Here is a 57671-nt window from a genome sequence, read left to right as displayed (position 1 = left end):
ACGTCATGAACGTGTCCGGCCACAGGCTCTCGACCGCGGAGATCGAGTCAGCGCTCGTCTCGCACCCCGTCGTCGCCGAGTCGGCCGTCGTGGGCGCGGCGGACGAGACCACCGGCCAGGCCGTCGTGGCCTTCGTCGTCCTGCGCAACAAGAAGAAGAAGAGCCTCACCCCCGAGGAGGCGGCGGTCGCCCTGAAGGCGCACGTCGCGCAGCAGATCGGCGCGATCGCGCGGCCCCGCTCGATCGTGCTCGTGGACGAGCTGCCCAAGACGCGCTCCGGCAAGATCATGCGGCGCCTCCTGCGCGACGTCGCCGAGGGACGTGAGGTCGGCGACACGACGACCCTGGCCGACTCGGCCGTCATGACGGTGATCTCCGCCGAGATGCGCTGACGCACGAGGCCCCCGCGACGACTCGCCTGGTCGGCGAGGGTCCGGGGGCCTCGTGTCCACCGACGATCAGGCGGCGGGTGCGACCTCGAGCAGGAGCTCCACCTCGACCGGGGAGTCCAGGGGCAGGACGGCGACGCCGACGGCGCTCCGTGCGTGGACCCCGACGTCGCCGAAGATCTCGCCCAGCAGCTCGGAAGCACCGTTGAGCACGCCCGGCTGGCCGGAGAACGCCGGGTCGGACGAGACGAACCCGGTGACCTTCACGACCCGCACCACGTCGTCGAGCGAGCCGAGCACGGAGGAGGCGGCGGCGAGGGCGTTGAGGACGCAGGTCGCCGCGAGCTCGCGGGCGAGGGCGGGGGCGACGAGCCCGGGACCGTCGCCCACCTTCCCGACCGCGGGCAGCGCGCCGTCGACGAAGGGAAGCTGCCCCGCCGTGTAGACGGCCGTGCCGACCCGGACGGCCGGGACGTAGACGCCCGCGGGCGCCGCCACCGTCGGGAGGACGAGGTCCAGCTCGGCGAGGCGGTCGTCGACGCGGCCCACTACGCCTCCTGCTTCTGGCGCTTCAGCCAGGCGACGGGGCCGCCCTCGGGGCCCTGCGTCACCTGGACCAGCTCCCAGCCGTCGCTCCCCCAGTTGTTGAGGATCGCGGTGCTGTTGTGCACCATGAGCGGCGTGGTCATGTACTCCCAAAGGACCATTTGTGGTTCCTGTCAGCTCGGATGTCAGCGGTGTCACTTACCCTGATCCTATGTCTGCCCAAAAATCGAAGCCCACGTCCGTCATCGGGGCGCTCTTCGGGTTCGTCGGCTTCAGCGTCCTGGCCGGCCTCCTCGTCACCATCGGCGTGACCCCGGCCATCGCCGTGGCCGGCATGACGGCCTCGAGCACGATCGGGGTCTTCGAGTCGATCCCCGAGTACATCGAGATCGGCAAGCTGCAGCAACGCAACACGCTGTACGCGAAGCAGGGCGGGCAGGACGTCCCCTTCGCCACGCTCTACAGCGAGAACCGCGTCGAGCTCAAGTGGGACCAGGTCTCGCAGTCGCTCAAGGACGCGGTCGTGGCCGGCGAGGACCGTCGGTTCTACGAGCACGGCGGCGTCGACGTCACGTCGCTCGTCCGCGCCGGGGTCGGCTCGCTGGGCGGAGGCGAGCTCGGGGCGAGCGGCGGTGGCTCGACGCTCACCATGCAGCTCGTGCGCAACATCCGCATCGCGCAGTCGCAGCTGATCGCCGACCCCGACGAGCGTGACGCTGCCTACAAGGACGCGATCAAGACCACGATCGATCGCAAGCTCGAGGAGATGAAGTTCGCGATCGGGCTCGAGAAGAAGTACACGAAGGACGAGATCCTCCTCGCCTACCTGAACATCGCCTACTTCGGCGACCAGACCTACGGCGTGCAGGCCGCCGCGCAGCACTACTACAACAAGAACGCGATCGACCTGACGACGCAGGAGGCGGCGAGCCTCATCGCGATCGTCCAGTACCCGGACACCCGCAACCTCTCGACGCCCGAGAAGTACGAGGGCAACAAGGCACGCCGCGACGTCATCCTCAAGTCCATGTACGCCGAGGGCTTCATCGACAAGCCCACGGAGGAGGCGTCGCTCGCGACCGACGTCGCCAGCTACGTCGTGCTCACGGCCCCCACACAGGGCTGCGCCGCGGTCACCGCGCCCGGCGCCCAGTACTTCTGCGACTACGTCAAGAAGAACATCAAGAACCTCGCCGTCCTCGGATCCACCGAGGAGGAGCGGCTCTCGAACTGGAACACGGGCGGGCTGAACGTCTACACGACCCTCGACCTCGACCTGACGGCCAACGCCAAGGGCCAGCTCGACCAGTGGGCGCCTGCGAGCGAGACCAGGGTCCGTCTCGGCAGCGTCGTCAACTCCGTCGAGGCAGGCACCGGTCGCATCGTCGTCATGACGCAGAACACGACCTTCTCCGAGCTCGACACGGGTGACCGCACGCAGACCTCGGTCAACTTCAGCACCGACCGGGACTACGGCGGGTCCACCGGCTTCCAGCCCGGCTCGACCTTCAAGCCCTTCACCCTGATCGACTGGATCGAGCAGGGCCACGGCATCACCGAGTCCGTCGACGCCACGCCGCGCACCTTCTACCTGAAGGCGGGCGGCGAGCGACAGGGCGGCTGGGCCCCCAAGAACGACGACGGGTCGAAGCCCGGACAGATGGCGGTCACGACGGCGACGGCACAGTCCGTCAACACCGCCTACGCGGCCATGGCGTCCAAGCTCGACCTCAACGACATCCGCGACGTGGCACAGCGACTCGGCGTCCACCGTGCCGACGGCGGCGAGATCAGCAACTTCTCGTCCTCCATCCTCGGCACCGCCGACGAGATCGCTCCGTTGACGATGGCGACGGCCTACGCGGCGATCGCCGCCGGCGGCAAGTACTGCGCGCCCATCGTCGTCGACAACATCGTGAACGACGACGGCGTGGCCCTGGGCGGACAGCCCCAGGACTGCTCCCAGGCCGTCGAGCCCGAGGTGGCCGCGGCCGCCGCCAAGGCCATGTCCGGCCTGTGGTCGAACGGTACCGGTCGCGGTGCGCTCCCCGGAGACGGCTTCGAGGAGATCGGCAAGACGGGGACGACCGACAAGAAGGAGTCGATCTGGATCATCGGCGCGACGACGAAGCTCGCGACCGCGATCTGGCAGGGCAACTGGACCGGTCCCAAGGTCAACCTGCGGTCCATCGGCTCGCCGATCAAGGGCGGCAACTACGCCGCCACCCGCGCACAGCTCTTCAAGGCCGTCCAGACGGTGAACAACACGAAGTACCCCGGCACCGACTTCCCCGAGGCGAACTCCCGGCTCGTGCGCGGCTCGGGCGTCTCCGTTCCCGAGCTGTCGGGCAGCAGCGTGAGCGCAGCCCAGACGATGCTCAAGGGCCTGAACCTGGTCTACGCCGACGGCGGCACCCAGGCATCGGCGCTGCCGGCGGGACAGGTCGTCGCCAGCGACCCCGTCGCAGGCACGGTCCTCGCCAAGGGGGCGACGGTCAAGGTCTTCACGAGCGACGGCTCCGGCGCAGCGGCAGTCCCCGACGTGACCGGCCAGAGCATCGCGAACGCGAAGACCGCGATTGCCGCGGCCGGGTTCTCGGCCGACAAGGTCGCGGTGACCGGCTTCGCCCCGGGTGACGGCAAGAACCAGTGCCGAGTCGCAGGGACCGATCCTGCCCCCGGGACGTCGACGGCCAAGGACGCTGCGGTCGGGCTGACGCTCTTCGGCAACGCCCAGGGCGCCGACCCGGGCAGCTGCAAGTGACGCCCCTCCCCCTCGGCAGGGCGACGGCCGCGACCGCACTGGCGGGCGCGGCCGTCGGCCTGGGTGCTCTCGCCTGGGGCAGCCTCGTCGAGCGCAACCGCTTCACCGTCCGACACGAGGTGCTCAACGTCCTCGAGGCCGGTTCTCGCCCGCTGACGATCCTGCACCTGAGCGATCTGCACCTCGCCCCGTGGCAGACCGAGAAGCAGGAGTGGGTGCGTGGACTGGCCGTCTTCGAGCCTGACCTGGTCGTCAACACGGGCGACAACATCGGACACGTCGACGCCCACGCCGCCCTGGAGCACACCCTCGAGCCGTTCCGAGGGGTGGCCGGCGTCTTCGTCAACGGCTCGAACGACTACTACGGGCCGGTCCCCAAGAACCCGTTCACCTACTTCGGCGGCCCCAGCGGCGTCACCCGCACCCCCACGCCCCTCGACATCGGCCGGATGGAGTCGTTCTTCGCCGACCTCGGGTGGCTCGACCTCAACAACGCCGCCCGGGCGATCGAGATCAAGGGATCTCGCCTCGAGCTGTTCGGCGTAAATGACGCGCACCGTGGCTGGGATCGTCTCGACCGGCTCCCCGGGGCGCTCGACGACCTGCGCGAGAACGTACGCTGGCACGACGACCGACGAGGACCTGACCCCATCAGCATCGGGGTCACCCACGCGCCCTACCAGCGCGTCCTGAACTCGTTCGTCAACAACGGGGCCGACGTCATCTTCGGCGGTCACACGCACGGGGGGCAGGTCCGGGTGCCCGGCTACGGCGCGCTCGTCACGAACTGTGACGTGCCTCGTGGCAAGGTCAGCGGCCTCAGCACCTGGAGCCACGCACGCAAGACCGCCCACCTCGAGATCTCGGCCGGCCTCGGGACGTCGATCTACGCACCGGTCCGCTTCGACTGCCGACCTGAGGCGGTCGTCCTGACGCTCACGGCCTGACGAAGGCTCACGGGGTCGGGTGGTGCGAGCGGGTCCAAAGATCCGCTATCCTTGTCAGGTTGCTCCACTCGGCCCGTGGGCCGAGCGACACCTCGGGGTGTGGCGCAGCTTGGTAGCGCGCCTCGTTCGGGACGAGGAGGTCGTGGGTTCGAATCCCGCTACCCCGACGAGATGAGAAAAGGCCAGACCCTTCGGGTCTGGCCTTTTCTCCTGTGCTTGTCAGTGAGGCGGTCCCCGCCCGCCCCACGACGGCCAGACCCTTCGGGTCCGGCCATTTTTCTTGTGCTTGTCAGTAAGGCGGTCCCCGCCCGCCTCACGTTGGAGGAGAAAAGGCCAGACCCTTCGGGTCTGGCCTTTTCTCCTGTGCTTGTCAGTGAGGCGGTCCCCGCCCGCCCCACGACGGCCAGACCCTTCGGGTCCGGCCATTTTTCTTGTGCTTGTCAGTGGGGCGGTCCCCGCCCGCCTCACGTTGGATGAGAAAAGGCCAGACCCTTCGGGTCTGGCCTTTTCTCCTGTGCTTGTCAGTGGGGCGATCCCCGCCCGCCCCACGACGGGACCTCGCCCCCAGGGTCAGGCGAGGCGGCCGTCGCTCTCGGCGAGGTAGCAAGCGCCGCAGAGCGATTCGTAGGTGACCTCCCGGCCGTCGATGGCGACCTGGTCACCGTCGAAGACGAAGCGGTCGCCCACCTTGCGCGCGTTGAAGACCGCCTTGCGGCCGCACCGACAGATGGTCTTGAGCTCCTCGAGCGAGTGCGCCACCTCCAGGAGTCGGCGACTGCCCGGGAAGGCGATCGTCCGGAAGTCCGTCCTGATCCCGTAGGCGAGGACGGGGACGCCCTCGAGCACCGCGATGCGCAGCAGGTCGTCCACCTGGACCGGGGTGAGGAACTGTACTTCGTCGACGAGCAGGCACGACAGGTCGGTCCCCGTCTCGGCCCGGACGCGTTCCCGCGAACGGGAGAACACCTCCCGCACGTCGTCGTCGGGAGCGAACGTGACGTCCACGGGCCGGGTGACGCCCAGCCGGGAGACGATCGCGTCGTCGCCCTTGGTGTCGACCCGCGGCTTGGCCAGCAGGACGCGCTGACCGCGCTCCTCGTAGTTGTACGCGGCCTGGAGCAACGCCGTGCTCTTGCCGCTGTTCATCGCGCCGTAGCGGAAGTACAGCTTCGCCACTACTGCAGGTAGCCGTCCTCCGCCGCACGACGGATCAGCTCGGACTTCTTGCTCGCGGGCCTGTTGGCCTTCGCGTACTTCTCCCGGACACGACGGAGGTAGGTCTTCGCCGTCTCGTACTGCACGTTCATCTGGGCTGCCACCTCGTTGGTGCTGAAGCCGGACACGTAGAGGCGGAACGCCTCCGACTCGCCTGCGCTGAGCTTCGGGCGACTCTGGTTCGCGGCCCCCACCGGCAGCGGGCGCCAGTCGCGCTGAGGCGACGCGTCACGAGCCACGCCCATGACCTGGCGGGCCGCGTCCATGACCTCGCGCATCGGCAGCGCCTTCGAGAGGAACGCCGATGCACCGGCGTCGAGCGCGCGCTCACGCGACTCGCGCGTGTCGAGGCTGGACAGCACGATCACCTTGGCGCCCGCGGCGCGGCAGGTGCGGACCCGGGCCTCGATGGAGACCGGCTCCTTCAGCTGGAAGTCGAGGAAGACGAGGTCGGTCGGGAAGTTGTCGCTGTGCACGAGCTGCAGCCAGGTGTGCGCCGTGAGGACCAGGTCGAAGTCGTAGGCGTTGACGTTGATCCAGCTCGACAGGCTGTCGAGCAGGACCTCGTGGTCGTCGAGGATGGCGAGGCGGACGCGACGGGTCGCCGGCCCCTCGGAACCAGGCCCGACCGTGCTCCACGACGGGGCAGCGGCTGGCCGGCCGAAGCCGGGACGGAGGGACGAGCGGCCGCTCGGCTCAGTGCTGGTCATAAGAAAACCTTAGTGTCAGGAGGGGCGGGGCGGGATCGACCTGCAGGTCGTCGAAGACGATCCGCACGACGGCGAGGTAGGGCGCGAAGCGGTGGCGGACGGCGGACTCGGACGAGGCGGTGGCGACGCTGATGCGGGCCTCGACCCGCTCCTCCTCGGCGTCCAGCCCCTGCTCGAGCTCGATGCGGACGGTGTCGGGCAGCACGGCGTCGCTCTCGCCGAAGGCGACGAGCAGGGCCCGCAGCGACGTGCGGTGCGCGGCCGTCATCCGGCCAGCTGCCCGGCCGACGTCCACGACGACCCCGGACACGCGGGTGGAAGGGTCGGCCAGCACCTGCTCGAGCCAGCTGCGGTCCGCCTCGGCGACCATGGTGCTGCGGAGGTCGGCACTGATGCGGCGGGCCCGCTCGACGTCCGCCTCCGTGACGGTGCCGGCGGCGACGACCTCGCCGAAGAACGGCACGACGTCGCGGTTCAGGATGGTCACCCTGTCCTGCTGCACGCTGCGGGCGACGCTCGAGCGGAACTCCTCGGCGCTGGCCTGACGAGCCGAGGAGGCGCCCGCGATCCAGCGCTCCACCAGCGTCGTGAACGCGGCCGAGAACGAGGCGCCGGCGAGCGAGAGCGCCAGCACCGGGGTCACGGCGACCACGACGAACACCAGGACCGGGACGTCGGTGAGGAACGCCTCTCTCTCGACGAGCACGACGGCAGTGAGGACCACGGCGGACGCCAGCCCCGCGACCACGAGGTCGAGCGCGGGCCGGTACGGCGCGAGGCCCACGAGGAGCAGCCCGACGGCGAGGGAGGCCCAGTCGTCTCGGACCATGGAGTTGTGGCCGGCGGAGGCGACGGCGGCGAGGACGGAAGCGAGGGCACCGAGCGCGACCACGCCCGCGACCGACCACCGGGTGAGCGGTGCCCGGAGCGGACTCGACGCGAGCACCAGGACGACCCCCGCCGCCCCGAGCGCCGCGAGGGCCCCGACGGCAGCGGCGGGCACCACGATCTCGTCGCGAGTGACGACGGTCGACACCGTCGCGTAGGCGACGGCCGCGACCGCGGCGAGCGCCGTGACGGGGCGGGAGCTGAGGGCGCCGAGCGGATCGACCTGCTGGGGGCTGCGGCGGCTCACGGTGCTCCCCCGCCGGCGGTGGGGGACGCCAGGTCGACGGGGCCGGGACCGTCCGTGACCGGGCTGGCCGCCGCCGCCGCACCAGGCGTGACGACCGACTCGGCCGGTGCGACCGGGACGCGGAGCATGACCGACGTGCCGCTGCCGGGCGAGGACCAGATCTGCGCCGAGCCCCCCACCCGCCTCGTCCTGGCCTCGACCGAGTTCTTGAGGCCGAGCCTGTCGGGCGCCGTGGCCGCGGCGTCGAAGCCGACCCCGTCGTCGATGATCATCACCGTCAGGTCGACGCCGTCGCCGTACACGACGACCTCGGCACGATCGGTGCCGCTGTGCACGGCGACGTTGGTGAGGCACTGGGCCACGGCGAGGCCCAGGGCCCGGCAGACGGCGGGCGCGAGCCGCGTCACGGCGCCGAGGTCTCCCGTGACGCCGACCTCGAGCCCGCCCTCTCGCGCCCGTGCGACGGCGTGGCCCAGCTCGGACGTCGTCCAGTCGCCCGGCCCGGTCGTCGGGGAGGCCGGGGCCGGGGCCCTCGTCTCGTCGACGAGCCACTCCTGGCCGACGAGCACCTCGAGGTCGGTCGCCATCGACGCCGCGGTCGCCGGGTCGAGCGGGCCGGGCCCGCCGGCCGTGATGGAGGCGAGGTGGTTCAGCACCGTGTCGTGCAGCAGCGCGGACGCCTGCTGTTCCACGTCGTGGCGGATGGCCTGCTTCTGTTGGTCGAAGGCCGCCCGGTGCAGGCTCGGCTGGGCACGGCCGACCCGTCCCCGCGCGAGCAGGGACGACGTCGCCGTCACGGACACGAGGAGCCACGCGAAGAGGACCGCGACGTCGAGACGAGGCGTCGCGCCGGTCTGCCACGTCGCCAGCTGGGTGACGATCTCTCCCAGGGCGAAGCCCGCGGTGGCCCAGAGCAGGCTGCCCCGGGAACGCAGCCCGCTGCCGCCGACCATGACGAGGGCGATCTTCGGCAGGGAGAGCGAGAAGGCGTCCGACGCCTGGACCGCCGGGATCTGAGCGAACAGGGTCACGGCGTACCAGTAGAGGCACGCCGAGCCGATGGCGAGGTACGCGAGCACGGCGGTCGTGCTGCGGAACCGCTCGACGACGAAGAGCATGCCGAGCATCGGCAACAACGCCAGGAGGGCAGGCCAGAGCAGGTAGGACGGCTCGGCGACCTGGTTCACGATCAGCAACAGGCCTGCACTCGCGAGGACGACGCTCGCGATGACGTGGCAGGCACGGGACAGCGCCCGGCCCACGGTCTGCGGGACGAGGTGTGCGGGGAGGCCGAGCAGCATGGCGGCCCCCTCCTGGTCGACGTGTCGGGCAGGTCGATCATGCCAGAACGAGGACTCGTCCTGTACCCCGTTATCTAGGGTCACCTCGCGGGACGGGGCCGGGACACCGGGGCGGCTGTGCCCCGACCTCGGGGACGAAGGGACGACGAGCGCTGCCGCGGTCAGAAGAGGCGTGGCTGAGACGACCGTGCACCGCCCGGCAGCTCGTGGGCGATGAGCGACCGGGGCCGTCCGTCCGCACCGAAGCCCAGCGTGCCCCTGGCTGCCGCAGCGTCGTCGAGGGCACTCGACCGGGTGGAGCCCGTCGCCGGGTCGGCCGTGCCGTGCTCGAGCCCGTGCTCGGCCAGGAGGGGCCGCATGCGGGCCGCGAGCCACTTGCGGTAGCCGAGGGGCGCGTAGGTGCTCGTCGCGTACATGTCGCGGTACCGCGTGACGAGCTCCGGGTGCTCACGTTCGAGCCAGGCCGACCACCACTCCTTGACGCCGGGCTTGAGGTGCAGGGCCGAGTACAGCAGGCTCGTCGCCCCGGAGGCGCGGACGGCCGCCAGGGCCCGGTGCAGGTGGTCGAGGTCGTCGGTCAGCCACGGCAGGACGGGCATCATGAAGACGGAGCAGCGGAGCCCCGCGTCGGTCGCCGCGCGGACGGTCGCGAGACGCGCGGCCGTGGTCGGCGTGCCCGGCTCGACCGACTGCTGCAGGGCGTCGTCGTGGATCGCGAACATCGCGATGTCGACCGGCACGTGCTGAGCCGCCTCGACGAGGAGCGGCAGGTCGCGCCTCAGCAGGGTCCCCTTGGTCAGGATGCTGAACGGGGTGCCCGAGTCGGCCAGGGCCGCGATGATGCCCGGCATGAGCCGGTACTTGCCCTCGGCGCGCTGGTACGGGTCGGTGTTCGTGCCGAGCGCGACGGGGTGGTGCTGCCACGACGGGCGACGCAGCTCGCGGGACAGCACCTCGGCGACGTTCACCTTGACGACGATCTGCCGGTCGAAGTCGTCGCCGCCGTCGAGGTCGAGGTACTCGTGCGTCGGCCGCGCGAAGCAGTAGACGCAGGCGTGGCTGCACCCTCGGTAGGGGTTGATCGTCCAGCCGAAGGGCAGGGCGGAGTCGCTGCCCGGCACGCGGTTGAGAGCGCTCTTCGCGAGGATCTCGTGGAACGTCACCCCGGCGAACTCGGGCGTCGTCACCGACGCGACCAGGTTCGACAGCTTCGCCAGCCCGGGCAGCGCCGACGAGTCGGTCGCCGTCGTCGCCTGTTCGCTCCACCTCATCGCCCGAGTCGAACACATGTTCGACCCGACGTCAAGCCCAGACCGACCCGCGCCTCCCCGGCCCGGCCCGGCTCGCCGGGCCGCGACCGGCAGAGGGCCGCTACGCGTGGATGCGCAGGGCCTCGGCGGTCGCCCCGAGCGTCGCGGCGGCTCGCGCCTCGTCGTCGGCGAGCTGGTCGCCGTAGGTAGGCACCATGCGGCGGAGCGTCGGCGTCCACCCGGCGATCCGGTCGGGGAAGCAGCGCTCGAGCACCGACAGCATGATCGGCACGGCGGTGGAGGCGCCCGGCGAGGCCCCGAGGAGACCCGCGATGGTGCCGTCCGCCGCCGAGACCACCTCGGTGCCGAACTGCAGCACACCGCCCTTCTTCGCGTCCTTCTTGATGACCTGCACGCGCTGGCCCGCGGTGATGCGGTACCAGTCGGCCGGGTCGGCGTCGGGCATGAACTCCCGCAGGGACTCGAACTTGCTGTCGCTGCTCGCCATCAGCTGGCCGACCAGGTACTTGACGAGCGACAGGTTCGCCAGCCCCGCGCGGATCATCGGGTACAGGTTGTGCGGCCGGATCGAGGCGAAGAGATCGAACCACGAGCCGTTCTTCAGGAACTTCGGGCTGAAGCCGGCGTACGGCCCGAACATCAGGCTCGCCTGGCCGTCCACGACACGGGTGTCGAGGTGCGGGACCGACATCGGGGGCGAGCCGACGGCGGCCTTGCCGTAGACCTTCGCGGCGTGCTTCGCCACGACGGCGGGGTCGTCGGTCCGGAGGAACTCGCCGCTGACCGGGAACCCGCCGAAGCCCTTGATCTCGTCGATGCCCGACTTCTGCAGCAGGTGCAGCGCGCCTCCCCCGGCGCCGACGAAGACGAACCGGGCGTCGACGCTCGTGGGCGTTCCGCCGACCTGGCGGCGCATGGCGACCCGCCACGTGCCGTCGGCGAGCTTCGTCAGACCGGTGACGCGGTGGTCGAGCTCGATGCGCGCCTCGTTCTCCTCGAGGTAGGTCAGCAGGAGGCGCGTGAGGCTGCCGAAGTCGACGTCGGTGCCGGCCTCGATGCGGGTCGCGGCGATCGGCTGGTCCTTCGCGCGGCCCACGATGAGGGAAGGGGCCCACGAGCGGATGACGGAGGCGTCGGTGCTGAACTCGATTCCGGCGAACAGCGGGTGGTCACGGAGCGCCTCGTGCCGCTTGCGCAGGTACTCGACGTTGGCCTCGCCCCAGACGAAGCTCATGTGCGGCGTCGAGTTGATGAACGCGGACGGCTCGGGGAGGGCCCCCTCGGCGACGAGGAACGACCAGAACTGCCGTGAGACCTGGAACTGCTCGTTGACCTTGACGGCGCTGCTCGTGTCGATCGTGCCGTCGGCGCGCTCGGGCGTGTAGTTGAGCTCGCAGAGGGCGGAGTGGCCGGTGCCCGCGTTGTTCCAGGGGTTGCTCGACTCCTGTGCGACGTCGCCGAGCGCCTCGTAGACCTGGATCGTCCAGGTGGGCTCGAGCTGCTTGATCATGGCGCCCAACGTGGCGCTCATGACGCCGGCCCCGATGAGGGCGACGTCGACGGGCTTCGTTGCCTTCGATGCTTCGGTCACGAGGTGCAGTCTAGGCGCGGCGTCTGGGTACGGACCGGCGCCCGGCTCGACGACGAGCTCCGCGAGAAGGCGGCGGGCGCCGCGACGGCTCAGAGCCCGAGGGTCGTCAGCTCGGTGTCCATCCGCCGCGCCATCTCCGCGTAGCCCTCGTCGTTCGGGTGCAGCCCGTCCGCGGCCATCCACTCGGGGTGCCCCTCGAGCCAGCGGGAGGCGCCCGGCACCCAGTCGGCGCCGACCTCGTCTGCTGCGTCGTGGACCCAGCCCGTGATGACGTCGACGCTCGCCGGTCGCTCGTCGGTGTACCAGAACGGCTCGACGACGACGAGGCGCGCGTCGGGCAGGGCGGACGCGATGCGGTCGAGGTCGTCGCCGATCTGGGCGTGGATGTCGTCGGCGCGGGCGTCGTACGAGAAGTTGTCGTTCAGCCCCATCGTGACGAACACGATGTCCGGCTCGGCGTCGATGACCAGTCCGGGCAGGTCGCCGCCCTCGAACGACGTGCGGTGGTTGACGAATCCGAGCCCGTTGACGCTCGGGTTGTACTCGCGCCAGCCGCGCTCCTCGCTGACGATCGTCGACCAGCGGTGCGACGCATCGGACGCACCCGTGCCGAGGGTGTACGAGTCGCCGTAGAAGGCCACGACCGGGCCGTCGCCCTCCGGGACCGCCGACGAGGCGGCCGGGCCGTCCGTGACGGGCCCGGCGCAGCCCGTCAGGACGGCGGCTGCAGCAGCGAGCAGGGCGACGAGGCCGGGCACGAGACGGGTCATGCCCGGTCTTCGGAGCGACGGAGGCGCGGGTTCGGTGGCGGGACCTACGCCGTCGCGAGACGGCGCGCCGCGACGATCTCGGCGATCTGCACGGCGTTCAGGGCCGCGCCCTTGCGGAGGTTGTCGTTGCTGATGAAGAGGGCGATGCCGCGGTTGCCGGGCACGCCCTCGTCCTGACGGACGCGGCCGACGAACGACGGGTCCTTGCCGGCGGCCTCGAGGGGCGTGGGCACGTCGGTGAGGACGACCCCCGGCGCGTCCGCGAGGAGCTCGCGGGCGCGAGCGGCGGTGAGCTCGGTCGCGAACTCGGCGTTGATCGACAGGGAGTGCCCGGTGAAGACCGGCACGCGCACGCAGGTGCCGCTGACGAGCAGGTCGGGACGCTCGAGGATCTTGCGGCTCTCGTTGCGGAGCTTCTTCTCCTCGTCGGTCTCGTCGAGGCCGTCGTCGACGATCGACCCGGCGAGGGGGATGACGTCGAAGGCGATGGGGCGCACGTAGACCGTCGGCTGAGGCATCTGCACCGCGCCTCCGTCGTGGACGAGGCCCGCAGCGTCGCCCTCGAGGGCCGCACGCGCCTGGCCGAGCAGCTCGTCGGCGCCCACGAGGCCGCTGCCGCTGACGGCCTGGTACGTGCTGACGACCAAGCGCTCGAGCGTCGCCTCGGCGTCGAGGACCTTGAGCACCGGCATCGCCGCCATGGTGGTGCAGTTCGGGTTGGCGACGATGCCCTTCACGGCCTGGTCGATGGCGTGCGGGTTGACCTCGCTGACCACCAGCGGGACCTCGGGGTCCATGCGCCAGGCGCTCGAGTTGTCGATGACGAGCACGCCGGCCTCCGCGAAGCGGGGGGCGTGCGCCCGGCTGCCGGTGGCGCCGGCCGAGAAGAGCGCGATGTCGAGCCCTCTCGGGTCGGCCGTCTCGACGTCCTCGACGACGACGTCGACGCCGCGGAACGGCAGGGTCGTGCCCGCCGAGCGTGCCGTGGCGAAGAAGCGGATCTCGGCGATCGGGAACTCGCGCTCGGCGAGCAGCTTGCGCATGACCTTGCCGACCTGGCCGGTGGCGCCGACCACGCCGACGCGCAGACCTTCAGACATCTCGTGCTCCTGGGGGTGGTGAGGGTGGGGGGATGGTGACCGGGGAGGGTCGTCTCGGGTGCGCCGGTCAGCGACCGGTGCCACCCCAGACGACGGCCTCGACGTCGGCGTCGAGCTCGAAGGCCGTGTGCACGACGCGCAGGGCCTCGGCGAGCGTGTCGGCACGCGTCACGACCGAGATGCGGATCTCGCTCGTCGAGATCATCTCGATGTTGATGCCGGCCTCGAACAGGGCCGTGAAGAGGCGCGCCGAGACGCCGGCGTTGGTGCGCATGCCGGCGCCGACGAGGGCGAGCTTGCCGATCTGGTCGTCGTACTGCAGCGACTCGAAGCCGATCTCGGCCCGGTCGGACTCGAGGGCGTTCAGGACGACCGAGCCCTCGGACTTCGGCAGCGTGAACGAGATGTCGGTGCGGCTGGTCGACGCGGCCGAGACGTTCTGCACGATCATGTCGATGTTCGCGCTCGTCTTGGCGACCGTGCGGAAGATCTGTGCGGCCTTGCCGGGGACGTCGGGGACGCCGACGACGGTGACCTTCGCCTCGCTCAGGTCGCCCGCGACACCGCTGATGATGGGCTCTTCCACGTTCTCTCCCTCTTTCGGGTTGACGACCAAGGTGCCCTCGCCGTTGTGGAACGACGAGCGGACGTGCAGGGTGACGCCGTGGCGTCGGGCGTACTCGACGGCACGGATGTAGAGCACCTTCGAGCCGGCGGCGGCGAGCTCGAGCATCTCCTCGCTCGTGATGCGGTCGAGCTTGCGGGCGCGGGGCACGACGCGGGGGTCGGCCGTGAAGATGCCGTCGACGTCGGTGTAGATCTCGCAGACGTCGGCGTCGAGCGCGGCGGCGAGCGCCACGGCCGTCGTGTCGGAGCCGCCCCGCCCGAGCGTCGTGATGTCGCCCGTGCTGCGGTTGAAGCCCTGGAACCCTGCGACGATGGCGACCGACCCGGCGTCCAGCGCCTCCCGGATGCGCCCCGGCGTGACGTCGACGATGCGCGCCTTGCCGTGCTGGGCGTCCGTGATCATGCCCGCCTGGCTGCCCGTGTAGGAGCGGGCCTCGACGCCCTGGCTGCGGATCGCCATGGCGAGCAGGGCCATGCTGATGCGCTCGCCCGCGGTGAGGAGCATGTCGAGCTCGCGACCCCCGGGCATAGGCGTCACCTCGGCGGCGAGGTCGAGCAGCTCGTCGGTCGTGTCGCCCATGGCGCTGACGGCGACGACGACGTCGTTCCCGGCCTTGCGCGTCTCGACGATGCGCTTCGCGACGCGCTTGATGCTCTCGGCGTCGGCGACGGAGGACCCGCCGAATTTCTGCACGATCAAGCTCACGGTGGCGGCTCCAGGAGGTGGGTGGCAGGAGGAGGCGGGCGCGGTCGGGCTGGCGGCGCCTGCGTCCGATGATTCTAGGAGGTGCCCGGCCCGTGTGACGACCGGTCGCGACCGCCCTGTGGACGGCCGCCTCCTCGCCCCCGGCCGGTCGGCCCGACTGCTCTCGCGACCTCTAGCGTGGGGGCATGACCGACACCGTCGCGGATGCCCGCGGATCCGCCAGCCGCCTCCAGGACAGCCGTGCACTCCGCATCTTCGCGCGGGTGGGCTTCGCCGTGAACGGGCTGCTCCACGTCCTGATCGGCGGCATCGCCCTCGGCGTCGCGGCGGGCGGCGGCGGCGAGGCCGACCAGGGCGGCGCGCTCGGCCAGCTCGCCTCGCGCCCCGGCGGCGCCGCCGTGCTGTGGGTCGTCGTCGTGGGGCTGTGGGCCCTCGGCCTCTTCCAGCTGCTCGAGGCCGCCCTGGTGCGGGGCACGGACAAGGAGGCGTGGGCCGAGCGAGCGAAGGAAGGCGGCAAGGGAGTCGCCTACGTCGCCGTCGGCGTCACCGCGTTCACCTTCGCCCGGGGCGGGTCGTCGGACAGCTCGGACCAGACGCAGAGCCTCAGCTCGCGCCTCATCGCGACGCCCGGCGGGGTCGTGCTGCTCGTCGTCCTCGCCCTGGCCGTCGTCGCGATCGGCGTCTACTTCGTCGCCAAGGGCCTCCGGCAGGAGTTCCGTGACGACCTCGTCGTGCCGTCGGGGACCGCCGGTCGCGTGACCGTCGCGCTCGGCGTCGTCGGCTACGTCGCCAAGGGCATCGCGATCGCCGTGGTCGGCGTGCTCTTCGCGGTCGCGGCCCTCACGGCCGATCCCGAGGAGGCCAGCGGGCTGGACGGCGCCCTCAAGGCCCTGGCCGCGCTGCCGGCCGGCGTGGTCGTGCTGTCGGTCGTCGCGGCAGGGCTGATCGCCTTCGGCCTCTACAGCGTCGTGCGGGCCCGTCGCGCGCGCCTCTGAGCCGGAGGGCTACTCGGAGACGAGACGGCGTCCCTCGAACGCACGCCCGAGGGTGACCTCGTCGGCGTACTCGAGGTCGCCGCCGACCGGCAGCCCCGACGCGAGACGCGTCACGCGCAGGCCGAACGGCGCGAGCATCCTCGACAGGTACGTGGCCGTGGCCTCGCCCTCGAGGTTGGGGTCGGTCGCGATGATGACCTCCTGCACGGTGTCGTCGGCGAGGCGCTGGACGAGCTGGCGGATGCGCAGGTCGTCCGGACCGACGCCGTCGATCGGGCTGATGGCCCCGCCGAGCACGTGGTAGAGCCCGCGGAACTCGCGGGTCCGCTCGATCGCCTGGACGTCCTTCGCTTCCTCGACCACGCAGATGGTGGCCGGCGAACGACGCGGGTCGCGGCAGATGGAGCAGCGCTCCTGCTCGGTGACGTTGCCGCAGACCTCACAGAACCGCACCTTCGTGCGGACGTCCACCAGCAGCTCCGACAGCCGCGTCGTGTCGTGGGTCTCGGTCTGCAGGATGTGGAACGCGATCCGCTGCGCCGACTTCGGCCCGATGCCCGGGAGGCGGCCGAACTCGTCGATCAGCTCTTGGACGATGCCCTCGTACACGGACTACTCGCTTCTCTGAGGCGTCACGCGGGGAGCGATCGTCTCTTCTTCGATGAACTGGGCGCCGAGGATCTCGCGGACGACGGCCTCGCCGTAGCGGGACCCGGCCGGGATGCCCCGCCGGGGGTCGCCCGCGGCGGCACGGCGCTGGCTCGCACTCGGGCCCCGCGCCGGCGCAGGTGCCGACGCAGCGGCGGCTGACGGCGCCGCCGGTGCAGCCGGGGCCGCGTCGGAGGGCGGCGGCGTCGCGTCGACCGTGGGGGCGCCGCCGGGCGGCTCCTCCGTGATGAACTCGGGTTCGTCGGGCTCTGGCGGGGGCGTCTGCGGGATCGTCGCGACGTCCCAGCCGGTGACGGGACCCGACGTGGGCCGTGCCTCGGACCGCGGGGGTGCCGAGACCGGTGCCGCGGCAGGGGCCGATGCCGGGCGCGGCTCCCGGGGGGCCGTGGCCGGCGCAGGCGCGGACGTGGGAGCCGTCTGCGGCTCAGGCGCCAAGACGGCAGCAGCACGCTCGTCCGGGACGACCGGTGCCGGCTCGTCGCTCACGGGCTCGTCACGCGCGGGCTCGTCGCGCGCCGGCTCGTCGCGCGCCGGGGCCGGCTCGGTCGGAGCCACGGCGGCGGCGGCCGCCGGGGCCGGCCCGTCGGCCGGGCCCTCCACTCGGGCGATGTACTTGACCCGGACGCCGAGCACCTGCTGGATGGCCCGGCGGAGGTACTCGCTGACGCCCTCGCCGGCGCCCTGGGGCTTCTTGAACTCGTCGACGTCGTGCGCGCTGGGGAACGCCAGGGTCAGCACCTCGTCGGCGTAGCCCTGCACGCTCGCGGTGACGACGACCATCCACGCGGTGCGGCGGGCCTTCTCCACGGCCTCGACGATCTCGGGCCAGGCGTCGCGCATCTGATGCAGCGAGACCGGGCCGACCGGAGAGGCGGCTCCGTCGGAGCCCGCACCCGCACCGGGCGGGACGGCCCCCTCGACCGCGGGCGTCTGAGCCCAGGCGGCGGAGTGCGCGGCCGTGGGCGTCGCCGGCTCGGTCGCGGCCGGCTCGCCGACGGCCGGACCGTCGGCAGCGGCCGGCGGTGCGTCGCGGGCAGGAGCGGCGGGCGTGCTCGGCACGTCGGGCGCGACGGCACCCCAGGCCGCCGAGGCCGCGGCCGGGTCCGACGACGTCGCCGCCGGAGCGGCAGCCGCTGCCTGCGAGGCGGACGACACGACGCCGGCCGGCTGACCCGCGGCACCTGCCCCCCGGGCGGGAGCAGCGGACGGGGCCACGGCCGTCTGCACGGGGCGCGCAGGGTGGGCGGCGTCGCCCGCGGCGCCGTCGACGCCCACGCGGCGCTCGAGCCGCTCGACCCGGGCGAGCGCGCCCCGCGTCGTCTCGTCGGCCTCGGGCACGAGCACCCGGGCGATCATCAGCTCGAGGTGGAGGCGCGGCGACGTGGCGCCCGTCATGTCGGTGAGGGCCCGGTTGACGACGTCGGCCGAGCGCGAGAGCTCGGCGGCGCCGAACGCGTGCGACTGCTGCACGAGCCGGTCGAGCTCTTCGGGCGTGACGCCGCGCAGCACGGCGGAGGCGCCCTCGACCGTCGCGCCGACGACGATGAGGTCGCGGAGCCGCTCGAGCAGGTCCTCGACGAAGCGCCTCGGGTCCTGACCCGTCTGGACGACCCGGTCGACGGCCGCGAACGCGGCTGCCCCGTCGCGCTGCCCCAAGGCGACCACGACGTCGTCGAGGAGGGCCGCGTGGGTGTAGCCGAGCAGGGCGACCGCGCGCTCGTACTCGATGCCGCCGCTCTCGCTGCCGGCCATGAGCTGGTCGAGGAGCGACAAGGTGTCGCGCACCGACCCGCCGCCGGCCCGGACCACGAGGGGCAGGACGCCCGGGGCAGCCGCGACGCCCTCGCTCTCGGCGAGCTGCTGCACGTACTCGAGCATCTGCGCAGGCGGGACCAGCCGGAACGGGTAGTGGTGGGTGCGCGACCGGATCGTGCCGATCACCTTGTCGGGCTCGGTCGTCGCGAAGATGAACTTGACGTGCTCCGGCGGCTCCTCGACGACCTTGAGCAGCGCGTTGAAGCCCTGCGGCGTGACCATGTGGGCCTCGTCGAGGATGAAGATCTTGAACCGGTCGCGCGCCGGGGCGAACACGGCGCGGTCGCGGATGTCGCGAGCGTCGTCGACGCCGTTGTGGCTGGCGGCGTCGATCTCGATGACGTCGAGTGAGCCGCCCCCGTCTCGCGCGAGCTCGACGCACGAGTCGCACACGCCGCACGGCGTGTCGGTCGGGCCCTGGGCGCAGTTGAGGCAGCGCGCCAGGATGCGGGCCGACGTCGTCTTGCCGCAGCCTCGGGGGCCGCTGAACAGGTAGGCGTGGTTGACGCGGTCGGCGCGCAGCGCCGTGCGGAGCGGATCGGTCACCTGCGACTGTCCGATCAGCTCGGCGAAGTTCTCTGGCCGGTAACGGCGATACAGGGCTGTGACCACGGGACAAGAGTAGTCGGGGCCACCGACGTCCGCGCCGGGCAGCGGACGACGCGACCCCTCATCGGGGGTGGGTCCTCCCCTGGCGCGACCCACGCCTCCTTGGTATCTTCGACCCACCGGACGAGCCTCACCAGCTCGTGCCGAACCGCCTCACCAGCGGTGACGCACCGGTCGCGACCCACCCTCGCGGCAGACCGGTCAGGATCAGGATCAGGAGACACCCGCATGTCTGCAGCCACGGCGTCCTCGCGCGCCCACCGCCTCTCCGTCTCGGGCAAGGTCAGGGCGGTCCTCGCCCTCGGCACCGTGCTCGGGCTCGGCACCGTCGCGACCCTCGCGGCGTTCACCGACACCGTGACCGCGACCGGCAGCTTCAGCACGGGCACGCTCGACCTCAAGCTGAACGACCAGGACGTCACGACGGCCCTCACCGGCCTGACGATGACCGCGGCGAAGCCCGGGGACCAGACCTACGCGCTCCTCACGGTGCGGAACGGCGGCACCCTGCCGTTCAACTACGCCTACACGACGGTCGCCGGCGGCGCCGACGCGGCCGTCCTCGGCCCGGTGCTGAACTTCGGCGTCGCGAGCCTCGGCACGGGCACCTACAACGTCGGCACGCCCCCGACCTGCAACGCCACCACGTTCAGCGCGACCCCCGCCACGGTGGTCACGCCCAGCACGACCAAGCTCAGCGCGGGGCCGGCCACGGCGGCCGCCCGGGCCCTGGCGGTCAACCAGGTCGAGTACCTCTGCGTCCGCGCCGAGGTCCCCTCCGACGCGACCAACACGGTGCAGAACAAGTCCGTGACGGCGACCATGACGGTGACCGCCACCCAGCAGTAGCTGCCCCGCAGCTCCTCCCAGCCCCCGCCTCCCAGGGCGGGCGTCCCGAGGCCCCCGCCCCCGTGGCGGACGCGGCCCGGACACGGGAACGGCGGAGTCCGGCGTCGGGTGCCCGACTCCGCCGTTCCCCTCACGATCCACCTGCCCGACGCGCGACGAGGGGAGCCACGCATGGCGTCCTCCCCCGGACGCGCGCGGCACGACCGGCCGCCGGTCGACCACGCCCGCCGCAACGCCCGGGCGCGCTTCTTCGCTCGCGAGTTCGTCCTCTGGGCCGGCGCCCTCACCGGCGTGGTGTGCCTGACGGCTGCTGCCCTCGCCGTCTTCGCGGGCGTCACTCCCCTGATCTTCCGCTCCGGCTCGATGTCCCCCGACATCCCCACCGGAGCGCTCGCACTCGCGCGGACGGTGCCCGCGGCGGAGGTGGCCGTCGGCGACGTCGTCAGCGTCCCCCGCGCGGACGGCGTCCGCGTCACCCACCGCGTGGTCGAGACGGACGACGCGGGCGGCGCCTCCCGGTCCCTCGTCCTCAAGGGCGACGCGAACCCCGTGACCGACCCCGAACCGGTGGTCGTCGCGGAGGCCGACCGCGTGTTCTGGTCGACGCCGCGCCTCGGCGAGTGGGTCGACCAGGCCCTCGCCCCCGGCTGGGTGTTCGTCGTCGGCACGCTGTTCGGCATGCTCGCCATGATCGGCTTCCGCCGCCCGCGCGCCGAGGACCTCGCCGCGACCGCCCACGAACCGGCATCTGCCGACGGGGGCCGAGCCGAGGAGGCGCGTTCCCGTCACGAGGACGGGCCGCGCCACGCGGCCGGCCGGCACCGCACCGCCGGCACCGCCGGCACCGCCGGCACCGCCGGCACCGCCGGCACCGCCGCCGTGTCGACGGTCGTCGCGCTCGCCCTCGCCGCGACCCTGACTGCCGCTCCTCCCGAGCCCACCCTCGCCGCCTTCGGGGACACGGCCCGCGCGACCGGGACGGCGACCACGGGGACCCTCGTGGGCGCCTCGGCGATCGCGTGCACCGGCGGAGGTCTCCTCGGGGCCCCCGTCCTGTCGTGGGACGTCCCGACGCCACTCCCCGCGGGCGGAGTCGAGCCGCCGTCGTGGAACGTCTACCGGAACGGCGTGACCCTGCCTGTCGCCACCGTGACGACGAGGAGCTACCAGGTGCCAGCGGAGATCCTGGGCGTCAGCACCGCGACCTACCGCGTGCAGGGCACGGCCGGCACCGCGCCGTGGTCGTCGCCCTTCTCGGGGACCCGAACGGTGAACTTCGGCCTGCTGGGAGTCACCTGCAGCACGGCGACGTGACCCGCCGACCCTGACCGCACCACACAGGACGCGGCGCCGAAGCGCCGGGAGCGCAGCGGCGCGCCGTCCCGACAGCGCGACCGGCTGATCCCGTCCGCACCAGGCAGGACACCGCGCCGACGCGCCGCAGGGGCGGCGGCGCACCGTCCCGACAGCGCGACCGGCTGATCCCGTCCGCACCACGCAGGACACCGCGCCGAAGCGCCGCGGGGGCAGCGGCGCACCGTCCCGACAACGCGACCGGCTGATCCCGTCCGCACCACGCAGGACACCGCGCCGAAGCGCCGCGGGGGCAGCGGCGCGTTAAAAGGAAAGACCCCTCACGCACCCGCCAGAGCCCGGTTGCCCTTGCTGCGTTTCCGCCCTGGGGGAGTTGGCCTGGATGGCGCCACGTGAGGAGCCTCGAGAAGTTTAGCGGCTCCTGGGTGGTCTGCGCGACACGGGGTGTTCCCTGGGTGCATGAGAATCGTCATCGCCGGAGGACACGGCAAGATCGCCCAGCTCCTCGAACGCCGACTCGCCGACGCCGGGCACGACCCGGTCGGCATCGTCCGCAACCCCGACCACACGTCCGATCTCGAGGCGGCGGGTGCCCGCGCGCTCGTCGTCGACCTGGAGCAGACCGACGTCGAGACCCTCGCGGGTCACCTCGACGGTGCCGACGCCGTGGTCTTCGCAGCCGGCGGCGGGGGCGGCAGCGGCGCCGAGCGCAAGCTCACGATCGACCGTGACGGCGCCGTCCTGCTCGCCGACGCGGCGGAGAAGGCGGGCGTCTCCCGCTACGTGATGGTGTCGGCCATCGGCACGGACGACTTCGACCCCGAGAAGGCCCAGCTGCCCGCCGAGGACGACGACGCCGTCTACCAGGTGTACATGCGCGCGAAGAGCGAGGCCGACGCCGACCTGCGCGCCCGCGACGGCCTCGACTGGACCGTCGTGCGCCCCGGCGGCCTCACCGACGACCCCGGCACCGGACAGGTCACGGTGGGCCAGACCGTCGAGCGGGGCACGGTCTCCCGCGCCGACGTGGCGGAGGTGATCGCCACGGCCATCATCGAGGGCACCGCGGTCCGGACGCAGTTCGAGCTCGTCTCGGGTGAGACCCCCGTCTCGGACGCGCTCGCCACGATCAAGTACTGAGGTCGACGCAGGGGCCGACCCTGCCGACGACGAGAGGGGCCCGGGAGGCGCGACATGCGCCTCCGGGGCCCCTCTCGTCGTCCGGCTGACGGGCCGGCCGCCACGACCTAGCGGAGCGCCGCGGCCTGCCGGGCGATCTCGAGCTCCTCGTTCGTGGGGACCACGAGGACGTCGACGGACGCTCCGTCGGGCGAGATGCGGCGGGCGTCCCGCGAGGCTAGCTCGTTGCGGTCGTCGTCGACCCGGATGCCGAAGAAGTCGAGCCCGGCCAGCGTCCGGCGGCGCAGCAGGGCGTTGTTCTCGCCCACGCCCGCGGTGAAGACGACCGCGTCGAGGCCGCCGAGCTGGGCGACGTAGGCGCCGACGTAGTGGCGGATGCGGTGGCGGTAGACGGCCAGCGCCGACTCCGCCACGGCGTCGCCGCGCGAGGCGCTGTCCTGCACGTCGCGCATGTCGCCGCTGCCGGTGAGGCCGAGCAGCCCGCTGCCCTTGTTCAGCAGGGTCTCGAGCTCGTCGAAGTCGAGACCCGCCTCGCGGTGCAGGTGGAAGACGGCTGCCGGGTCGATGTCGCCGGACCGCGTGCCCATGACGAGCCCCTCGAGGGGCGTCATCCCCATGCTCGTCTCGATCGAGCGGCCGCCGTCGATCGCCGCGGCGGAGGCGCCGTTGCCGAGGTGCAGGACGATGATCTTGAGCTCGGCGAGCGGACGGCCGAGGAACTCGGCGGTCTTCTCGGACACGTACTTGTGCGAGGTGCCGTGGAACCCGAACCGGCGCACGTGGTGCTTCTCGGCCAGCTCCGCGTCGATGGCGTAGGTGTACGCGGCAGGCGCCAGCGTCTGGTGGAACGCCGTGTCGAACACCGCCACGTGGGGCACGTCGGCGAACGCCTCCTTCGCGGCCCTGATGCCCTGCAGGTTCGCGGGGTTGTGCAGCGGTGCCAGCGCGGAGAGGCGGTCGATCGCCTTCTCCACCTCGTCGGTGACGAGGGTGGCCCGGTCGAAGTCCACTCCCCCGTGCACGACACGGTGGCCGACGGCCGTGGGCGGGTGCTCGTCGAAGGAGGGGCCCTGCGCGGCGAAGGCGGCCATCATCGCCTCGAACCCGGCCGCATGGTCGGCGATCGGCTGCGAGTCGTTGCTGCTCTCGGCACCCGTCAGGTGGTTGCGGTGCCGGGTCTGGCCCACCGCCTCCCCGATCCGCTCGACCAGCCCCGACGCGAGCGTCGTCTCGTCGTCCAGCTCGATCAGCTGGTACTTGAACGACGACGAGCCGGAGTTGACGACGAGCACTGCGCTCACGGGGTGTTCCCTTCGGTGGTGGTGGAGGTCTCGGCGGCGGCGGCCTCGGTGCCGGCCTGGATGGCGGTGATGGCCACCGTGTTGACGATGTCGCCGACGAGCGCGCCGCGCGAGAGGTCGTTGATCGGCTTGCGGAGGCCCTGCAGGATGGGTCCGATCGCGACCGCCCCCGCGCTCCGCTGCACGGCCTTGTACGTGTTGTTGCCGGTGTTCAGGTCGGGGAAGATGAACACGGTCGCCCGCCCCGCGACCTCGGAGTCGGGCATCTTCGCGGCGGCCACGACCGGGTCGGCTGCGGCGTCGTACTGGATCGGGCCCTCGACGAGCAGGTCGGGGCGGCGCTCACGCACCAGCGCCGTCGCGGCGCGGACCTTCTCGACGTCCGCGCCCGAGCCGCTGTCGCCCGTGCTGTAGCTGAGCATCGCGACGCGCGGCTCGATGCCGAACTGCACCGCGGTCTCGGCCGACGAGAGGGCGATGTCGGCGAGCTGCTCGGCGGTCGGGTCGGGGATGACGGCGCAGTCGCCGTAGACCAGCACGCGGTCGGCGAGCGCCATGAGGAACACGCTCGACACGACGCCGACGCCCGGCACCGTCTTGATCACCTCGAACGCGGGGCGGATGGTGTGGGCGGTCGTGTGCGCCGCCCCGGAGACCATGCCGTCGGCGAGGCCGAGCTTGACCATCATCGTGCCGAAGTACGAGACGTCCGTGACGGTGTCCATCGCCATGCTCGCCGAGATGCCCTTGTGGGCGCGCAGCTTCGCGTACTCGGCGGCGAACTGCACCTGCAGGCTGGCGTCGAACGGGTCGAGCACCCGGGCGTCGGCGAGGTCGAGGCCGAGCTCGGCGCCGCGTGCGCGGATCACGCCCTCGTCGCCCAGCAGCGTGAGGTCGGCCACGCCGCGCTGCAGCAGCGTCGACGCGGCACGCAGGATGCGGTCGTCGTCGCCCTCGGGCAGCACGATGTGCTTCTTCACGCTCCGGGCGCGCTCGAGCAGCTGGTGCTCGAACATCAGCGGCGTGACGACGCCGGAGGGGCTGACCTCGAGCAGGCGGAGCAGCTCCCTGCCGTCGACGTGCGTCTCGAAGAGCGACAGCGCGAGGTCGTACTTGCGGGGCGAGTCGGCGGCGAGACGGCCCCGGGTCTGGGTGATGGCCAGCGCGGCGTCGTAGGTGCCCAGCTCGCTGCGGGCGATGGGCAGCGTGCTGCCGAGGCCCTCGACGAGGCGGTCGACCTGGGGCGCCAGCGCGAAGCCGCCGTTCAGCACGACCGCGGCGAGCGACGGGAACGTCTCGGACGCGTGGGCGAGCACCGTCGCGACGAGGACGTCGGACCGGTCGCCGGGCACGACCACCACGGCCCCCTCGATCAGCCGCGGGAGCACGTTCTCCATCGACATGGCGGCGACGACGACCCCCTCGACCTCACGGTCGAGCAGGGCCTCGTCGCCGCGCAGGAACGTCGAGCCGGTCGCCCCGAGCACGGCACGGACGGTGGGGGCGACGAGGAGGCGGTCCTCCGGCAGTGCCCAGACGGGCACGGTGCCCGAGGGGCTCGCGGCGAGCGCCTGGCCCACGCCCTCGACGACGTCGTCGAGGTGCTCGGGGTCGACCCGGTTCGCGACGACGGCGAGCAGGCTGGCGTGCTCGTTGCGGAGCTCGGCCGTCGTGACCTCGGCCACCTGGCGCATGTCCGCGCCGGTGCGCGGGGTCGTGCCGTCGGCGGCGCTGCGGCCGCCGAGGACGAGCAGCACGGGGGCGCCGAGGTTGGCGGCCACCCGGGCGTTGAAGGACAGCTCGGTGGGGCTGCCGACGTCGGTGTAGTCGGAGCCGATCACGACGACCGCGTCGCACTGCCGCTCGACGGCGGAGAACCGGCTGACGATCGCGGCGAGTGCGGCGTCCGGGTCGCGGTGCACGTCGTCGTAGGTGACGCCGACGCACTCCTCGTAGTCGAGGTCGACGCTGTCGTGCGCGAGCAGCAGCTCGAGCACGTAGTCGCGCTCGCGCGTCGAGCGGGCCACGGGGCGGAACACCCCCACCCGGCCGACCTCGTGGCTCAGGGTGTCGAGCACGCCGAGGGCGATCGTCGACTTGCCGGTGTGGCCTTCTGCGGACGTGATGTAGATGCGGGTGGACACGTCGCCCAGCCTACGTCCGGCGGGCTCCGAGGCGCCGGGGAGGTCAGCGGGGCAGACGCGGGCTGTCCGGGTTCAGCAGCGAGTGCCTGCGGCCGTAGCCGAAGTAGAGCGCGAGACCGACGAGCAGCCAGATGCCGAAGCGCAGCCAGGTCTCCCAGTGCAGCTGCGAGATGAGGAACCCGCTCGCCAGCACCCCGAAGGCCGGGACGAAGGGCATGAACGGGAGGCGGAAGGTGCGCGGCTCGTCGGGCCTGCGGTAGCGGAACACGATGACCGCGACGCAGACGACCACGAACGCGGCGAGGATGCCGATGTTCGTCAGGTCGGCGACGGCGCGGATGGGGAACACCCCGGCGAGCAGCGCGGAGGCGATGCCCGCGATCCACGTGACGCGCTGCGGGACGCCCTTGCGGTCGGTCCGCGCGAACCAGCCGGGCAGCAGGCCGTCGCGGCTCATCGAGAACCAGACCCGCGTGACGCCGAGCAGGAACGTGAGCATGACGGTGAGGATCGAGATGACCGCGAACACCGAGATGATCGTGGCCACCACCGGCAGTCCGACGCTGCTGAAGGCCGAGGCGAAGCCGGCGGCCGGATCGATCTCGCGGTAGTCCTGCATGCCGGTGAGCACCAGCGTGGCGGCGACGTAGAGGATCATCGCGATGATCAGCGACAGGATGATCGCCTTCGGCATGTGCTTCTTGCCGTCGACGCTCTCCTCCGCCGCGGTGCTCATCGCGTCGTAGCCGAAGACGGCGAAGAAGACGGTGGCGGCCCCGGTGAAGACCGGCCCGAAGCCGTTGGGCACGAAGGGCGAGAAGTTCTCGGCGCTCAGGTGGAACAGGCCGATGCCGATGATGAACAGCACCAGCAGCACCTTGATGCCGACGGCGACGATCTCGAAGCGGCCGAACGCCTTCGACCCCCGGCTCAGGATGAAGGTGACGACCAGGCAGACGACGATCGCGGGCAGGTTGACCACGCCGCCCTGCCCCGCGTCGGGCGTCGAGGCGATCGCGTCGGGGAGCTGCAGCCCGAGCCCCGAGAGGAACGCGTCGAAGTAGCCCGAGATGCCGATCGCGACGACGGCCACGATGGCCACGTACTCGAGCAGCAGGTCCCAGCCGATGAACCAGCCGATGATCTCGCCGAGGGCGACGTAGCCGTAGGTGTAGGCGGAGCCGGCCCGCGGGATCATGCCCGCGAACTCGGCGTACGAGAGCGCCGCCGCGGCACTGGCGAGACCGGCGATCAAGAAGGAGAACAGGACGGCCGGTCCGACCCCGGGGTTCGCGTCGTCGCCGTGGGCGACGAGCCCCGCCAGCGAGAAGATGCCGACGCCGATGATGCCGCCGACGCCGATGGCCGTCAGCTGCCACAGCCCGAGGCTCTTGAAGAGGCCGGTGCCCCCGGTCTCGTCCTCGATCTGCTGCACGGGCTTCTTGCGGAGCACCGAGCGGGATCCGTCACGTCGTGTGGTCACGAGAGCCTCCTGTGCGCACGCCGTCGTGCGCGGTCTGGCCGAGGGGCGCAGGTGCGCCGTCGCGATATGTTATCCCCGCGGCGGCTCCGGGCGGGACCCGGTCTCCTGGCCCCGCCCGGCCCGACGGCTCAGGAGTAGTCGTGCTGCGCGACTCCGAGGGAGCGGTACACCGCGTTCCCCTCAGTCGAGGTGTCGGGGTCGAGCTCCCAGTTGACGTCGTCGCCGCCGTCGGCCGCGGGCCGGACGAGGCTCTTCTGCGGCTGGCCGCCGATCGACTCGAGCTGCTCGGTGCGGGCCTCCTGGCCGTCGTCGCCGAGGAAGGACGCGGTGTAGGTGTCGTCAGTCATGACCAGAACCTACGCGGGCGTCCTCGGGTCGGACCGGCGCCTCCGACGGTTCACAGGGTCGGGCAGCCCGCACGCCGGGATCCTCGCCGGGCTCGGCCCCTCCTATGATCGTGCCGTGATCATCCGCCCCGCCGCCGAGTCCGACCTCCCCGGGGTCCTCGAGATCCACGCCGACGCCGTCGCCCGCTCGACGGCCATCTGGACCGACGTGGAGCCCGACCTGCAGGGGCGCCGCGACTGGCTCGCCGCCCACAGCCGCCCGGGGACGGCCGCGATCGTCGCCGTCGAGGGCGACCTCGTCGTCGGGTACGCGAGCTTCGGTCCGTTCCACGCCAAGGACGGCTACCGCCACACGGTCGAGAACAGCGTCTACGTGCGCGAGGGCCGCCAGGGCGCCGGCATCGGCCGCAGCCTGCTGGAGGCGCTGGTCGCCGGGGCCACGGAGGCCGGCCACCACGTCATGGTCGCCCTCGTCGAGGCCGGCAACGAGGGCTCGGTGCGGCTGCACCGGTCACTCGGCTTCGAGGACGCGGGGCTGCTGCGCGAGGTCGGCGTCAAGTTCGGCCGCTGGCTCGACCTTCGGTACATGACGCTGATGCTGGACGGCATCGCCGCTTCCTAGGCCCGCCGCACGCCGCCTGCGCCGCCACCGCTCGAGCTACACCCCTGGACCCGCACTACACCCCCGGAACGGAGGGTGCTGTGCCGATCCGGGGGTGTGATTCGCGCACATATGGCCAGGTACACCTTGTCTCGAACGCGCAATTGCCGCTGCGCTGTCATGCCCGGCGCGACGGCCGCCTCCTGGGCCGCCGTCGAGCGGGCCCCTCGGAACCCACGCCCACCCTCGGGCGCGCGGGAGGGTGCGCGCGGGTTCGAGGGGTGCGGGCGGCGCCGCACGGGCACGAACGCACGAACGGCCCTCCCGCAGGGGGAGGGCCGTTCCGGTGTCGCCCGAAGGGCGAACCAACGGAGGACGAGCGATGGCCCTCCCGCAGGGGAGGGCCATCGCGACGCGGAGGATAGGGGATTCGAACCCCTGAGGGCTTGCACCCAACACGCTTTCCAAGCGTGCGCCATAGGCCACTAGGCGAATCCTCCAGGGCGGGCGACAGCATCACTGGCGCACGACCTCGTCCATGGTAGCGGACGGCGCGAGGTGCTGCGGACGCACCTGCGGCGCGCGGCGGGCCGAGGAGGCGGCGGGCACGCGGCGCGCGGCCGGCCCGACGTAGCATCGTCGGATGGACTCCCCCGCCTCCGCCCGCGTCGACAGCTGGCTGTGGGCGGTCCGTGTCTACAAGACGCGCTCGGCGGCGACGGCGGGCTGCCGCGCCGGGCACGTCCGGGTGAACGGCGAGCGGGTCAAGGCGTCGCAGTCGGTCCGGCCCGGCGACGAGGTCCGGGTGCGCGTGGCCGGGTTCGACCGGATCCTCGTGGTCCGCACGTGCCTCGTGAAGCGGGTGGGCGCCTCCGTCGCCGCCGAGGCGATGACCGACCTGACGCCGCCTCCTCCCCCGCGCGAGGAGACCGCCGTGGTGGCGGTCCGGGACAGGGGGGCCGGTCGACCGACGAAGCGCGAACGCCGCGACCTCGAGAAGCTCCGCGACCGCTGACGAGGCAGTCGGGCACACGCCGGTGAGTCGACGCCGGGAGGCTGCCGAGCCGCACTTTCGCGGACCGGACAGAGCGGTCCGGCCCGGGGGGCGCCTCCCTTATGATCGGTGCCACGGCAGGCCGTCGGGTCGACGGTCGTCCTCTCTGAGGGGGGAGGCAGCCGAGGGCCGAGGGGGCTGACATGGTGACCGGTGTCGCGCGCGACGACTTCGAGGTGATCGCCGTGCCCCGGCGCACGATCGCCCGGACCGCCGTGCTCACCGCGGTCCTCAGCCTCGTGCCCGTGCTCGGGGCCCTGCTCTGGCTGACCTGGCCGACCGGCCGCTGGCCGGCCGTGCTGTGGGTCGCCGACGTGGCCGTCGTCGTGGGGCTCCTCATGTACTGGCGGTTCCGGGTCTCGTACGCCGGCGTCAGCTCGACGGAGTTCTTCAAGCGCGGATGGCTCCCGGGCAGCGTGCGGCTCCCCCGCGACGCCGTCGCGACCGTCCTCGTCGCGCGCACCTACCGCGGCGCCTCGACCGAGACGGTGCCGCAGCTGATCGCCCTCGGCCGCGACGGCGAGGTGCTCTTCCGCATGCGGGGCGGGTACTGGCCCGACGAGGCGATCACGGCCGTCACCGATGCACTCGGCAGCGCCGTGACGACGGTCTCGCGTCCGATGTCGGGGCCTGAGTTCTACCGCACCTGGCCCGAGAGCCGGTCGTGGTACGAGGGCCGCCGCTGGCTCAGCACCACGCTGGTCGTGCTGGCGTTCGCCGTCGCCACGAGCCTGCTGGCGGTCGTCTGGCAGGCCTTCACGGGCTGAGCCCTCCCTCGTCCCGCCAGCGCCCGCCTCCCCGTCGCGCTGCCACGGGCCACGCCCCGCCGGGCTCAGCGCCGGCGCAGCGTCCCGAAGATCCCCTTCACGACCTCGCGGACGATCGTCTTGCCGGCGCTCGAGCCGAGCACGTCCCCGAGCACGCCGCCCGCACCGCCGCCGGCGCGGCCACGACCGGACGACGAGGAGGAGCGGGTCGAGCCGCCCGCCCGACGCGCCCTCGTCGACGCAGCGGCACGCTCGGCCTTCTCGAACTCGCGTTGCTGGCGCTCATACTCGGCCTGGGCGGCCTTCCGCTCCTTCTCGGCCGCCTTCAGGGCCGCCGCGTCGTGCTTCTCCCGGGCCGCCGCCTCCTTCGCCTTGAGCACGAGGGCCTCGTCGCGCGCGGTCGCCTCGTCGAGCTCGCGACGGCGCAGCGCGGCAGCCTCGAGCTTGCGGGCCAGCATCTCGCGCGCGGAGTCGCGGTCGACGGGCGCGCCGTAGACCGGCCAGAGCGGCGACGCGGCGACCCGGGCCGCCATCTCGTCGGCGGGCAGCGGCGACATCGAGCCCTGGGGCGCCCGGACCCGCGTCCACGCGACCGGGCTGGGCGCGCCCTTCTCGTTCATCACGGTGACGACAGCCTCCCCCGTGCCCAGGCTGGTCAGCACGGCCCCGAGGTCGTAGTCGCTCGTGGGGTAGGTCGAGACGGTGGCCCGCAGCGCCTTGGCGTCGTCGGGCGTGAAGGCCCGCAGCTGGTGCTGGATCCGTGAGCCGAGCTGCGCGAGGACGTCGCCGGGCACGTCCTTCGGGGTCTGCGTGACGAAGACGATGCCGACGCCCTTCGACCGGATCAGCCGCACGGTGCGCGTCACCTGGTCGAGGAACGCGTCCGAGGCGCCCGCGAAGAGCAGGTGGGCCTCGTCGAAGAAGAAGACGAGCTTCGGCCGGTCGAGGTCGCCCACCTCAGGGAGGTCGTTGTAGAGGTCGGCGAGCAACCACATCAGGAACGTCGAGAACAACGCCGGCCGGTCGTGGACGCCGGGCAGCTCGAGCAGGCTGACGATGCCGTGACCGTCGGCCGCGGAACGGAGGAACACGGCCGTGTCGATCTCGGGCTCGCCGAAGAACGCGTCGGCGCCCTGGTCGGCGAAAGTGATCAGCTCGCGCAGCACCACCCCGACGGTCGCCTTGCTGAGGCCGCCGAGCTCGGCGAGCTCCGCCTTGCCGTCGTCGCTCGTCAGGTAGCTGAGGACGCTGCGGAGGTCTGCCAGGTCGAGCAGCGGCAGCCCCGCTCGCTCGGCGTAGTGGAAGACGAGGCCGAGGCTCGACTCCTGCGTGTCGTTCAGGCCGAGCACCTTGCTGAGCAGGATCGGCCCGAAGCCGCTCACCGTCGCCCGCACCGGCACGCCGGGGCCGCCGTCGCCGAGCGAGAAGAACTCGGCGGGAGCCGCCAGGGGCGTCCATTCCTGGCCGATGCCGCGGGTGCGCGCGAGCAGCTTCTCGCTGGACTCGCCCGCGGCGGCGAGGCCGGAGAGGTCGCCCTTCACGTCGGCCGCGAAGACGGGCACGCCCGCCGCGGACAGCTGCTCGGCGAGCACCTGCAGCGTCTTCGTCTTGCCCGTGCCCGTCGCGCCCGCGATCAGGCCGTGCCGGTTCAACATGCCGAGCGGGATCCGCACGGGGACGTCGGCGAGCGCGTCGCCGTTGACGAGCGAGCCGATCTCGAGGGCCGGGCCCTCGGTGGCGTATCCGGCCCGCACCGCGTCGACGGCACCGGACGAGAGCGGACCCGAGGAGGCGGTCGTCACCTCGGCAGGACCGGCAGCGGCGACCGGGTCGGCCGTACCTGCATCCGGTGCTGGGGTCGCTGCCGCCCGGGCGTCCTGCTCGGCCTCGGCCGCCTCCTGCGCCGCTGCCTCGGCCTCGGCCGCGAGCTGCTCGGCCCGCGCCAGCGCCGCCTCCGCGTCGCGCTTCGCCTGCTCGGCGGCGGCGACCGCCGCGGCGGCCTCCGCCCTGGCCTGGTCGAGGGGGTCGGTCATGGGGTCAGCCTAGGCACCCGCACCGGCGCGCGGCTGCCACACCCAGCCGCGCCCCCTGACCCTCTCCTGCTCGTCGAGCAGCCGATGGGCGACCGGGGCCCAGAGGACGACCGCGACGCCGGCGCCGATCAGCAGCCCGCCGATCGTGTCGGTCAGCCAGTGCGCCCCGAGGTAGGTGCGGCTGAGCAGCATCAGCACGGTCCAGACGACGCCGGCCGCCCAGACCCAGACCCGGCGGAGCACGACGCCGAGCACGACGGCGAGGGTCGCGGCGTTGGCGGTGTGGCCCGACGGGAACGAGCCGTAGTCGCTCACCACGAGGATCTCGGTCGGCCGCGCCCGTCCGAAGGTGTGCTTGATCACCTGGACGACGCCGGCGCTCAGGGCGCACGCGCAGATCCAGTAGAGAGCCGCCCACGGGCGCCGACGGAGCAGGAAGACCACGGCGACGCCGATCGGCACGACGAAGACTCCGATCAGCCCTGCCCCGACCGTGTCGAAGACGAGGGCCGGGGCGATCCAGAAGTCGCTGCGGTGCTCGACGAGCTCGTTCATGAAGCGCTCGTCGATGCCGAGCCGCCCCGCCCTCGCCGTCACGACCACGCCGATCAGCAGCACGACCCCGATCGCGCCGAGCGCGCTGAAGACCCACCACCGGCGCTGCACGCGCCGGGCGACGGTCGCCTCCCGCGGGGTGGCCGGCTTCGGGGCGAGGGGCGAGGTGTCCATCCGCCGACAGTACCGACGGAGGTGCGGCGCGGCCCGCCCGGGTCGGCCGGCGCCCCCTGGGGGCTGCTCCGCGCCTCCTCGGCCCGGCCTAGTGCGCGAGCGCCGGGACGCTGCGTGGCCGCACCAGCAGCCACAGGCTGAGGATGGCCACGGCCGAGGTGACCATCATCACGCTGCCCATCGGAACGGCGGTGTCGATCCCGAGGAAGCCGACGACCGGCGAGATGATGCCGGCGAGGCCGAAGTTGAGGGCTCCGAGCAGGGAAGCGGCCGTGCCGGCCTCGGCACCGTGGTTCGCGAGGCCCAGCACCTGCACCTGCGGGAACGTGAAGCCGCACGCCGCGATGAAGAACCAGAGCGGCACGAGGATGCCGAGCAGCCCCACGTGCAGCGAGTCGAGCAGCACGATCAGCCCGGCGCTGACGATCAGCACGGTCGTCGACCCCGCGAGGATGTACGCCGGGGGCACCCGACGGGCGAGGCGCGAGCTGACCTGGACGCCGACCACGATGCCGAGCGAGTTGATCGCGAAGAGGTAGCCGTACTGCTGGGCGTCGAGGCCGTACACGTCCTGGAAGAGGAACGACGAGGCGGACAGGTACGTGAAGAGGCCCGAGAAGACCATGGCGCCGATCAGCGCGACGCCGACGAAGACGCGGTCGCTGAAGAGGGCCCGGTAGCGCTGCCGGAGGGTCGTGTGGCCGGCGCCGTGGCGGGCCGACTCGGGCAGGGTCTCGACGATCAGGAAGATCGCCGCGAGCAGGATGAGCACGCCGTAGGCGACGAGGAACCAGAAGATGCCGCGCCAGTCGGTGAACCGGAGCAGCTGCGAGCCGACGACCGGGGCGAGCACGGGCGCGAGGCCGGTGACGAGCGCGAGGCGGGACAGCATGCGCACGAGCGGCAGGCCGCCGAACAGGTCGCGCACGGTGGCCATGGCGACGACGCCGCCGGCCGCGGCGCCCATGCCCTGCAGGACGCGGAAGACCGCGAGCCACGTGATGTCGGGGGCGGCGGCGGCGCCGACGCTGGCACCGATGTGGACGGCGGTCGCCACGATGAGGGGCAGGCGGCGACCGACCTTGTCGCTCCACGGGCCGACGAGCAGCTGCCCGACCCCGAAGCCGATCGTCGTCGCCGTGAGGGTGAGCTGCACGAGGCCCGCAGTGACGCCCAGGTCGTCCTCGAGCGACGGGAAGGCCGGCAGGTAGAGGTCGATCGTGAGCGGGCCGAGCGCGGTCAGCGCGCCCAGGACGATCACGTAGACGAGCCTCTGGCGGCGGGTCAGGGCGTCACCGGGGTGGACGACGATGCTCACGGGGATGTCCTCACGACAGGGCCGACCAGGCGCGCTCGAATCGGTTCGATCCGACACCGCGCGACCTGGACGTGGTGGTGGGTGGGAGGGGTGACGCTGCGCACGGACGACGGGCGTGGTCGACATCGATCGTAGCCCCGCCTCGGCCCCGCCGACAGGGCCTCCGTCACGGCCTCGGCCGCACGACGGAGTCCGACTTCGCGACATGGCGTCGCCGAGGCCGACGGCTGTCGAGCACCACTAGGATCGGCTCAGCCGAGGCCCCCGCCGCGGCCACGGCACGACATCCAGGAGGCCTCCATGGTCGACGCCCGCATCGTCCAGACGACCAAGGCGCTGCACGGCGCCATCGTCGAGCTCGCGTCGAAGCAGCCCGTGTCGACCATCACGGTGGCCGACGTCACGCGCGCCGCGGGGATCAACCGTGCGACGTTCTACAGCCACGCGACGTCGCCGGGCGGCCTGCTGACCGACGTGATCACGCCCGAGCTCGACCAGATCCGCCTCGACGACCAGGCCGCCCGCGCGGCATCGACCGGTGCCGACGGGGCGGAGTTCACCAGCCGGGCCATCGAGCGCGTCGTCGACCACGTCGTCCGCTACCGGGACATGTACCGGCTCGCGCTGCCGGACGCGCTGGACGCGTCGATCCACCAGGCGCTCGCCGGCCACTTCGAGACCTCGTCCCTGCAGCACATCGAGGGGCTCCCCGAGGGCTCCCTGCCCGAGGGGCTGTCGGTCCACATCGCCGCCGGCTGGTTCGCCCACGCCCTCGTCGGGGCCATCGAGGCCTGGCTGCGGGGCAAGCGCACCAGCCGCAAGGCGCTGCTCGACACGATGGCCGCGATGACGCCGGCCTGGTGGCAGTGACCGCCGCCTCCTCCTCGCGCCCCTAGGCCGGGTGCACGTCGCGCGGGTCCGCCGGGTCGACCTCGACCGTCGCCGTGCCCAGCCGCAGGACGCCGTCCGTCAGCGGCTCGCAGCGCATCCCGCCGAGCCCCCTCATGGCCCGGAACGCCCCGGGAGCGAGCACGTGGTCCATCCACGCGCACGGGTTCGCCGGCCTGTTCACGCGCAGCAGGACCGGGCCGTCGCCGGTGTCGAGGCTGATCGTGCGTCCGCGCAGCGCGTCGACGTCGAGGCCGCGCGTCACGACGTTGCGCCGGGCCGCGACCGCATCGAGCGGCTCGTCGAGGTCGAGGAGGCGCGCGACCGCCTCGAGGGACTCGGCCGCGAAGAGCGTCACCGACGCGCCCCGGTGCGCAGGCTTCGCGAAGTAGCGGTCGCCGACGATCCCGAGGCCGGCGCGGAGCTCGACGCTCTCGTGCAGCTCGGGCCCGGCCGGAGGCGGCTCGGGCCCGTCGGCGGGGCGGCCGACGTAGCGGGAGCGGGGCGACGCGAGCAGCAGCTCGATCGTGACCGGGGGCGCTATCGCGACCGTCGCCTCCTCGTTCCCTGCCGTCACGGCACCACCGTACCGGCCGGGGACGGCGAGAGCCGACCGCCCCGGTGCAGGGCGATCGGCTCTCGTGGTGACGCGGGTGGTGCGGGTGGCGCTACTTCGTCAGCGGGCCCAGGGTGGGGTCGTTGGCGTACGCCTCGGCGGCGTTCTCCTTGGTGACGATCTGCGGGGGCAGCAGGTAGGCCGGGACGATCTTCGAGCCGTTGTCGTACGACTCGTCGTCGTTCGTCTCGGCCTTGTCGCCCTCGGACAGCGAGGTCACCATGTCGATGGCCTGCGCGACCAGGTTGCGGGTGTCCTTGTTGATCGTGGAGTACTGCACGCCCTCCATGATCGACTTGACCGACTCGACCTCGGAGTCCTGGCCGGTGACGACCGGGACGTCCTTGCCGGCGCCCTGGACCGAGGTGATGATGGCGCGGGCCAGCGTGTCGTTGGGGCTCAGGACGCCGTCCAGCTCGGCGGTGCCGTAGGTGCTGGTCAGCAGCGAGTCCATGCGGCGCTGGGCGTTCTCGGCCTTCCAGCCGTCGGTCGCGGTCTGCTTGATGTCGGTCTGGCCCGAGGCGACGACGACGGTGCCGTCGTCGATGGCCGGCTGCAGGACGCTCATGGCGCCGTCGAAGAAGACCTTCGAGTTGGCGTCGTCGGACGAGCCGGAGAACAGCTCGATGTTGTACGGGCCCTCCGCCTTCTTGGCCTTCATGCCGTCGAGCAGGGCCTGGCCCTGGAGCTCGCCGACGTTGAAGTTGTCGTAGGCGACGTAGTAGTCGACGTCCTCGGTGTTGAGGATGAGGCGGTCGTAGGCGATGACGACGGCGCCCGCGTCGTGGGCCGCCTTCACCTGGGTGCCGAGCTGAGCACCGTCGGCCGCGCCGATGATGATCACCTTCGCGCCCTTGGTGACCATGGACTGGATCTGCTCCTGCTGGTTCGCGACGGTGCCGGAGGCAGCCGCGTACTGCACGTCGGGCTCGAAGCCCGCCTCGGTGAGGCCGTCGGTGAACAGGTCGCCGGCGAGGACCCAGTTCTCACTGGTCTTCGCGGGCAGCGCGACGCCGATGGTCGAGCCCTGCTCGAAGCCGGAGGCCGCGTCGCCCGAGCCGGCGTCGGTGCGAGCCGAGTTCGAGCAGCCGCTCAGGATCAGCGTCGTTGCTGCGGCGACCGCCATGGTCGCCAGCGCGATTTTGCGCATGCTGTGTCTACTTTCTTGTAGGGGGGTTGCAGGTGTGGGAGCTGGTGCTCCCGGGGAATGCGCGCCCGGCCGTCGGTGGACGGGCACGCGGAGGTGCGGGTCTAGTTGGGCGTGGTCGACGTGGGTCGCTGCACGTCGGTGAGGTCGCCGTTCGGCTGGACCGCGCCGGCGGGGGCGTCGGTCGCCCGGCCGACGCCGGACTGGCGGCCGGCGGTCGAGGTCTCGACCGACGCGGCAGGCGCCGCGATGCCGTCCTTGTCGCGGCGGAGGCCACGGGTCAGGAAGCCCGTGATGGACGGGCGACCCTGGCTCTTGTTGTAGACGTCGACGGCGACGGCGATCAGGAGCACGAGGCCCTTGATCATCTGCACCTTGTCCGAGCCGACGCCCATGAGCTGCAGGCCGTTGTTCAGCACGGCGATGACGAAACCACCGACGATCGAGCCGGTCACGGTGCCGATGCCGCCGGCGACGGCCGCGCCGCCGATGAAGACCGACGCGATGGCGTCGAGCTCCCAGTTCAGACCGTCCTGGGGGCCGGAGGCCCCGGCCCGGGCGACGTAGATCATGCCGGCGAGGGCGGCGAGCACGGACATGTTCATCATCACGAAGAAGTTGATGCGCTTCGCGTTGACGCCCGACAGCTCGGCGGCGTGCGAGTTGCCGCCGACCGCGTAGATGTGCCGGCCGAAGATCGTGTTCTGCGTGATGAATCCGTAGACCAGCACGAGCACGCCGAGGATGATGCCCGACACGGGGAACGAGGTGCCGACCCGGCCGCCGCCGAAGAGCGTGGCGGCGTACAGGATGATCGCGACGAGCACGGCGAGCTTGACGAAGCTGACCCACAGCGGGGCCATCTCGCTGCCCATGGTGCGCTGCACCCGACGGAGGCGGAACTCGCGCCAGACGACGACTGCGGCGAGGATCAGGCCGAGCAGCAGGGTCGCGTTGTTGTAGCCGGTGTTCGGCCCGAACTCGGGCAGGTAGCCGGCGCCGATGACCGTGTAGGCCTCGGGGACGGGCAGCGTGGTGGCGTTGCCGACGAACTGGTTGGCGCCGCGGAAGAGCAGCATGCCCGCCAGCGTGACGATGAAGGCCGGGACGCCGACGTAGGCGACCCAGAAGCCCTGCCAGGCACCGATGGCCGCGCCGACGACGAGGCCGAAGACGATGGCGACGGGCCACGGGAAGTTCCAGGTCGTCATCGACGTCGCGACCATGATCCCGACGAAGGCGGCGACGGAGCCGACCGACAGGTCGATGTGGCCGGCGACGATGACCATGACCATGCCGATGGCGAGGATCAGGATGTACGAGTACTGGCTGACCAGGGCGATGAGGTTCGTCGGCTCGAGGGTGAGCCCGCCCGTCAGGAACTGGAAGATGACGATGGCCACCACGAGGGTCGCGATCATGCCGAACTGACGGGCGTTCGACGTGTTCCCGCCGAAGACCTTCTTCAGGTCCTTGATTCCGCTCATGCGGCCTGCTCCTTCTTCTTCGACGTCATGGTGCGCATGAGCGTCTCGGCGTCGGCGTCCGCCGCGTCGATCTCGTTGGTGACGGTGCCCTCGAAGATCGTGTAGATCCGGTCCGAGAGCCCCAGCAGCTCCGGGAGCTCGGACGAGATGACGATCACGCCTTTCCCCTGGGCTGCGAGCTGGTTGATGATGTTGTAGATCTCGAACTTCGCGCCCACGTCGATGCCGCGGGTCGGCTCGTCCAGGATGAGCAGGTCGGGGTCGGTGAACATCCACTTCGCCAGCACGACCTTCTGCTGGTTGCCGCCGGACAGCTTGGCGACGCCCTCGTCGACGGTGGGCGTCTTGACCCGCAGGCTCTTCCGGTACTCCTCCGCGATGGAGTGCTCCTCGTAGGTGTTCACGACGGAGGCGCGGGAGATCTTCGAGAGCTTGGCCGCCACGGTCGAGCGCTTGATGTCGTCGAGCAGGTTGAGGCCGAGCACCTTCCTGTCCTCCGAGACGTAGGCGAGGCCGTTGTCGATGGCGTCACGGACGTTCTTGATCTCGATCCGCTCGCCGTCCTTGACGATCTCGCCCGAGACGAACTGGCCGTACGAGCGGCCGAAGATGCTCATCGCGAGCTCGGTGCGGCCCGCGCCCATGAGGCCGGCGAGCCCGACGATCTCGCCCTTGCGGACGGTGATCGACGAGCCCTTGCAGACGAAGCGCTCGGCGGTCTGGGGGTGGCGGACCCACCAGTCCTTGACCTCGAAGAACACCTCGCCGATCGAGGGCGTGCGGTCGGGGAACCGGCTGGCCAGGTTGCGCCCGACCATGCCGCGGATGATGCGGTCCTCGTTGACGCCGTCGGCCTTGACGTCGAGCGTCTCGATGGTCTTGCCGTCGCGGATGATCGTGATCGAGTCGGCGATGGCCTCGATCTCGTTCAGCTTGTGGCTGATCATGATCGACGCGATGCCGCGGCCCTTGAGCCCGCGGATCAGGTCGAGCAGGTGCTGCGAGTCGGCCTCGTTGAGGGCAGCGGTGGGCTCGTCGAGGATGAGCAGCTTGACGTTCTTGTTGAGCGCCTTGGCGATCTCGACCAGCTGCTGCTTGCCGACGCCGAGGTTCTTGACCGCCGTGTCCGGGTCGTCCTTCAGGCCGACGCGGGCGAGCAGGTCGACGGCGCGGGTCTTGGCGGACTGCCAGTCGATGGCGCCGAACCGGGTGGGCTCGTTGCCGAGGAAGATGTTCTCGGTGATCGACAGCTCGGGTATCAGGGCGAGTTCCTGGTGGATGATGACGATGCCGGCGGACTCGCTCGACTTGATGTCGCGGAACTTCTGCACGTCGCCCTGGTAGACGATGTCGCCCGCGTAGGTGCCGAAGGGGTAGACCCCCGAGAGGACCTTCATCAGGGTCGACTTGCCGGCGCCGTTCTCGCCGCAGATCGCGTGGACCTCGCCGGCACGCACCTGCATCGACACGTCGTCGAGCGCCTTGACGCCCGGGAACTCCTTCGTGATGGAGCGCATCTCGAGGATGACGGGAGAGTCAACGGCCACGGCCGGCACCCCCGCGGCTCCCGCTCATCGTGATCTGTGCTGCGCGCACGCTGACCTCCATGTATCGACTTCGTCGTCGTCACCGTCGGCCAGGGCCGGCGGGAACCATCGTCTTCTCTCGTCGCCCCGGCCCAGGCCCTTCGGGAGGGCCTGTGAGACTCGGGATGTGACCGTTCACACCGCGACTGGAGCAAAGCTAATCCCGGCGGGGGTCCCTGTCAAATGCCTCTGTCCACCGCGTGTCGCCGGGCCCTCGCGAGGACGCCCGACCGGCGCCCGGCAGGAGCGAGGGACCTCCTCCTAGAGGAACCAGGGACGATCGGTCGAGCCCCGGACCACGAGCTCCGGCGCGATCAGGGTGCGCCCCTCGACGGGCTTGCCGTCGAGCTCGGCGACGACGAGCTCGACGGCGCGGCGACCGATCAGAGCGAAGTCCTGGCGCACGGTCGTGAGCGGCGGCCAGAGGTGGGGAGCGGTCGGCGAGTCGTCGAACCCGACGACGCTGACCTCGCGCGGCACGTCGACGCCGGCCTCGCGGAACGCGTGCAGCAGCCCGACCGCCATGAGGTCGTTCGCCGAGAAGACGGCGGTGAAGTCACGTCGCCTCAGCAGCTCTCGCCCGGCGAGGTAGCCGAAGTCGGCCGTCAGGTCGCCGAGGATCGGCGGCTCGACCGTGAGCTCGGCCTCGGCCATCTCGTAGAGGAACCCCTGCATCCGCTCGTCGGCCTCGATCCAGTCCTGGGGGCCCGCGACGTGGACGATGTGCTTGTGGCCGAGGTCGATCAGGTGCCGCGTCGCCAGGCGCGCGCCGGCGTGCTGGTCGACGGCGAGGCTGTGCGCGTTGGTGCGCGGCGACGAGTCGAGCGCGACGATCGGCACCCCCAGCTCGAGCTCGTCGAGCACGGCGAAGAACTTGCGCTGGGGCGCGATGACGATGATCGCCTCCACCGCCTGGTTGCTCAGCAGGTCGATGCTCGCCCGCACGTCGTCGTCGGCGCGCGACGTGCTGGCGATGCTGAGCCGGTACCCGGCCGCCCTCGCCTCGACCTCGATGGCGTTGACCATCGTCTGCGGGCCGAAGTGGACGTTCTGCAGGGTGAGCACGCCGATGGCCTTGGACCGGCTCGTCGACAGCGCCCGGGCGGCCTGGTTCGGGCGGTAGCCGATCTGGTCGATGACGTCGAGCACGCGCTGCCGCGTCGCGGGGCGGATGCTCGGGCTGTCGTTGAGGACCCGCGACACCGTCTGGTACGAGACGCCCGCGAGGGCCGCGACGTCGCGGATGTTCGGCGCGCGCACCTTCTCGACCTCGTGCTTCACGTCGCTCCATCGCTGATCGGCGATGTGACCGTACACATCGCGCGCTGCAGACCATTATGCAGACTTCGGCGGGCGCCCCTCGACCGAGGGGCGAGGAGCCGCGCTCAAGGACCGCGCGGCGCCCCGCGACCGCTCACCAGCAGCGCGGTGAGCGCGACGACCGCGGCGACGGCGAAGCACGCCACGAAGGCGGCGGGCTCGTCGGCGCCGCCGAGCTGGAGGAACGCGGCCCCGGTCACGGCGAGCGCGATCGCCGAGCCTGACGAGTCGGCGATCGTCAGGGCCGAGCTGTTGAAGCCCTTCTCGTCGTCGCGCGACCAGCGCAGCACGAGCACGGAGAAGCGCGGGTACATGAACCCCATCCCCGCGCCGGCGAGGGCCCAGCCGGTGATGACGACGGCCGGGTGCAGGTGCCCCAGGGCCGAGGCCCCGGCGGACAGGACGCCGACGAGCACCAGCACGATGCCGACGCGGATGCCGGTCCGCTGGGCGACCCGGTCGCCGAGCCGCCCCTGGGCCCAGCTCGCGGCGGCCCAGGCGACGGCGCCCAGCGTGAGGGTGATGCCGGAGGCGGCGGGCGCGAAGCCGTACTGCGCCGACAGCATGTAAGGCAGGTACACGTCGCTGCCGAGAAAGGCCGCGCCCACGAGACCGCGCAGCAGCACGAGGGCCGGGACGCCCGCGGCCGCGACGAGGGCGCCGCGGGGCAGCAGCGGCCTGAGCGCCACGACGAGCACCACGACGGAGGCGGCGAGCACGGCCGCCGCGGCCGCGAGCGGCAGCTCGGAGAGGAGGTTCAGGGCCATGACGGCGAGGGCTGCGGCGACCGACCACGCGATGCGCCCGATGCTCCACGGCACGCGGGCGCCGTCGACGCCCGGCAGCGTGGGCGGGACGCGCCGGAGGCTCGGGAGGATCATCGCGAAGGCGGGCAGGGCGACGAGGACCGCGCCGAGGAACACCCAGTGCCAGCTGGCCAGCTCGGCGACGGTGCCGGCGACCACGGGGCCGACGAGGCCGGGCACCACCCAGGCCGCCGCGAACCCGGCGAAGATCGACGGGTGCAGCGCCGGCGGGTACAGCTTCGACACCATCACGTACAGGCCGACGATGACGGCGCCGCTGCCGAGCCCCTGCACGAGACGGCCGAGCAGCAGCACGATCATGTCGGGCGCGGTCCCGACGATGGCGAGGCCGATCGCGAAGAGGACCATGGAGGCGGTGACCACGACCCGGGGGCCGCTGCGGTCGGCCCAGTTGCCGGCCACCACCATGCCGACGACCCCCGACGCGAGCGGGGCGGCGAAGGCGACCGAGTAGAGCGCCTCGCCGTCGAGCTCGCGCGCGATGATCGGCATCACCGTGGTGATCGCCAGCGACTCGAACGCCGCGATGCCGATCAGGGCCACCATGCCGAGCGTGGCCAGCCGGTACGCCGGCGAGAGCACGCCGCCCGCGGGCAGGGTGCTCTCGGGGGCGGTCGTCATGTCCTCACCCTAGGTGCCGCCTCCGATGCCCGGTCCTCCCGGGGGCGCCCCGCCAGGAGGCGCCCCACCAGGAGGCGCCCCCGGGGATCAGGCCTGCGCGCGGTCGAGCGCCTGGCGCACGTCGGCGAGCAGGTCGGCGACGTCCTCGATGCCGACCGACAGGCGGACGACGGTGTCGGGCACCTCGAGCTCGGTGCCGCGCACGGACGCGTGCGTCATCTCGGTCGGGTAGCCGATCAGCGACTCGACGCCGCCGAGAGACTCCGCCAGCTGGAAGATCTCGGTCGACTCGGCGAAGCGGCGCGCCGCGGCGGCCCCCGCCGTCAACGAGACGGAGAGCATCCCGCCGAAGGCGCTCATCTGGCGGGCGGCCAGCTCGTGCCCCGGGTGCGACTCGAGGCCGGGGTAGAAGACGCGCTCGATCGCGGGGTGCCCCTCGAGCTCGTGCGCGATCGCGAGGGCGTTCGACGAGTGCCGCTCGACGCGCAGCGCGAGCGTCTTGATGCCGCGCACCGTCAGCCAGGCCTCCATCGGGGCCGAGACGGCGCCCGCCCCGAACTGCACGAAGCCGATCTTCTCGGCGAGCTCGTCGTCGCGCACGACGACGGCGCCGCCGACCACGTCGGAGTGCCCGCCGATGTACTTGGTCGTCGAGTGCACGACGACGTCCGCGCCGAGGGACAGCGGCTGCTGCAGCGCTGGGGACGCGAAGGTGTTGTCGACGACGACGAGCGCGCCGGCAGCGTGCCCGATCTCGGCGAGCGCCGTGACGTCGCTGACCTTCATCAGCGGGTTGCTCGGGGTCTCGACCCAGAGCACGTCGGTCTCGCCGGGGCGCACCGCGGCCCGGACGGCGTCGAGGTCGGTCATCTCGACGGTCTCGAGGGTGACGCCCCACGGCGTCCAGACCCGGTTCACCAGCCGGTGCGTGCCGCCGTAGACGTCGTTGCCCATCACGACCCGCGAGCCGGGGCGGAGGACGGACCGCAGCAGCGCGTCCTCGGCCGCGAGGCCGGAGGCGAAGCTGAAGGCCGCCGTGCCGCCCTCGAGCGAGGCCAGCAGCTCCTGCAGCGAGTCCCGGGTGGGGTTCGCCGACCGGGCGTACTCGTAGCCGTCGCGGAAGCCGCCGATGCCGTCCTGCACGAACGTGGACGACTGGTAGATCGGCTGCACGACCGCGCCGGTGCGCGAGTCGGGCTCCTGGCCGGCGTGGATGGCCCTGGTCGAGAAGCCGTGGTCGGAGGTGCTCATGGGGTGTCCTTCGTGACGCGGGGAAGCAGGTGCGGGGAGTCTGACGCGTGGTGCTGTACGGAACGGGCGTCAGGAGGAGAGGAAGGCCAGGACGTCGTGGCGCGTGACGACCCCGGCGGGCTTGCCGTCGTCGGTGACGAGCAGCGCGTCGGTGGTCTCGAGCGCGGCGCGCGCGCTCTCGACCGACTCGTTGATCCCGATCAGGGGCAGCGGGGCGCCGACCACGGTCGACAGCGCGTCGCCCATGCTCGCTCCCCCGGCGAAGACCGCCTCCAGCAGCGCCTTCTCCTCGACCGCGCCGACGACCTCGCCGATCACCACGGGGGGCTCTGCGGAGAGGACCGGCATCTGCGAGACGCCGTACGTCGTCATGATGCCGATCACGTCGTGCAGGGTGTCGGACGGGTGCGCGTGCACCAGGGCCGGCAGGGAGCCGGTCTTGGAGCCGAGCAGGTCGCGGACGGTGCGCCCGTCGACGCTGTCGGCGAAGCCGTACGAGCGCATCCAGGCGTCGTTGAAGATCTTGCCGAGGTAGCCGCGTCCGCCGTCGGGCAGCAGCACGACGACGACGTCGTCCGGGCCGAGCTCGCGGGCCACGTCGAGCGCGGCGGCGACGGCGAGGCCGGACGACCCGCCGACCAGCAGGCCCTCCTCGCGGGCGAGACGACGGGTCAGCTCGAACGACCGGGCGTCGGACGCCGCGATGATCCGGTCGACGACGGTGGGGTCGTAGGCGGAGGGCCAGAAGTCCTCGCCGACGCCCTCGACGAGGTAGGGGCGGCCGGTGCCGCCGCTGTAGACGCTGCCCTCGGGGTCGGCGCCGATGATCTGCACGGACCCACCGGACACCTCCTTCAGGTAGCGGCCCGTCCCGCTGATCGTGCCGCCCGTGCCGACGCCGGCCACGAAGTGGGTCACCTGGCCCTCGGTGTCGCGCCAGATCTCCGGACCGGTGGTCTCGTAGTGGCTCTGCGGGCCGGCGGGGTTCGCGTACTGGTTCGGCTTGAAGGCGCCGGGGATCTCGCGGACGAGCCGGTCGCTCACGCTGTAGTAGGACTCGGGGCTGGACGGCTCGACGGCGGTCGGGGTGACGACGATCTCGGCGCCGTAGGCCTTCAGCACGTTCCGCTTGTCGTCGCCGACCTTGTCGGGCAGCACGAAGACGCAGCGGTAGCCGCGCTGCTGGGCGACGAGCGCGAGGCCCACGCCGGTGTTGCCGCTCGTCGGCTCGACGATGGTGCCGCCGGGCAGGAGGAGGCCGTCCCGCTCGGCCGCGTCGATGATCCGGGTCGCGATCCTGTCCTTCGACGAGCCGCCGGGGTTGAGGTACTCGACCTTGACGAGCACCGTGGCCGTGACGCCCTCGGTGACCTTGTTGAGCTTCACAAGCGGGGTGTCGCCCACCAGGTCGAGGACGGTCTCGGCGTACTTCACAGGTGCTCCTTAGCGTTCCGGATGTCTCCGCCCGACTCTACCGGCGGCCCCCGGCAGATGACGGGGCGAGTCGGGTCGGCTGTGACGGTCTTCCCAGACAGGTGTGGGACAAATCGGTGACGCATCCCCGACACCAGAGGACCCCACCGTGGCCAGCAGCGACAAGAACACCCCCGGATCGAAGCCCGACCCGAGCTCGATGAGCGTGAAGCAGCAGCGGGACGCGCGCCGGCAGGAGAAGGTCGCGGCGCTCAAGCGCGAGCAGGCCAGGTCGAAGCGCAACCGGACCATCGGCATCGTGACCGCCTCCGTCGCGGGCGCCGCCGCGGTCGCCCTGATCGTCACCGTCGTCGTGACGAGCGGCACTCCCCGGGCCGACCGCAGCGAGATCGACGTCGCCGGCGTGCAGACCTGGGACGACCTGACCGCGAACCACGTCACGGGGGCCGTCGACTACGAGATGACTCCCCCGGCCGGCGGCGACCACGCCGCGGTCTGGATGAACTGCGGCGTCTACACCGAGCAGGTGCCGAACGAGAACGCCGTGCACGACCTCGAGCACGGCGCGATCTGGTTCACCTACGACCCTGCCCAGGTCACCGACGAGCAGATCGAGCAGATCACCGACCTCGCGCCCTCCACCTACTCGGTCGTCTCGCCCTACGAGGGCATGGACAGCCCCATGGCCGTCAGCGCCTGGGGCGCCCAGCTGGCCTTCGACGACCCCGCGGCCGACGCCGTCTCCGACTTCGTCACCAAGTACTGGAAGTCGGCGGACGCCCCCGAGCCCGGCGCGCCCTGCACGGGCGGCGTCGACGGCCCCGGCAAGGTGTCGTGACCGACGACCTCCGCAGGGCACACGACCGCGACGAGCGGCACGACGACCTCGACGACGTGACGACCGAGGCGGGCGTTGCCGGCACCTCCTCAGGTCGTCGCCTGCGCCTCGTGATCGCCGCCGCGGTCGCGCTGCTGCTCGTGCTCGGGACGGGCGTCGCCGTGGGGCGGCTCACCTCGTCGGCTCCCGTCGTGCCCGGCACGAACAGCGTCGAGGCCGGGTTCGCCCGCGACATGCAGGTGCACCACGAGCAGGCCGTCGAGATGTCGTTCGCCATCCGCGACCGCTCGACCTCGGACGACGTGCGCACCATCGCCTACGACATCGCCGCGACCCAGTCGCAGCAGGCCGGCCAGATGTACGCCTGGCTCGAGGTGTGGGGCGTGCCCCAGGCTCCCTCCCAGCCGGTGATGACCTGGATGACGCAGCCGACGCTCGACGGGCAGCTGTCCGGGCACGAGCACGGCGGCGCCGCGTCCGGCTCCCCGGCGCCGAGCCACGTGCCCGGAGAGCCGATGCCCGGCCTGGCGACGCCCGAGCAGATGGCCGAGCTGCGGGCCGCCGACGGCGTCGACGCCGAGCGGCTGTTCCTCACCCTGATGATCGACCACCACCTGGGCGGCATCGAGATGGCCCAGGCCGTCCTCGCCCGCAGCGACGACCCTCAGGTCGACGCCTTCGCGAGCGGCATGATCATGACGCAGCAGAGCGACGTGGACGCCATGCGGGCGATGCTCGCCCTCCGCGACTGAACCACGCTCGCCTCCTCGGCTCAACGACGCTCGCCCTCCTCGGCTGAGCCGTTCGTCGGCCGTCGAGGAGGCGCCGGTCACGTCGTCGACGCCACCTGCTGCCCGTAGAGGTCGGCGTACACGCCGCCGAGGGCGACGAGCTCGTCGTGCGTGCCGCGCTCGACGATCCGTCCGCCGTCGACGACGAAGACGACGTCCGCGTGGCGGACGGTGGAGAGGCGGTGGGCGATGGCGATCGTCGTGCGCCCTCTCGTGGCCGTGTCGAGCGCCTCCTGCACGACCCGCTCGGACACGGTGTCGAGCGCGCTCGTGGCCTCGTCGAGCACCAGCACGGCCGGGTCCTTGAGCAGCACGCGGGCGATGGCGATGCGCTGCTTCTCGCCGCCGGAGAGGCGGTAGCCGCGCTCGCCCACCACGGTGTCGTAGCCGTCGGGGAACGACGCGATCGTCTCGTGGATGTTCGCCTGCCGCGCGGCGTCGACCAGCTGTTCGTCGGTGGCGTCCGGACGCGCGTACCGCAGGTTGTCGCCGATCGTCGCGTGGAACAGGTACGTCTCCTGGCTGACGATGCCGATGTTCTCGACCAGCGACTCCTGCCGCAGGTCGCGGACGTCGGTGCCGGCGAAGCGCACGCTGCCGCCCGTCGCCTCGTAGAACCGCGGGATCAGGTACGACACCGTGGTCTTGCCGGCGCCGCTCGGGCCGACGAACGCCGCGAACTGGCCCGGCTCGATGTCGAACGAGACGCCGCGGAGGGTCCGCTGCCCCGGCTCGGCGTCGGGGTAGGCGAACTCGACGTCGTCGAACTCGACGCGGCCGAGCTGCGCCTCGTCGACCGTCGCCGAGGCCCCGCCGTCGGTGATGGCGGGCCGCAGGTCGAGGTACTCGAAGATGCGGGCGAACAACGCGCCGGAGGTCTGCAGGTCGAGCGCCACCCGGAGGAGCCCCATCAGCGGGAACGTCAGCCGGGCCTGCACGGTCGTGAAGGCGACGATCGTGCCGGCGGTGACGGGCACGTCGCGGAGGATGAGCCACGCGGCCACCAGGTAGATCAGCGCCGGGATCACGGACAGGAAGATCTGGACGACGGCGAAGAACCACTGGCCGCTCATCTGCTGGCGCACCTGCAGGCCGATCTGCGTGCGGTTCTCGGCCGAGTAGCGCTCGACCTCGCTGCGCTGCTGGTTGAAGCTCTTCGCGAGCAGGATGCCGCTGACGCTCAGCGCCTCCTGCGTGATCGCCGTCATGTCGGACAGCGACTCCTGCGTCTTGGTCGCGATGCGTGCGCGCACCTGGCCGACGCGGCGCTGCGCCACGACGAGCAGCGGCAGCAGGATGACGGTGACGACGGTCATCTGCCAGCTGAGCACGAGCATCGAGATGAACGCGGCGATCACCGTGACGGTGTTGCCGAGCACGCTCGAGATCGTGTTGCTCAGCACGTTGGCGACGCCGCCGACGTCGTTCTGCAGGCGGGACTGGATGACGCCCGTCTTCGTCCGGGTGAAGAACGCGAGCTCCATGCGCTGGAGGTGCCCGAACAGCCGGATGCGGAGGGCGCCCATCACGCTGTTCCCGACCGTGGCGGTGAGCCAGGTCTGCCAGACGCCGATCCCGGCCGACAGCACCCACAGCCCGATCATCAGGCCGACGAGCTCCATCAGCACCGGCACGTCGGGGCCGCCTGCCGGGAAGAGCCCGCGGTCGAAGGCCTGCTTCGTGAGCAACGGGGGCGCGACGCTGATCGCCGCGCCGACGAGCACCAGCACGACGGTGACGACGAGTGCCCGCCGGTGGGGAGAGAAGAGGCCGCGGATCCGCCGGAACAGGTCGGGGATCTTCGGCGCGGCGGCGTTGGCCGCCTTCTGGGCCGCCGCGTCGCCGCTCGAGACCCGGCCGCCACGGCCGCCGCCTCCGCCCGGCCTGCCGCCGCCCGCCCCGCCGGCTGCGCCACCGCCTCCGCCGCCTCCCGTGCCGCGCATGCCGCCGCCCGCGGCGACGGAGTCCATCCTGCTCATGGAGCGAGGCTACGCCCGCGGCGCGCCCCCCCACTCCTGGGGCAATCTGGCCGCCAGACGCGCAGACGGGAACATCGCTCATTTATGCTGGGAGCTCAGGGTTCCTGACCACGCCCTGACGCCGCATTCCCCTACCCGACGGGGAACTACCCGATGCGGCAGAGGTAGGACCCGTGCGCACCCTTGACGATGCATCACCCGACCCGACCGGGGTCGAGCTCCAGCCCGCCGACGCGCGGGCCTCGCTCGACGCCATCGAGCAGGCCTGGACGCAGATAGCCCCCCTGCAGGGAGCCCGTCTGCGCGAGGCCGTCCGCTCGGCTCCCGAGGCCGAGTGGAGCGGCCGGCCGCTCATCCTGCTCGCCCTCGCCGCCAGCTACCGCTCGGTCGGCTCGCGATCGCGCAGCGCGGCGCTCCCGTGGTTCCGCGGCGTGGCCAAGGCCATCGACGCAGACCCCGGGCTGCCCCTCGAGGTGCGGGCCGGCTACCACGTGCACCTCGGCGCCGCGCTGCGGACCCTCGGCAACCTCGTCGTCGCCCACGAGCACCTCGAGGTCGCGCGCACGATGATCGAGAGCGACCTCTCCGAGTCGATCACGGCACGCATCAGCCTCAGCGCCTCCTTCTCCCTGCAGCTCGGCCTCATCCGGCTGCACTACGGCGAGTACGACCAGGCCCAGTTCGCCCTGGGGCTCGCCTCGGGCCTCGGGGAGGAGCACCTCAGCATCGCCGAGCGCGTCGAGTGCCTCTCCGCCCTCGCCTACGTCGCCGTGCTGCTCGGCGAGTTCGCGCTCGCCGACGAGCACCTCGAGAACGCCGCAGAGCTCGCCGACGGCACCGACCTGCTCGCCAGCTCGTTCGGCGCCCTCGCCCAGATCGCGCGGCTGCACCTCGCCCTCGAGCGCGACGAGTCCCCCGGCGGGCACGACGACCTCGTCGCGCGCGTGCACCTGGCGGCGCGCGGCAGCGACTGGGAGGCGCTCGGCTGGTTCGCCGAGGCCAGCGTCCTGCTCGCCCAGGGCCGGTCGATCGAGGTGCTCGACCACCTCGGCCGCATCTCGCGCCTCGTGCAGGGCTTCACGGGCGCCGTCGTGCTCGGCCGGTCGGCCACGGCCCTCCGCGCCGAGACGATGCTCCAGCTCGGACAGGCGCAGGAGGCGCGGCGCCTGGCCCTGCCCCTCTCGCCCGGCGACCGCCACATCGAGTGCCCCGCCCGCGTGCTCGCCCTCATCCACCTCTCGACCGGCGAGCCGCAGGCGGCGCTCGACGACCTCGAGGCGTGCCTGGTGCTCGGCGACCTGCACTCGGAGCGGACCATCGGGCACGTGCACGCCGTCGCTGCGGCCGCCCACCTGGCCCAGGGCGACACCGCCCAGGCCGACATCGCCTTCGACCGTGCCCTGCTCGAGGCGGGCCGCTCGGGCGCAGGCTGGATCTTCGGCACCCTGCCGGAGCCCCTCCTCGACCACCTCGTGGCCCGCGCCGTGCAGCGCGACCAGCCGCAGGCCACCCTCGGGGTGCTCGCCCGCCTGCACTCGGCCGAGGGCCCCGACGTGGCGCCCCTCGCGGAGCCGCTGAGCGACCGCGAGCTCGTCATCGTGCGCCACCTGGCCACCGGCCAGACCCTCGGCCAGATCGGCAGCCAGCTGTTCATCTCGGTGAACACGGTCAAGAGCCACGTCCGGAGCATCTACCGCAAGCTGCAGGCGACGTCGCGCCGCGAGGCCATCGCCCGGGTGCGACAGCTGGGGCTGCACGTCGACGAGGACTGACCCGAGGCGGTAGCCTCTCGCGGTGCCCGACGACCTGACCCCTGCCTCCTCTGCCCCTGCCCCTGCCCTTGCTCCTGCTCGCCCGCGGCTCGGCGAGCAGCTGCTGCGTCGCAAGCCCCTCGAGGCGTTCGCGCGCGAGGCCGAGGCGTCCGACGCCCGGGGCCTCCGGCGCACCCTCGGGGTCTGGCACCTGACCGCCATCAGCATCGGAGCCACGCTCGGCACGGGCATCCTGGTGGTGCTGGGCACCGCCGTGCCCCTCGCCGGGCCCGCGGTGTTCCTCGCGTTCGTCCTCGCCGGCGTCGCCGCCCTGCTCTCGGCACTGTCGTACGCCGAGATGGCGGGCAGCGTGCCCGTCTCCGGCTCGAGCTACAGCTACGCCTACGCGACCCTCGGCGAGGGCGTCGCCTGGGTCTGCGGCTGGTGCCTCGTGCTCGAGTACGCCGTGTCGGTCGCGGCCGTCGCGGTGGGCGCCGGCCAGTACGTCGACGAGGCCCTGCGCGTCTTCGGCCTCTCGCTGCCCGACGTCGTCGCCGGCCCGCCCGCCGAGGGAGGCCTGCTGAACCTCCCCGCCGCCGCGCTCGTCCTGCTGGCCGCCCTCGTGCTCGTGCCCGGGGCCCGCGAGAGCGCCTGGGTCAACACCGTCCTGGTCGTGGTCAAGGTCGGCCTGCTCGTCTTCTTCGTCGCCGTCGCCTTCACGGCCTTCAGCGCAGGCAACTTCGAGCCCCTCGCGCCGATGGGGGCGGCCGGGGTCTCGGCCGCCGCCTCCCGCCTGTTCTTCTCGTACATCGGCTTCGACGCGGCGTCCACGGCCGGCGAGGAGGCGCAGGACGCGAAGCGGGACCTGCCGCGGGCGATCGTCGCCTCCATCGTCATCATCACGGTGCTGTACATCCTCGTCGCCGTGGCCGCGGTCGGAGCCCGCCCCTGGCAGGACTTCACCGACGGCGAGGCGACCCTCGTGACGATCGTCGCCGACATCACGGGCCAGCCCTGGGTGGCCTTCCTCTTCGCGGTGACCGCGGTCGCGGCCATCGCCTCCGTCGTCCTGACCGTGCTCTACGGGCAGACGCGCATCTTCCTGTCGATGGCCCGTGACGGGCTCGTGCCGTCCGTCCTGGGCCGGATCTCGCCGCGGACGCGCACGCCCGTCGCCGGCACCCTGATCGTCGGCGGCGCGGTCGCGGTCACCGCGGCGTTCATCCCCCTCGGGGCCCTCGCCGACGCGACGAGCATCGGCACGCTCTTCGCTTTCGCGCTCGTCAACCTGTCGGTCATCTGGCTGCGCCGCAACCGGCCCGAGCTCGAGCGCACGTTCCGCGTGCCGCTGTACCCGGTCGTCCCGGTGCTCGGCTTCGCGACGTGCGTGCTGCTCATGGTGACGCTCGGCGGGATCACCTGGGCCGCGTTCGCCGTGTGGATGGGCGTCGGGGTCGCGGTGTACGCGCTCTACGGCCGCCGCCACTCAGTCGTCGCCCGCGGCTGAGGCCCCCCGCCGCTCGTCAGAGCGGCATGCGCCGAGCCCGCTGCCGTGGACTGCACCCGCGAACGACGAAGGCGCCGCTCCCCGTGGGGAGCAGCGCCTCCGGTGCTCGTGAGAGCAGGCAGTGCTGTGCGACCGAGGTCGCGAGGGGCCGTGGGCCCCGCAGACTACTTGAGGGTGACGGTGGCGCCGGCAGCCTCGAGCTGAGCCTTGGCCTTCTCGGCCGTCTCCTTGTTCGCACCCTCGATGACGGTGTTGGGGGCACCGTCGACGACGGCCTTCGCCTCGCCGAGGCCGAGGCTCGTGAGCGCGCGGACCTCCTTGATGACCTGGATCTTCTTGTCGCCGGCAGCCTCGAGGACGACGTCGAAGCTGTCCTTCTCCTCGACCTCCTCGGCGGGGGCGGCGGGGCCGGCGGCACCGGCAGCGGCCACGGGGGCAGCAGCGGTGACCTCGAAGACCTCTTCGAACTTCTTCACGAAGTCGCTGAGCTCGATGAGCGTGAGCTCCTTGAAGGCCTCGATCAGTTCGTCCTGCGTGAGCTTCGCCATGGTGTTCTCCTTGTTGTGTTCTGTAAGTGGTGGTGGTTGCTGCGACAGCTGTTAGCTGTCGGCTTCCTGCTTCGCGCGCAGCGCCTCGACCGTGCGGACGGCCTGCGACAGCGGAGCGTTGAACAGGTAAGCAGCGCCGAACAGCGAGGCCTTGAAGGCGCCGGCCAGCTTGCCCAGCAGCACCTCCCGCGACTCGAGGTCGGCGAGCTTGGTGACCTCGGCTGCGGTCAGGGCGTTACCGTCGAAGTAACCGCCCTTCACGATCAGCGCGGGGTGTGCCTTGGCGAAGTCACGCATGCTCTTGGCGACGGCGACAGGGTCTCCGTGCACGAAGGCGATCGCAGACGGGCCGACGAGCTCGTCGTCGAACGAGCTGATGCCGGCGTTGTTCGCCGCGATCTTGCTGAGCGTGTTCTTCACCACGGCGTACGTCGCGTCTGCACTGATGGCGGTGCGGAGCTCCTTGAGCTCTGCCACAGTGAGACCGCGGTACTCGGTGAGCAGAACGGCGGTCGAGCTACGGAAGTTCTCCGTGAGCTCGGCGACCGATGCTTCCTTGTTCGCCATGGCTCTCCTAAAACGTGGGTGTGCCGGCAGCCCCCGGGCACTCGCTCACGTCTCGTCCGAGGACGGGGCATGGAAAAAGCTCCGGCGCTGGCGCACGGAGCTGGATCTCGCAGAAGCGAGGAACGACTTCACACACCTGCGCTGGTCGCTCTCTCTCGAGAACCTTCGGTCTCCGTCTGCGAGCAGACAGGGACAACCGGCGGTCTTGGGCTGGGTACACAGTAGACGCAGGAGGCGCGATGACGCAAGTCGCGCCTCCTGCGGTCGTTCGGTGGTCACCTCGCACCCCGGACCCCGCGGCCGCGCCTCGCACCCCGCACCCCGCGCCTCGCACCCCGGAGTGGACGATGCACCCCGTCGTTACGGGGTGCATCGTCCACTCCGGGGTGTTCACCCGTGCACACGCCCGCGCCGGTCTGTCCGCGCGACCTGTGGACGAGCCGACGACCATGCACAGGAGGCGCGATGGACGCGCGCCTCGTCGGCCGCGGCCCCGACAGTGTGGGGATGCCCCTCCTCGACCTCGACCCGCTCACCGTCCCGCTCTCGTTCGCCGCCACGCACGGTGCGCAGTCGCACGAGGCCCGGGGCCTGCGCCGCGCCGTCGCGGCCGGCCAGGTCGTGCGGGTGCGCCGAGGCGTCTTCGTGGAGCAGCCGACCTGGGACGCGCTCGACGCCCGAGCTCGGCTCGTGCTGCGGACGCGGGCCGTCCTCCTCGGCTCGGCCTGCTGGGTCGCGTCCCACGGCAGCGCGGTCGCGCTCCACGACCTGCCCCGCGTCGAGCAGGCCGCCGACAGGGTGAGCGTCGTCGACGCCAGGCGTGCGTCGACCAAGACGTCGGCGACGCTGCGGATCAGACCCGGCCCGCTGCGAGACGAGGAGGTGGTGGTCCTGTCCGACGTCCGGGTCACCTCCCTCGAGCGCACGGCCCTCGACGTCGCCCTGACGGCGCTGTTCGCGGACGCGGTGATGTGCGTCGACGCGGTGCTCCGCAGGCTCGTGCTGCCTCGTGGTCACCGATCGGGTCTCGAGATCGACGAGCTGCTCGCCCGACGGCGCGCCCACCTCCTCGCCGAGATCGGCGACGGCACGGGCCCCGGCCGGGCCGCCGCCCGCCGCGCGATCGCGTTCGCGTCGCCGTGGGCCGAGAACGGCGGCGAGTCGCTCGCGCGCGTCGTCCTGCACGAGCTCGGGGTGCCGACACTCGACCTGCAGCGTGAGTTCACCCTGGTCTCGGGGACGGCACGGTGCGACTTCTTCGACCCCGCGCACCTCGCCGCATTCGAGTTCGACGGCTTCGGCAAGTACGCGGACGAGGCCCTGCGGGGCGGCCGGTCCGTCGCCGAGGTGATGCGCGACGAGAAGCGTCGGGAGACGGAGCTCCTCGAACGGGACGACGTGCGCGTCGTGGTGCGGTTCGAGTACCGCGACCTGGTCGCGCCGCGTCGCCTCGCCGCCCTCCTGACGCGAGCGGGCATCCCCGTCGACCCACGCCGCGTGACGGCTGCGGCTCGCGCGGCGCGCCTCCGCTTCGCATCGTGACGCAGCGCCTCGCGCCCGGCACACCGCCCCCTGCACCCCGTAGTGGACGATGCACCTCGAAACGACGGGGTGCATCGTCCACTCCGGGGTGCGACGCCGACCGGTACGGGCACTGCACCAGCAGCAGCAGCCAGCGTCGGCCGCGGCCGGTCCCGACCCGACCCAAGGCGGCGAGCGTCAGACGGGCGAGGCGGGCGGCACGGCGAGCGGCAGCCGCACCGTGAAGACGGCTCCGTCGGCACTGCTGGCGACCGAGACGTCGCCGCCGTGGGCGTGCGCGACGGCCTCGACGATGGCGAGCCCGAGGCCGGTCGAGCCTGCCTTGCGCGAACGCGAGCTGTCGGCCCGGGCGAAGCGCTCGAACAGCACGGGCAGCACCGCCGGGTCGATGCCCGGGCCCTCGTCGGAGACCGTGACGACGGCCCGGCGTCCCGCCTCGTCGACGCCCAGGGCGACGTGCACGGGCGTGCCCTCCGGCGTGTGGGTCCGCGAGTTGGTGAGCAGGTTCGCGACTATCTGATGCAGGCGCATCGCGTCCCCGGGCACGACGACCGGCTCGTCGGGCAGCACGACGTCGACGTCGTGGGCAGGGTCGGCCACCCCCGCGTCGTTGACGGCGTCGAGCACGATGCGGGTGAGGTCGACGTCGGCCACGACGATGTCGCGACCCTCGTCGAGGCGGGCGAGGAGCAGCAGGTCCTCCACGAGCGAGGTCATGCGCAGCGACTCCGACTCGATGCGGCCCATCGCGTAGACGACGTCGTCGGGCAGGCCCGCGCCCATCCGCCGGGTCAGCTCGGCGTAGCCGCGCACGGACGCCAAGGGGGTGCGGAGCTCGTGCGAGGCGTCGGCGACGAACTGCCGCACCTTGTTCTCGCTCTGCTGCCGCGCCTCCAGCGCCGCCGCGACGTGGCCGAGCATGTGGTTGAGCGACGCCCCCACCCGGCCGACCTCGGTGCGCGTGTCGGTGTCCTGCTCGTCGACCCGCTCGGCCAGGGCGACCTCGCCGCGGTCGAGGGGCAGCTCGGCCACGCGCAGCGCGGTGTCCGAGAGCCGCTCGAGCGGGCGCAGCGCCCGCCGCACGACGGCGTACGCGATGAGGATCGCGACGACGAGGCCGAGCAAGGTCACGAAGGCGATGGAGGCGATCATGCCGGCCACGGTCTGGGTCACGCTGTCGGTGGGCAGGCCCACGACGAGGTAGCCCGACGACACGGTGCCGCCGCTCCGCGACCCGAGGGTCACGGGGACGGCCTCGACCCGGTAGCCGCCGAGGTCCGAGCCGAGCGACACGGTGACCGGGCCGCCCGCGTCGGGCACGGTCGCCAGCGCCGAGGTGATCTCGTCGGTCAGTGGGTCCTCGAGCTCGCCGGCCTCGGTGACCGTGAAGGCCTGCTGCACGACGTCGCCGACGAGCACGGCGGTGAAGGTGCCGGGCGCCTGTCGGGGCGCGCCGAGGGCGTCGCTGTCGGGGCTGAGGCTCGGGCGGCCCGACGAGCCTCCGATCGAGGCCGCCGTCAAGGCCCTGTTCGTCGCGCCCGTGAGGTCGTCGTCGAGCTGGCGCATCAGCGAGCCGCGCAGCGCGACCACGCTCACGGTGCCGATGACCACCGTCAGGAGGACGACGATGGCGACGATGCTGAGGATCAGGCGGTTGCGGAGCGTGAGGGGGGCGGAGGCGCGGGGCACGCGCCCGAGGAGCCCGCCGAGACGGGACCCTCCGGGTGCGGCCGCGCTCACGACGTGGGCTTGATGACGTAGCCCACGCCGCGCACGGTGTGGATCATCGCCTCTTCGCCCGCGTCGATCTTCTTGCGGAGGTACGAGATGTAGATCTCGACGACGCTCGACTTGCCGCCGAAGTCGTAGCTCCAGACGCGGTCGAGGATCTGTGCCTTGCTGAGCACCCGGCGCGGGTTCCGCATCAGGAAGCGCAGCAGCTCGAACTCGGTGGCGGTCAGCTCGACCTCGCGGTCGCCGCGGTGCACCTCGTAGCTCTCCTCGTCGAGCACCAGGTCGCCGACGACGATGCGGCTGTCGCCGGCCTCGCTCACGGCCGACGCGGACCGACGGATGAGGCCGCGGAGCCTGGCCACCACCTCCTCGAGGGAGAACGGCTTGGTGACGTAGTCGTCGCCGCCCGCCGTCAGCCCGGAGACGCGGTCCTCGACGGAGTCCTTCGCGGTGAGGAACAGGATCGGGGTGTCGTCGCCCCCGGCACGCAGACGACCGAGCACCTGGATGCCGTCGATGTCGGGCAGCATCCAGTCGAGCACGATCGCGTCGGGCTGGAACTCGCGGGCCAGCGCGAGGGCGCCCTGCCCGTCGGCGGCGGCCTTGACGTCCCACCCCTCGTAGCGGAGGGCCATCGAGAGGAGGTCGGTGAGGCTGTTCTCGTCGTCGACGACGAGGACTCGGAGGGGCGAGCCGTCGGCCCGGGTGAGTCGGGGGGCCTGCGCGGGGGTGGGGGTCGTCGTGGTCACGCACTCAGCTTCGAGCCGGTTCCTATGAACGGACTGTGCTGCTCCGATGCGTTGCCTGCGCGTCTCTCATCGGAAGCTCATGGACGGCCCATCGGGTGCTGCGAGACCGCCTCCCTAGCGTCGCCCCCGACCTGATCCCCCGCGGATCCCCCTGCACCGAGGAGACCTCCGATGTTCCTGACCTACCTGCTCAGAGAGCTGAGCAACAGACGCAAGCAGACCGTGGTGATCGCGGCCGGCATGGCGCT

General features: G+C 72.1%; 50 protein-coding genes, 2 tRNA genes and 1 other RNA gene (2 of these 53 running past the window's edge). 18 read left to right on the top strand and 35 right to left on the bottom strand.

Annotation, left to right across the window (positions count from 1 at the left end; all coding sequences use genetic code 11):
* On the top strand, positions 1-392 hold the 3' end of the coding sequence (gene acs / locus ACZZ97_RS03365; protein ID WP_463472276.1) for an acetate--CoA ligase. Its footprint begins 1486 nt before the window's first position; 392 of the gene's 1878 nt are visible here — the last part of the coding sequence; its start codon lies beyond the left edge, outside the window; its stop codon occupies positions 390-392.
* Between the two features lie 66 nt (positions 393-458).
* Here acs and ACZZ97_RS03360 read toward each other — a convergent pair whose 3' ends face one another.
* A complete protein-coding gene (locus ACZZ97_RS03360; protein ID WP_463472275.1) occupies positions 459-938 on the bottom strand; it encodes a RidA family protein in 480 nt (159 codons plus the stop codon).
* Entirely contained in the window at positions 938-1096 is a 159-nt protein-coding gene (locus tag ACZZ97_RS03355; RefSeq protein WP_166644750.1) for a DUF4177 domain-containing protein, read from the bottom strand. The genes ACZZ97_RS03360 and ACZZ97_RS03355 overlap by 1 nt, the downstream gene beginning before the upstream one ends.
* Positions 1097-1146: 50 nt before the next feature.
* Between ACZZ97_RS03355 and ACZZ97_RS03350 the strand changes: the two genes are divergently transcribed.
* The 3 genes from ACZZ97_RS03350 to ACZZ97_RS03340 all read left to right on the top strand — a co-directional run bounded on the left by ACZZ97_RS03350 (position 1147) and on the right by ACZZ97_RS03340 (position 4813).
* Complete coding sequence (locus tag ACZZ97_RS03350) at positions 1147-3699, top strand: transglycosylase domain-containing protein (protein ID WP_314101971.1); 2553 nt, start codon at positions 1147-1149, stop codon at positions 3697-3699.
* Positions 3696-4646 carry a metallophosphoesterase gene (locus tag ACZZ97_RS03345; protein WP_314101973.1) on the top strand — a complete coding sequence of 317 codons (951 nt, stop codon included), beginning with the start codon at positions 3696-3698 and terminating at the stop codon, positions 4644-4646. The genes ACZZ97_RS03350 and ACZZ97_RS03345 overlap by 4 nt, the downstream gene beginning before the upstream one ends.
* Before the next feature lie 93 nt (positions 4647-4739).
* A tRNA-Pro gene (locus ACZZ97_RS03340) sits at positions 4740-4813 on the top strand.
* A gap of 403 nt (positions 4814-5216) precedes the next feature.
* Here the strand turns inward: ACZZ97_RS03340 and ACZZ97_RS03335 are convergent.
* The 9 genes from ACZZ97_RS03335 to ACZZ97_RS03295 form a co-directional block, all read right to left on the bottom strand.
* On the bottom strand, positions 5217-5822 hold the full coding sequence (locus tag ACZZ97_RS03335) for a thymidine kinase (RefSeq protein WP_463472274.1): 606 nt from the start codon (positions 5820-5822) through the stop codon (positions 5217-5219).
* The gene (locus tag ACZZ97_RS03330) at positions 5822-6571 is read right to left on the bottom strand and encodes a response regulator transcription factor (protein WP_123546650.1); all 750 of its coding nucleotides are present in this window, start codon (positions 6569-6571) and stop codon (positions 5822-5824) included. The genes ACZZ97_RS03335 and ACZZ97_RS03330 overlap by 1 nt, the downstream gene beginning before the upstream one ends.
* The gene (locus ACZZ97_RS03325; RefSeq protein ID WP_314101978.1) at positions 6558-7706 is read right to left on the bottom strand and encodes a hypothetical protein; all 1149 of its coding nucleotides are present in this window, start codon (positions 7704-7706) and stop codon (positions 6558-6560) included. Before ACZZ97_RS03325 ends, ACZZ97_RS03330 begins: the two co-directional genes overlap by 14 nt.
* Positions 7703-9007, bottom strand: coding sequence for a sensor histidine kinase (locus ACZZ97_RS03320; RefSeq protein ID WP_314101980.1), 1305 nt, complete (start codon positions 9005-9007; stop codon positions 7703-7705). The genes ACZZ97_RS03325 and ACZZ97_RS03320 overlap by 4 nt, the downstream gene beginning before the upstream one ends.
* Before the next feature lie 161 nt (positions 9008-9168).
* Positions 9169-10278: an Rv2578c family radical SAM protein gene (locus ACZZ97_RS03315; RefSeq protein ID WP_463472273.1), complete on the bottom strand. Its 1110-nt coding sequence runs from the start codon at positions 10276-10278 to the stop codon at positions 9169-9171.
* Between the two features lie 100 nt (positions 10279-10378).
* Positions 10379-11869: a malate:quinone oxidoreductase gene (locus ACZZ97_RS03310; RefSeq protein WP_463472272.1), complete on the bottom strand. Its 1491-nt coding sequence runs from the start codon at positions 11867-11869 to the stop codon at positions 10379-10381.
* Between the two features lie 89 nt (positions 11870-11958).
* On the bottom strand, positions 11959-12639 hold the full coding sequence (locus ACZZ97_RS03305) for an SGNH/GDSL hydrolase family protein (RefSeq protein ID WP_463472271.1): 681 nt from the start codon (positions 12637-12639) through the stop codon (positions 11959-11961).
* Positions 12640-12683: 44 nt separating this feature from the next.
* Entirely contained in the window at positions 12684-13739 is a 1056-nt protein-coding gene (locus ACZZ97_RS03300) for an aspartate-semialdehyde dehydrogenase (protein ID WP_463472270.1), read from the bottom strand.
* 67 nt (positions 13740-13806) lie between these two features.
* Positions 13807-15072: an aspartate kinase gene (locus ACZZ97_RS03295; protein ID WP_123546657.1), complete on the bottom strand. Its 1266-nt coding sequence runs from the start codon at positions 15070-15072 to the stop codon at positions 13807-13809.
* Between the two features lie 185 nt (positions 15073-15257).
* On the opposite strand from ACZZ97_RS03295, the gene ACZZ97_RS03290 reads away from it, so the two are divergent.
* Positions 15258-16067 (top strand): DUF1206 domain-containing protein, encoded by an 810-nt coding sequence (locus ACZZ97_RS03290; protein ID WP_314101987.1) that lies wholly within the window; start codon positions 15258-15260, stop codon positions 16065-16067.
* 9 nt (positions 16068-16076) lie between these two features.
* Here the strand turns inward: ACZZ97_RS03290 and recR are convergent, their stop codons facing one another.
* Together recR and ACZZ97_RS03280 are read right to left on the bottom strand one after the other, a co-directional pair.
* Positions 16077-16676 carry a recombination mediator RecR gene (recR, locus tag ACZZ97_RS03285; protein ID WP_463472269.1) on the bottom strand — a complete coding sequence of 200 codons (600 nt, stop codon included), beginning with the start codon at positions 16674-16676 and terminating at the stop codon, positions 16077-16079.
* 3 nt (positions 16677-16679) lie between these two features.
* Complete coding sequence (locus ACZZ97_RS03280; RefSeq protein ID WP_463472268.1) at positions 16680-19163, bottom strand: DNA polymerase III subunit gamma and tau; 2484 nt, start codon at positions 19161-19163, stop codon at positions 16680-16682.
* Between the two features lie 225 nt (positions 19164-19388).
* Here ACZZ97_RS03280 and ACZZ97_RS03275 point away from each other — a divergent pair, with 225 nt between their 5' ends.
* Entirely contained in the window at positions 19389-20009 is a 621-nt protein-coding gene (locus ACZZ97_RS03275; RefSeq protein ID WP_314104563.1) for a TasA family protein, read from the top strand.
* Positions 20010-20180: 171 nt separating this feature from the next.
* Positions 20181-21323, top strand: a complete 1143-nt coding sequence (locus ACZZ97_RS03270) for a signal peptidase I (protein ID WP_463472267.1) — start codon at positions 20181-20183, stop codon at positions 21321-21323.
* 308 nt (positions 21324-21631) lie between these two features.
* Here the strand turns inward: ACZZ97_RS03270 and ffs are convergent.
* An RNA gene (gene ffs / locus ACZZ97_RS03265) (signal recognition particle sRNA small type) lies at positions 21632-21728 on the bottom strand.
* Positions 21729-21782: 54 nt separating this feature from the next.
* Between ffs and ACZZ97_RS03260 the strand changes: the two genes are divergently transcribed.
* Entirely contained in the window at positions 21783-22463 is a 681-nt protein-coding gene (locus tag ACZZ97_RS03260) for an SDR family oxidoreductase (RefSeq protein ID WP_463472266.1), read from the top strand.
* A gap of 107 nt (positions 22464-22570) precedes the next feature.
* Here the strand turns inward: ACZZ97_RS03260 and ACZZ97_RS03255 are convergent, their stop codons facing one another.
* From ACZZ97_RS03255 to ACZZ97_RS03240, 4 genes are all read right to left on the bottom strand, one after another.
* Positions 22571-23764 carry an acetate/propionate family kinase gene (locus ACZZ97_RS03255; protein ID WP_314101843.1) on the bottom strand — a complete coding sequence of 398 codons (1194 nt, stop codon included), beginning with the start codon at positions 23762-23764 and terminating at the stop codon, positions 22571-22573.
* Entirely contained in the window at positions 23761-25908 is a 2148-nt protein-coding gene (gene pta / locus ACZZ97_RS03250; RefSeq protein ID WP_314101841.1) for a phosphate acetyltransferase, read from the bottom strand. The genes ACZZ97_RS03255 and pta overlap by 4 nt, the downstream gene beginning before the upstream one ends.
* 43 nt (positions 25909-25951) lie before the next feature.
* Positions 25952-27391, bottom strand: a complete 1440-nt coding sequence (locus ACZZ97_RS03245; protein ID WP_314101839.1) for an amino acid permease — start codon at positions 27389-27391, stop codon at positions 25952-25954.
* Positions 27392-27519: 128 nt separating this feature from the next.
* The gene (locus tag ACZZ97_RS03240; protein WP_192169332.1) at positions 27520-27738 is read right to left on the bottom strand and encodes a hypothetical protein; all 219 of its coding nucleotides are present in this window, start codon (positions 27736-27738) and stop codon (positions 27520-27522) included.
* On the opposite strand from ACZZ97_RS03240, the gene ACZZ97_RS03235 reads away from it, so the two are divergent.
* Positions 27737-28360 (top strand): GNAT family N-acetyltransferase, encoded by a 624-nt coding sequence (locus tag ACZZ97_RS03235; protein ID WP_463472265.1) that lies wholly within the window; start codon positions 27737-27739, stop codon positions 28358-28360. The two genes, ACZZ97_RS03240 and ACZZ97_RS03235, sit on opposite strands and share 2 nt — an antisense overlap.
* A gap of 394 nt (positions 28361-28754) precedes the next feature.
* Here ACZZ97_RS03235 and ACZZ97_RS03230 read toward each other — a convergent pair.
* Positions 28755-28839: transfer RNA gene (locus tag ACZZ97_RS03230), tRNA-Ser, on the bottom strand.
* Positions 28840-28982: 143 nt separating this feature from the next.
* On the opposite strand from ACZZ97_RS03230, the gene ACZZ97_RS03225 reads away from it, so the two are divergent.
* Together ACZZ97_RS03225 and ACZZ97_RS03220 are read left to right on the top strand one after the other, a co-directional pair.
* Entirely contained in the window at positions 28983-29354 is a 372-nt protein-coding gene (locus ACZZ97_RS03225; protein ID WP_192042140.1) for an RNA-binding S4 domain-containing protein, read from the top strand.
* Positions 29355-29536: 182 nt separating this feature from the next.
* A complete protein-coding gene (locus ACZZ97_RS03220) occupies positions 29537-30160 on the top strand; it encodes a hypothetical protein (RefSeq protein WP_314101835.1) in 624 nt (207 codons plus the stop codon).
* A gap of 65 nt (positions 30161-30225) precedes the next feature.
* Here the strand turns inward: ACZZ97_RS03220 and ACZZ97_RS03215 are convergent, their stop codons facing one another.
* The 3 genes from ACZZ97_RS03215 to ACZZ97_RS03205 all read right to left on the bottom strand — a co-directional run bounded on the left by ACZZ97_RS03215 (position 30226) and on the right by ACZZ97_RS03205 (position 34240).
* The gene (locus tag ACZZ97_RS03215) at positions 30226-32193 is read right to left on the bottom strand and encodes a helicase HerA-like domain-containing protein (RefSeq protein ID WP_463472264.1); all 1968 of its coding nucleotides are present in this window, start codon (positions 32191-32193) and stop codon (positions 30226-30228) included.
* Between the two features lie 9 nt (positions 32194-32202).
* Entirely contained in the window at positions 32203-32922 is a 720-nt protein-coding gene (locus tag ACZZ97_RS03210; protein WP_314101832.1) for a phosphatase PAP2 family protein, read from the bottom strand.
* An 88-nt stretch (positions 32923-33010) separates the two neighbouring features.
* Positions 33011-34240, bottom strand: coding sequence for a multidrug effflux MFS transporter (locus ACZZ97_RS03205; RefSeq protein WP_399540091.1), 1230 nt, complete (start codon positions 34238-34240; stop codon positions 33011-33013).
* A 300-nt stretch (positions 34241-34540) separates the two neighbouring features.
* Here ACZZ97_RS03205 and ACZZ97_RS03200 point away from each other — a divergent pair, with 300 nt between their 5' ends.
* Positions 34541-35110 carry a TetR/AcrR family transcriptional regulator gene (locus ACZZ97_RS03200; protein ID WP_314101830.1) on the top strand — a complete coding sequence of 190 codons (570 nt, stop codon included), beginning with the start codon at positions 34541-34543 and terminating at the stop codon, positions 35108-35110.
* A gap of 22 nt (positions 35111-35132) precedes the next feature.
* Here the strand turns inward: ACZZ97_RS03200 and ACZZ97_RS03195 are convergent, their stop codons facing one another.
* The 8 genes from ACZZ97_RS03195 to ACZZ97_RS03160 form a co-directional block, all read right to left on the bottom strand.
* The gene (locus tag ACZZ97_RS03195; protein WP_314101828.1) at positions 35133-35705 is read right to left on the bottom strand and encodes an MOSC domain-containing protein; all 573 of its coding nucleotides are present in this window, start codon (positions 35703-35705) and stop codon (positions 35133-35135) included.
* Positions 35706-35796: 91 nt separating this feature from the next.
* On the bottom strand, positions 35797-36894 hold the full coding sequence (locus ACZZ97_RS03190) for a sugar-binding protein (RefSeq protein ID WP_314101826.1): 1098 nt from the start codon (positions 36892-36894) through the stop codon (positions 35797-35799).
* A 101-nt stretch (positions 36895-36995) separates the two neighbouring features.
* Complete coding sequence (gene mmsB / locus ACZZ97_RS03185) at positions 36996-38369, bottom strand: multiple monosaccharide ABC transporter permease (RefSeq protein ID WP_314101849.1); 1374 nt, start codon at positions 38367-38369, stop codon at positions 36996-36998.
* A gap of 5 nt (positions 38370-38374) precedes the next feature.
* On the bottom strand, positions 38375-39895 hold the full coding sequence (gene mmsA, locus ACZZ97_RS03180) for a multiple monosaccharide ABC transporter ATP-binding protein (RefSeq protein ID WP_314101847.1): 1521 nt from the start codon (positions 39893-39895) through the stop codon (positions 38375-38377).
* A gap of 330 nt (positions 39896-40225) precedes the next feature.
* Complete coding sequence (locus tag ACZZ97_RS03175; protein WP_314101825.1) at positions 40226-41245, bottom strand: LacI family DNA-binding transcriptional regulator; 1020 nt, start codon at positions 41243-41245, stop codon at positions 40226-40228.
* A 104-nt stretch (positions 41246-41349) separates the two neighbouring features.
* Positions 41350-42732 (bottom strand): MFS transporter, encoded by a 1383-nt coding sequence (locus ACZZ97_RS03170; RefSeq protein ID WP_463472263.1) that lies wholly within the window; start codon positions 42730-42732, stop codon positions 41350-41352.
* A gap of 87 nt (positions 42733-42819) precedes the next feature.
* The gene (locus ACZZ97_RS03165; protein ID WP_463472262.1) at positions 42820-43983 is read right to left on the bottom strand and encodes a cystathionine gamma-synthase; all 1164 of its coding nucleotides are present in this window, start codon (positions 43981-43983) and stop codon (positions 42820-42822) included.
* Between the two features lie 69 nt (positions 43984-44052).
* Positions 44053-45417, bottom strand: a complete 1365-nt coding sequence (locus tag ACZZ97_RS03160; protein ID WP_314102679.1) for a cystathionine beta-synthase — start codon at positions 45415-45417, stop codon at positions 44053-44055.
* A gap of 148 nt (positions 45418-45565) precedes the next feature.
* On the opposite strand from ACZZ97_RS03160, the gene ACZZ97_RS03155 reads away from it, so the two are divergent.
* Together ACZZ97_RS03155 and ACZZ97_RS03150 are read left to right on the top strand one after the other, a co-directional pair.
* Complete coding sequence (locus ACZZ97_RS03155) at positions 45566-46255, top strand: DUF3105 domain-containing protein (protein ID WP_314102680.1); 690 nt, start codon at positions 45566-45568, stop codon at positions 46253-46255.
* Positions 46252-47007: a DUF305 domain-containing protein gene (locus ACZZ97_RS03150; protein ID WP_314102682.1), complete on the top strand. Its 756-nt coding sequence runs from the start codon at positions 46252-46254 to the stop codon at positions 47005-47007. The genes ACZZ97_RS03155 and ACZZ97_RS03150 overlap by 4 nt, the downstream gene beginning before the upstream one ends.
* Positions 47008-47084: 77 nt before the next feature.
* Here ACZZ97_RS03150 and ACZZ97_RS03145 read toward each other — a convergent pair whose 3' ends face one another.
* Positions 47085-49016: an ABC transporter ATP-binding protein gene (locus ACZZ97_RS03145; protein WP_463473751.1), complete on the bottom strand. Its 1932-nt coding sequence runs from the start codon at positions 49014-49016 to the stop codon at positions 47085-47087.
* 182 nt (positions 49017-49198) lie between these two features.
* On the opposite strand from ACZZ97_RS03145, the gene ACZZ97_RS03140 reads away from it, so the two are divergent.
* Both ACZZ97_RS03140 and ACZZ97_RS03135 read left to right on the top strand, forming a co-directional pair.
* Complete coding sequence (locus tag ACZZ97_RS03140) at positions 49199-50797, top strand: helix-turn-helix transcriptional regulator (protein WP_314103698.1); 1599 nt, start codon at positions 49199-49201, stop codon at positions 50795-50797.
* A gap of 22 nt (positions 50798-50819) precedes the next feature.
* Positions 50820-52283 (top strand): APC family permease, encoded by a 1464-nt coding sequence (locus ACZZ97_RS03135; protein ID WP_463472261.1) that lies wholly within the window; start codon positions 50820-50822, stop codon positions 52281-52283.
* A gap of 164 nt (positions 52284-52447) precedes the next feature.
* On the opposite strand, the gene rplL is transcribed toward ACZZ97_RS03135, so the two are convergent.
* Positions 52448-52831: a 50S ribosomal protein L7/L12 gene (gene rplL / locus ACZZ97_RS03130; protein WP_123546684.1), complete on the bottom strand. Its 384-nt coding sequence runs from the start codon at positions 52829-52831 to the stop codon at positions 52448-52450.
* Positions 52832-52882: 51 nt separating this feature from the next.
* Entirely contained in the window at positions 52883-53398 is a 516-nt protein-coding gene (gene rplJ / locus ACZZ97_RS03125) for a 50S ribosomal protein L10 (protein WP_123546685.1), read from the bottom strand.
* Positions 53399-53905: 507 nt separating this feature from the next.
* Here rplJ and ACZZ97_RS03120 point away from each other — a divergent pair.
* Positions 53906-54940: a hypothetical protein gene (locus ACZZ97_RS03120; RefSeq protein WP_463472260.1), complete on the top strand. Its 1035-nt coding sequence runs from the start codon at positions 53906-53908 to the stop codon at positions 54938-54940.
* Positions 54941-55117: 177 nt separating this feature from the next.
* Here ACZZ97_RS03120 and ACZZ97_RS03115 read toward each other — a convergent pair whose 3' ends face one another.
* Entirely contained in the window at positions 55118-56629 is a 1512-nt protein-coding gene (locus tag ACZZ97_RS03115; protein WP_463472259.1) for a sensor histidine kinase, read from the bottom strand.
* Positions 56630-56676: 47 nt separating this feature from the next.
* The gene (locus ACZZ97_RS03110) at positions 56677-57423 is read right to left on the bottom strand and encodes a response regulator transcription factor (protein WP_123546686.1); all 747 of its coding nucleotides are present in this window, start codon (positions 57421-57423) and stop codon (positions 56677-56679) included.
* 171 nt (positions 57424-57594) lie between these two features.
* Here ACZZ97_RS03110 and ACZZ97_RS03105 point away from each other — a divergent pair, with 171 nt between their 5' ends.
* Positions 57595-57671, top strand: the 5' portion of a protein-coding gene (locus ACZZ97_RS03105) for an ABC transporter permease (protein WP_463472258.1). 1477 nt of this gene lie beyond the right edge of the window; 77 of the gene's 1554 nt are visible here — the first part of the coding sequence; it begins with the start codon at positions 57595-57597; the stop codon falls past the right edge of the window.

The organism is Frigoribacterium sp. AC512 (genome assembly GCF_979258295.1).
This window is presented reverse-complemented; position numbering and strand designations above follow the sequence as displayed.

Bases quoted from the DNA above. Each gene is read 5' to 3' on its own strand.
- ACZZ97_RS03145 (WP_463473751.1), bottom strand. From the start codon at position 49,016: ATGGACTCCGTCGCCGCGGGCGGCGGCATGCGCGGCACGGGAGGCGGC.
- ACZZ97_RS03200 (WP_314101830.1), top strand. From the start codon at position 34,541: ATGGTCGACGCCCGCATCGTCCAGACGACCAAGGCGCTGCACGGCGCC.
- ACZZ97_RS03225 (WP_192042140.1), top strand. From the start codon at position 28,983: ATGGACTCCCCCGCCTCCGCCCGCGTCGACAGCTGGCTGTGGGCGGTC.
- ACZZ97_RS03320 (WP_314101980.1), bottom strand. From the start codon at position 9,007: ATGCTGCTCGGCCTCCCCGCACACCTCGTCCCGCAGACCGTGGGCCGG.
- ACZZ97_RS03165 (WP_463472262.1), bottom strand. From the start codon at position 43,983: ATGAGCACCTCCGACCACGGCTTCTCGACCAGGGCCATCCACGCCGGC.
- ACZZ97_RS03120 (WP_463472260.1), top strand. From the start codon at position 53,906: ATGCCCCTCCTCGACCTCGACCCGCTCACCGTCCCGCTCTCGTTCGCC.
- mmsA (WP_314101847.1), bottom strand. From the start codon at position 39,895: ATGCGCTCCATCACGAAGGAGTTCCCGGGCGTCAAGGCGCTCGACGAC.
- ACZZ97_RS03235 (WP_463472265.1), top strand. From the start codon at position 27,737: ATGACCAGAACCTACGCGGGCGTCCTCGGGTCGGACCGGCGCCTCCGA.
- ACZZ97_RS03220 (WP_314101835.1), top strand. From the start codon at position 29,537: ATGGTGACCGGTGTCGCGCGCGACGACTTCGAGGTGATCGCCGTGCCC.
- ACZZ97_RS03170 (WP_463472263.1), bottom strand. From the start codon at position 42,732: ATGACGACCGCCCCCGAGAGCACCCTGCCCGCGGGCGGCGTGCTCTCG.
- ACZZ97_RS03190 (WP_314101826.1), bottom strand. From the start codon at position 36,894: ATGCGCAAAATCGCGCTGGCGACCATGGCGGTCGCCGCAGCAACGACG.
- ACZZ97_RS03275 (WP_314104563.1), top strand. From the start codon at position 19,389: ATGTCTGCAGCCACGGCGTCCTCGCGCGCCCACCGCCTCTCCGTCTCG.
- ACZZ97_RS03290 (WP_314101987.1), top strand. From the start codon at position 15,258: ATGACCGACACCGTCGCGGATGCCCGCGGATCCGCCAGCCGCCTCCAG.
- ACZZ97_RS03260 (WP_463472266.1), top strand. From the start codon at position 21,783: ATGAGAATCGTCATCGCCGGAGGACACGGCAAGATCGCCCAGCTCCTC.
- ACZZ97_RS03305 (WP_463472271.1), bottom strand. From the start codon at position 12,639: ATGACCCGTCTCGTGCCCGGCCTCGTCGCCCTGCTCGCTGCTGCAGCC.
- ACZZ97_RS03270 (WP_463472267.1), top strand. From the start codon at position 20,181: ATGGCGTCCTCCCCCGGACGCGCGCGGCACGACCGGCCGCCGGTCGAC.
- ACZZ97_RS03355 (WP_166644750.1), bottom strand. From the start codon at position 1,096: ATGGTCCTTTGGGAGTACATGACCACGCCGCTCATGGTGCACAACAGC.
- rplL (WP_123546684.1), bottom strand. From the start codon at position 52,831: ATGGCGAAGCTCACGCAGGACGAACTGATCGAGGCCTTCAAGGAGCTC.
- rplJ (WP_123546685.1), bottom strand. From the start codon at position 53,398: ATGGCGAACAAGGAAGCATCGGTCGCCGAGCTCACGGAGAACTTCCGT.
- ACZZ97_RS03315 (WP_463472273.1), bottom strand. From the start codon at position 10,278: ATGAGGTGGAGCGAACAGGCGACGACGGCGACCGACTCGTCGGCGCTG.
- ACZZ97_RS03330 (WP_123546650.1), bottom strand. From the start codon at position 6,571: ATGACCAGCACTGAGCCGAGCGGCCGCTCGTCCCTCCGTCCCGGCTTC.
- ACZZ97_RS03350 (WP_314101971.1), top strand. From the start codon at position 1,147: ATGTCTGCCCAAAAATCGAAGCCCACGTCCGTCATCGGGGCGCTCTTC.
- ACZZ97_RS03240 (WP_192169332.1), bottom strand. From the start codon at position 27,738: ATGACTGACGACACCTACACCGCGTCCTTCCTCGGCGACGACGGCCAG.
- ACZZ97_RS03210 (WP_314101832.1), bottom strand. From the start codon at position 32,922: ATGGACACCTCGCCCCTCGCCCCGAAGCCGGCCACCCCGCGGGAGGCG.
- ACZZ97_RS03215 (WP_463472264.1), bottom strand. From the start codon at position 32,193: ATGACCGACCCCCTCGACCAGGCCAGGGCGGAGGCCGCCGCGGCGGTC.
- ACZZ97_RS03300 (WP_463472270.1), bottom strand. From the start codon at position 13,739: ATGTCTGAAGGTCTGCGCGTCGGCGTGGTCGGCGCCACCGGCCAGGTC.